Origin of the sequence: Pseudactinotalea terrae, assembly GCF_009733845.1 — a bacterium.
In the GTDB taxonomy this organism is placed as follows: Bacteria; Actinomycetota; Actinomycetes; order Actinomycetales; family Beutenbergiaceae; genus Pseudactinotalea; species Pseudactinotalea terrae.
The window spans coordinates 1,357,406-1,413,763 of sequence record NZ_WNXZ01000001.1; the positions used below are offsets into that span (position 1 = coordinate 1,357,406).

Genomic DNA, 56,358 nt, shown 5'->3' on the forward strand with positions numbered 1-56,358 from the left:
CAAGGCCAGTGTGGTCGAGATCGGCATCGAACGCGGCGATGGCCCGGTGGTCGAGGCGCTGCTGGCCGCCGAGCTCGTGGTGCTGGTCATCAGCCCGAACCAGGTCAAGAACCTGCGCTCGCGCTACGGCTCGGCCGGCAACAAGGACGACCGGTTCGACGCCTACGTGCTGGCCGACGTAGTCCGCACCGACCGACGCCGCCTCACCCCCTTGACCAGGTCCACCCCGACCACCCGGGCGCTGCGCACCACCGTGCGAGCCCGTCGTGATCTCGTCCAACACCGGGTCGCGGCCAAGAACCAGCTCCGCGCCCACCTGCAGATCGTTTTGCCCGGTGTGGTCGGGCTGTTCGCCGCCCTGGACTCGGCCATCAGCCTGGCGTTCCTGGAGCGGTTCACCACCCAGACCCAGGCCGACTGGCTCACCCCTGCCCGGTTCGGTGCCTGGCTGAGCAAACAGGGCTACTCCGACAAGGTCGATCCCCAGGTGCTGCACCAGCGTCTGCTCGCTGCCCCCCGCGGCACCACCGAGGCCGACGCCCCCACCCACGCCGCAGTGACGTTGGCGTTCGTAGCCACACTGCGCGCCCTCAACGCTCAGATCACCGTCCTGGCCGACTCGATCACCGACCAGCTCAACATCCACCCCGACGCCCACATCGTGACCTCGCTGCCCCGCTCGGGAACCCTGCGCGCCGCCCGGCTGCTCGCCGAGATCGGCGACGCCCGCGGCCGCTTCCCCACCGCCGACTCCCTGGCCTGCCTGGCCGGCGTCGCCCCCTCCACCAGACAGTCCGGCAAGGTCAAAGCCGTCACCTTCCGCTGGTCCGCCGACCACCAACTGCGCGACGCGTTGTGTGACTTCGCCGACGGCTCTCGCCACGCCAACCCCTGGGCCGCCGACCTCTACACCCGAGCCCGCACCCGCGGACACGACCACCCCCACGCCGTCCGCATCCTCGGCCGAGCCTGGGCAGACATCATCTGGCGCTGCTGGCAAGACCACACCCCCTACGACACCGACCGCCACAAAGCCCTCCAACGCATCCTCAACGAGCACACCCCACACGCCGCCTAAACCGGCGGAGGTTGACACAGGGCAACTCATGCCTGCTCTCCTTGGTCGTCTGCTGGTCCGCGCCCGCCCTGCGCGAGCTCGAGGAAGCGCCCGGCCGTGGCGGCGCCGCCCTCCGGGTCCGCGGTTACCACCAGCACGGTGTCGTCGCCGGCGATTGTGCCAAGGACCGCGGGCATCACCGACTCGTCGATCGCGGAGGCGAGGAACTGCGCGGCGCCAGGCGGGGTGCGCAGCACGACGATGTTCGCGGAGGCATCGGCACGGACGAGCAGCTCGGCGCAGAGCCGCCCCAGCCGTGCCGCGAGCTGCTCCGCGCCGGCGCTGCTCACCGGCGCCGTGGTGCCCTCGGGCGGCAGCGCGTACTGCAGCGACCCGTCGGCGGTGCGGACCTTGTGTGCGCGCAGCTCCTCGAGGTCGCGCGAGAGCGTGGCCTGCGTGATGCTGACACCCTGCCCGGCGAGCTCGTCGAGCAGCTCCGCCTGCGAGTGCACGGCGCCGCTGGCCACCACGCGCCGGATCAGCGCGTGGCGCGCGGGCTTGGTCGCGGGCGTGCTCATCGTGGCGAGCTCATCGGAGCAACCAGGTGAGGATCGCCTTCTGCGCGTGCAGCCGGTTCTCCGCCTCGTCCCACACCACCGACTGGGGCCCGTCGATGACGTCCGCGGTGATCTCCTTGCCGCGGTAGGCCGGCAGGCAGTGCAGCACGGCCGCACCCGGAGCCGCGCGGCCGAGCAGCGCGGCGTTGAGCTGGTACGGCAGGAACGGCGTCTCGCGCTCGACCGCCTGGGCCTCGTGCCCCATCGAGACCCACGTGTCGGTCACCACGGCCGAGGCCTGCTCGACGGCGTCGCTCGGGTCGGTCGTCAGCGTCACCGTGCCGCCGCTGTCGGCAGCGATGGCCTCAGCCCGCGTCACGATCTCGGCGGCGGGCTGGTAGCCCTCCGGGGCGCCGATCCGCACGTCCATGCCCGCGCGCGCGCCCGCGAGCAGGTACGTGTGCGCCATGTTGTTGGCGCCGTCGCCGACGTAGGCGAGCGAGCGGCCGGCCAGCGCCGGACCCTCCGGGGCAAGGCCGCCGGTGTGCTCGGCGATCGTCAGCAGGTCCGCGAGGCCCTGGCAGGGGTGGTAGTCGTCGGTGAGCGCGTTGACCACCGGGACGCCGGCGTGCTGCGCCATCTCCTCGAGCTTGCTCTGCTCGTAGGTGCGCCACACGATCGCGGCGACCTGGCGGCCGAGCACCCGAGCCACATCGGCGGCCGACTCCCGCACGCCGATCTTGGCGAGCCCGCCGTCGACCAGCATCGGGTAGCCGCCGAGCTCGCTGATCCCCGCGGTGAAGGAGACCTGGGTACGCAGCGTGGGCTTGTCGAAGATGATCGCGACCGAGCGGGGCCCGGCGAGCGGTCGCGCGGCGAACCGGTCGGCCTTGAGCCGGATCGCCAGCTCGAGCACCTCGCGCTGCTCAGCCGAGCTGAGGTCGTCGTCGGCGAGGAAGTGCCGGATCGGTTCGCGCGTCACTGGGTGGCCTCCGAGGTCGAGTCGAGGATGCCGGGCAGGGCGGCGACGAACGCCTCGGCCTGCGCCTGGGTGAGGATGTAGGGCGGTGCGAGCCGGATCGCCGTCGGGCTGACGGCGTTGACGATGTAGCCGGCCGCGAGCAGCGCCCTGCCGACGTCGGGCGAGACCGGTGCGGTGAGCTCGATCGCGATCAGCAGCCCCAGCCCGCGCGTGCTCGCGATCAGCGGGTGACCGAGCGCCGCGATCGCCGTGCGCAGGTACTCGCCGCGCTCCGCCACGGCGGTGAGCAGGTCGTCGCGCTCGATGACGTGGATCGTCGCGAGGCCCGCTGCGGCCGCGACCGGGTTTCCGCCGAAGGTCGTGCCGTGGCTGCCCGGTGTCAGCGTCGTGGCCGGTCCCTCCCCGATCGCGACAAGCGCGCCGATCGGGAACCCACCGCCCATGCCCTTGGCGAGCGCGACCGCATCCGGCACGACTCCCCCGCCGATCTCCTGGTGGTGGTGCGCCATCCAGGTGCCGGTGCGCCCGAAACCGGACTGCACCTCGTCGAGGATCAGCAGCGCGTCGTGCTCGGTGGTGAGCTCGCGGGCGCGCACCAGGTAGCCGGGGGGCAGCGGCCGGACCCCGGCCTCGCCCTGCACAGGTTCGACGACGAACGCGGCGATATCTCCGCCGTCGAACGCTGCCTCGAGAGCCTGGAGATCGCCGAACGGAAGATGGACCACATCCACGGGCAGCTGCCCGAACGGCTCCTTGTAGGCCGCCTTGTGGGTGAGCGAGAGCGCTCCGAGCGACCGGCCGTGGAAGGCGCCCTCGAGCGCGAGGATGCGGCGCCGTTGGGGCCCGCCGTGCTTGAGCGCGAGCTTGACGGCTGCCTCGAGCGCCTCGGTCCCGGAGTTCGTGAAGAACACACGTGAGCCGGTCGGGACCGCGGAGCCCGGCTGCACGACGAGGCCGAGCAGCCGCTCGGCGAGCGCGATCTGGGTGGGCGAGGCGAAGAAGTTCGAGATGTGCCCGAGGGTGTTGAGCTGGGCGCCGATCGCGCCGGTCAGGGTGGGGTGCGCGTGGCCCAGCGTGTTGACGGCGATGCCGCCGAGGAGATCGAGGTAGCGGTTGCCGTCGGCGTCCCACACGTAGCAGCCCTCGCCACGCACGAGCACGCGCTGCGGCGGGCCGAACGTGTTCATGAGCGCACCGGTGTAGCGCTGCTCCCATGCCAGCTCGGAACCCGATCCGGTTGTGCTCAGGATCTCGGTCATGACTCGCTCTTCTCGGACTGCTCGGGGGTGACCATCGTGCCGACGCCGTCGCTGGTAAAGATCTCCAGGAGCAGCGAGTGCGGCTGGCGGCCGTCGACGATGTGGGCGCGCGGGACGCCGCCGCAGACGGCACGCAGGCACGCCTCCATCTTGGGGACCATGCCGGACTCGAGCGTGGGAAGCAGCTGCTCCAGGTCGGCCGCCACGATCCGGCGCACCAGCGAGGACCTGTCGGGCCAGTCGAGATAGAGCCCCTCGACGTCGGTGAGCACCACGAGCTTGCGGGCACGCAGCGCCACCGCGATCGCCGCGGCGGCGGTGTCGGCGTTGACGTTGAGGACGTCCCCGGGGTTGTCGAGGTCGGGGGCGATCGTCGAGACCACGGGGATGCGGCCGGCGTCGAGCACACCCGTGAGCACGTGCGCGTTCACCCGGACCACGTCACCCACGAGGCCGACGTCCACCGACTCGCCGTCCACCACGGCGGTGCGCCTGCGTGCGCCCAGCAGCCCGGCGTCCTCCCCCGACATCCCGACGGCGAGGGCCTCGTTGACGTTGAGCAGGTTGACGAGCTTGCGCTGCACCTGACCGGTCAGCACCATCCGGACGACGTCCATCGTCTCGGGCGTGGTGACGCGCAGCCCGCCGCGGAACTCGCTGGAGATGTCGAGCCGTGACAGCATCTCGCTGATCTGCGGACCACCCCCGTGCACGACGACCGGCTTCAGGCCGGCGTAGCGGAAGAAGCGGATGTCCTCGGCGAACGCCTGCTCGAGCTCGGCGTCGATCATGGCGTTGCCGCCGAACTTGATCACCACGACGGCGCCCGCGAACCTCTCCAGCCACGGCAGCGCCTGGATCATCACCTCGGCCTTCTGGTGGGGGAACAGATCGGTCTCGGTGTTGAAGTGGAAGTCGTCGGGAACGGGGTTCTCGACGGCGTTGCTCGGGGTGGGTTCGGTCGTGTCGCTCATGTGGAGTAGGCGCTGTTCTCGTGGACGTAGTCGTGCGTGAGGTCGTTGGTCCACACCGTCGCGCTGGCAGCGCCGGCATGGAGATCGATCAGGATGTGCACCTCGCGGTCGGACGCGAGGTCGACGGTGTCGCGGGGCTCGTGCGCTCCCCCGGCCTTGCAGACCATGACGCCGTTGACGGAGACGTCGACGGCCTCGGCCTCGAAGGGAGCGACCTCGACCGGGACGGTGCCCACCTGGGCCAGGATGCGGCCCCAGTTGGGGTCGTTGCCGAAGATCGCGGTCTTGACCAGCGCGGAGCGGGTGACGGCGCGGGCGACAGCGACGGCCGCGTCCTCGCTGTCGGCGCCGACCACCGACACGGCGATGTCGTGAGATGCGCCCTCCGCGTCGGCCACCAGGGCGCGCGCGAGGCTGGCACAGGTGGCGGTGACGGCCTCGGCGAGCTCGTCGGGCGTCGGGGTGACGCCGCTGGCCCCGGAGGCCATCAGCACGACCGTGTCGGAGGTCGACATGGCGCCATCGGAGTCGACGCGGTCGAACGTGAGCCGGGTGGCGGAGCGCAGCGCGGCGTCCGCCGTGGCGGGGTCGACGACGGCGTCGGTGGTGAGCACCACGAGCATGGTGGCAAGCGCCGGCGCGAGCATGCCGGCACCCTTGGCGATGCCGCCCACCGACCAGCCGGCGCGCTCCGTGTGGGCCTGCTTGGGCACCGTGTCGGTGGTCATGATCGCCTGTGCCGCCGCCGGCCCGCCGTCCCCGGCGAGCGCGCCGACGAGCGGCCCGATGCCGGCGAGCAGCTTCTCGATCGGCAGCCGCTCACCGATGAGCCCGGTGGAAGCCACCAGCACGTCGGCTGCCGATACCCCCAACGCGTCCGCGACCGCCTCGGCGGTGCGGTGGGTGTCGAGGAAGCCTTCCGGGCCGGTGCAGACGTTCGCGCCGCCGGAGTTCAGGACGATCGCGTTCGCGACGCCGTCGGAGACCGCCTGACGCGACCACGTCACCGGGTGGCCGACGACGCGGTTGGTCGTGAACACCGCGGCGGCCGTGCGATCGGGACCGTCGTTGACGACGAGCGCCAGGTCCGGCTTGCCGGAGGCCTTGAGGCCGGCGGTGGTCCCGGAGGCGCGGAAGCCCCGTGGGGTCGTGACGGTCACGGTGGATCCTCTCAGGGGGCGACGGCGGTCGTCGGGAGGCCGAGCGTCTCGGGCAGCCCGAGCGCGAGGTTCATCGACTGCACCGCGCCCCCCGCGGTGCCCTTGACGAGGTTGTCGATCGCGCAGATCGTGATGACCCGGCCCGCCTTGGCGTCGACGGCGACCTGCACCAGTGCGGTGTTGGCGCCGGTGGTCGCCCCGCTCGTGGGCCAGCTGCCCTCGGGCAGCAGGTGCACGAACGGCTCGTCGGCGTAGTACGCCTCCCAGGCGGCCCGGACCGATACCGGCGAGACGCCGACGGCGAGGGGCGCGGTCGTGGTGGCCAGGATCCCGCGCGACATCGGCACGAGAACGGGTGTGAATGAGAGCCGAATCTGCGGACCGCGCCGACTGGGCCGACAACTGGTGAGGTTCTGGACGATCTCGGGGATGTGCCGGTGGCTGCCGCCGACCGCGTACGGGTTGGCGCTGCCGGCCGCCTCGGAGGCGAGCAGGTGCGTCTTGGCGGCCTTGCCGGCCCCGGAGTAGCCGACCGCGAGGACGGCGACCAGGTCGGTCGGGTCGACGAGACCGGCAGCGACGCCGGGCTGCATCCCAAGCGTGACGGCGGTGACGTTGCACCCGGGGACGGCGATGCGCTGGGCGCTTGTGAGCCGCTCGCGCTGCCGGGTGACCGCGGAGTCCGGCTCGTTGCCGATGATCAGCTCGGGCAGTCCGTAGGTCCATGTGCCGGCGTGCTCGGAGCCGTAGTACTCCCGCCAGGCTGCGGCGTCCGCGAGCCGGTGGTCAGCTGCGCAGTCGAGGACGAGCGGCGTCTCGCCGAGCCCCTCGAGCTCGGCGGCCAGGGCGCCGGACGCGCCGTGCGGGAGCGCGAGCAGCACCACGTCGTGCCCAGCGAGCTCCGCCGCGGACGTCGCGCTGAAGGTTCGCCCGGCGAGTGCCGGGTGGGCGGCGAGGTGCGGGTGCTGGCTCGCGACCGACTCGCCGGCGTTGCTGTGGGCCGTCAGCGCCCCGACCTTCACCTCGGGATGGTCCAGCAGCAGTCGCAGCAGCTCGCCACCGGCGTAGCCGGAGGCACCGGCGATCGCAACATTTACAGGCACCTGCATAACTATACAGGTTCGTCGACCCCGTGCCCCTCCTGGCGATCGAGAACCAAACGCATCTCAGTCTGCCGCACCACGCGGTGGCTCGTGATGTGGTTGAGGACCAGCTCCCGCAGCGCAAGCGCATCGGCGGCGGTACGCGCACGAGGGCCGCCGTCGAGACGCTCGTCGATGCGCACTGACACCTCGGAGACCTGAAACACTGTCCTCATGCGAACGTTCGTCCACGGTGTCGAGGTGTCCGACTACCCCGAGGTGCCGCCGGAGACCGCTCGCGGCAAGGCACTCCGGGTCACCGAGGTCGGTGAGGAGGTGCTGCATCGATGGAACGTGGACGTGACCGAGGAGATGTTCGGCAGCGACGAGCTCCGCACGCTCGTCGACGACATGTTCGCCACGATGATGCTGGCCGAGGGTGTCGGGCTCGCGGCGAACCAGGTGGGTGTGGACCTGCGGCTGTTCGTGTACGACCTGCCCGACGCCGACAACGACAGCAGGCACGTCGGTCACATCTGCAACCCGGTGGTCGCGGTCGACCCCGAGGGCGGCACCAACGAGCACGAAGAGGGCTGCCTGTCCGTTCCCGGTCCCGGCTCGGAGCTGTTCCGACCCAGCGTGGTCGTGGTCACCGGCTTCGACATCGAGGGCAAGCCGCTGCGGCTCGAGGGCACCGGCTACTTCGCACGCTGCCTGCAGCACGAGACCGACCACACCAACGGGCGCCTCTACATCGACCTGCTCGCCAAGCGTGAGCGCAAGCGGGTGCTCGCCGACATGCTCGACCTGCGCGATCAGGTGATCAAGCGGCGCACGAAGCTCACCAAGGAGATGGGTCTCGAACCCGTCGCCTATCCGGCGGAGCCGCCGAGCGCGCGCTGAGCACCAGGCCCTGCCCCTCGCAGAGCAGCTCGCCTCGCTCACGACTAGCGAAGCGGCGCGGCGAGTCTCCGGAGGGCGGCATAGGTGGGGGCGAGCGCGCCCTCGAGCCCGCCGAAGATCGGGCGGAGTGCGGCGTAGACCGCCGCGGCGTCTGGCTCCGGCGCGACCGAGCGCACCACGCGCGTGGCGACTGCGGCGTCCTCGATCGTGTCGATGAGTCCGAGCGCCGCCATGCCGAGGATCGCAGCGCCGTGGCCGGAGCCCTGCTGACCCTCCAGCAGATCGATCGGGAGGCTGAACGAATCGGCGAGCAGCTGCTGCCACAGCTCGCTGCGCATCACTCCCCCGGTCGCCCGCACCGAGTCGACCTGGAGGCCGGCCGCACGCATCGACTCCAGCACGAGGGCCAGCTGCAGGGCGACTCCCTCGAGCGCGGCCCGCACGAGATGCTCTCGACGGTGATCCCGTGTGAGGCCGATGTAGCTGCCACGGGCGAGCGAGGTCCAGCGCGGCGCGCGCTCGCTCATCAGCGACGGCACCATCAGCAGCCCCCCGCTGCCCGGCGGGACCTGGGCGGCTAGCGCCAGCAGCTCCGGCTCGGCACCCGCGCCGAGGTCGGTCGCGATCGACTCCAGCAGCCACTGCATCACGATGCCGCCGTTGTTGATGGCACCGCCCACGACCCACAGCCCAGGCGCCAGCGCATAGCAGAACACCTGTCCCAACGGGTCGACAGCCGGGCGGTCCACGACCACGCGCAGCGCGCCCGAGGTGCCGAGCGAGCAGGCGGCCATACCCGGTCTCACGGCACCGACACCGAGGTTAGCCAGCGGGCCGTCGCCACCTCCCACGACCACCGGGGTCCCGGCAGGGAGGCCGACGGCGGTCGCGGCGCGCGCTGTCAGAGGCACCACGTGCGTGGTGGGCACCAGCTCGGGCAGCTGGGCGGGACTCACGCCGGCGAGCTGCAGCGCCTCGGCGTCCCAGGCGAGCGCCTCGAGGTTCATCAACCCGGTCGCCGAGGCGATCGAGTGATCCATCACCCAGGCTTCGCTCAGCTGCAGCAGCAGGTACTCCTTGACGCCGGCCCACCGGTGGACCCGTGCGCACAGCCCCGGCTCGTTCTCGGCGAACCACATCAGCCGCGGCAGCGGCGACATCGGATGCACCGGGGTACCGGTGCGGCGGTGCAGGGCGAGCCCGGACGGGTCGGCCCGGAGCCGGTCGGACTGCGGTTCCGCCCGGGTGTCGGCCCACGAGGTGAGGGGCGTCAGCGGCCGTCCTTCGCCGTCGAGAGCCATCAGGGTGTGCATGGCCGAGCTGAGCGCCACCCCCGCCACGCGTTCGGCGCCGACCTGCCCGACGACGGCGGCCAGCGCAGTCCGCACGGCGGCGAGGATCTCGTCGGGATCCTGCTCGGCGCGACCGGGCGCGGGAGCGCGCAACGGGTACCCCTGCTCGGTCGCCGCAACCGGGATCCCATCGACGGCGAACGCCGTCACCTTGGTGGCCGTGGTCCCCACGTCGACGGCCACGACGAGATCGGCGGAGGAGCTGGACGGCACCAGGCGAACGTAGCGTAGGTTGCCGATATGCGTGCGATCGAGGTCTCCGAGGCCGGCGGGCCCGAGCAGCTGACGGTGGTCGAGGTCCCGGAGCCCGACGTCGGTGCCGGGCAGGTCCTGGTGGCTCCGGCGGCGATCGGACTCAACTTCATCGAGACGTACCAACGCAGCGGGCTCTACCCCGTGCAGCACCCGTTCCGGCCGGGTGGGGAGGGTGCCGGCGAGATCGTCGCGGTGGGCGACGGCGTGACGGACCTCGCTGTCGGCGACCAGGTCGCGTGGACCTCCTCGGCCACGGGCAGCTACGCCGAGCGTGTGCTGCTCGACGCTGCGGACGCGTTGCCGCTACCGGACGGGTTGGATGTGCGGTCGGCTGCCGCGCTCCCGCTCCAGGGGCTGACCGTGAGCATGCTCGTGGACGGCGCCTTCCATGTGAAGGCCGGCGACGACGTGCTGCTGACGGCGGGCGCCGGCGGTGTGGGGCTGCTGCTGACACAGGTCGCCGCACACCTCGGTGCCCGCGTGATCACCACCGTCTCGACGGCGGAGAAGGAGACTCTCTCGCGCCAGGCGGGCGCGGCGGACGTGATCCGGTACGACCGGTTCGAGGACATGAGCACCGAGCTTCCCGCGGCGGTGCGTGCGCTCACCGCCGACGCGGGTGTGCACGTGGTCTACGACGGCGTCGGCAAGAGCACCTTCGACGGCAGCCTCGCGTCGCTGCGGCCGCGCGGCACCCTGGTGCTGTTCGGTGGTGCGAGCGGCCCCGTGCCACCGTTCGACCCGCAGCGCCTCAACCGCGCCGGGTCGGTCTTCCTCACCCGGCCGACGATGATGCACTACATCGCGGACCCCGCCGAGCGTGCGCGGCGCTGGGCCCAGGTCTCCTCCTGGGTGACCGACGGCGTCGTGGACCTGAACATCGGCGCGACGTTCCCGCTGGCCGAGGCCGAGCAGGCGCACCGGGCGCTCGAGGGGCGTCAGACCACCGGCAAGGTGCTGCTGCTGCCCTGAGCCCGATCCGGCGTCGTCAGCTGCATGGCGACCATGTCGGCCCATGCCTCCACCAGCTCCAGGTCCCGCAGGTCACGGTTCTTGGCACCCAGCGCCCCGATCAGGGCACGCTCGGCCACGCTGAGCGTGTCGTTGTCGATCATCCCGCCGAACACCGGGAACCTGCCGGGGCGGTACCCGTCGCGGCCCGGCCGGGTGGTCGCGGGGCGGACCGGGTCCTTGGTCAGGTTCTTGAGGCCGACGGCGAAGAGCCAGACCGGTCCGTCGAACTCCTCTTCCAGCCGGGTCGCGAACGTGGCCGCCGCGGAGAGCAGCCGCGCACCGTAGGTCGCCGACCCGAGCACGACCGCGTCAGCCTGCAGAAGATCGGCTGACCCGACCTCGCCGACGTCCCGTACGACGGCGTCGTGCCCGCCGTCCCTGATCCGTGCGGCGACGGTCTCGCCGATCGCTCGGGTGCTGCCGTGCTTGGACGCTGTGGCGACGAGTGCTCGCATGCGGCCCAGCATCGCGGCCGATCCGCCCGGGAACCCGGGACTCTGGTCCCGGGTCGAGCTACTGGATGCCCTGGGCGATCAGGCGATCGATGGCGGCGCGCGCCTCGTCGGAGCCCTCGATCGCGACCGCGCCCGGCTGCGGCGCACGGTTCCACGCCCACCGGGCGAGCTGCTCGGCACCGGCGGAGACCGCGCCGGTCACGCTGACGCCCTCGCCGGCCCGGACGGCGCGCGCCATGTCGAACTCGTTGCCCGACTCCGGCCCGGTGCCGAACCAGTGGCCGATCTCCACGAGCCACTGCGCCCCCGAGTCGGTGCCGACCAGCTCGACGACGGCGAGCGGCTCGTAGGTGGCCCAGTCGGGCATCCAGCCCCACATGACGTCGACGCAGTGGTCGACGGCCCCCGCTGCCACCTCTTTGGCGATCGGGCTGACCGGGAGCCCAGCCGCGAGCTCGGCATCCACGCGGTGCATCGTGGCCTCGTAGGTCTGCATCCGGCGCGTGAACCCGACCGTCTGGTCAGCATCCCACCATGACCAGCGCCGGTCCTCGTCAGGGAGTGCTCGAAGCTGCGCGAGCAGATCAGCCGTGGCCGCCTCGCGCAGCGGGAGGATCTCGGCGATCGACCCCGGCGGCTCGACGCCCTCCTGCTCGAGCGCGCCGACCTCCTCGTCGGTCTGCGGGTCCTGCGCCAGCACATCGGCCCAGAACCGGTGCACCCCCGTGAAGTGCCACAGCAGCCCTGCGGCATCCCAGTCCGGGCACGTCGGGACGCGAGCCGCTGGGTCGGTCCGAGCCAGTACCTCGGCCAGGCGTGTCGCTTCACTGTCGATGACCTGGATTCTGTCCATGCCAGGACGGTAGTGGCGAGCCCCGACATCGTCAGGCGGACCGCTGCGTCAAGGCGCAGGTCGCGGTCTGACAGACCGCCCGGCCTCAGGTGCGGGGGTCGTTGAGCCAGGCGATCACGGCGAGCACACGGCGGTGGTCGTCCTGCGAGGGAGGCAGGTCGAGCTTGTCCAGGATCGAGGAGATGTGCTTCTCGACCGACTTGCCGGTGATCACGAGCGTGCGACCGATCGCGGCGTTGGTGCGGCCCTGCGCCATGAGCTCCAGGACCTCGCGCTCGCGCTCGGTGAGTCGCTGCAGCGGATGGGCGCGCCGGCCCGAGAACAGCTGCGAGACCACCACCGGGTCGAGGACCGTGCCGCCGTCGACGAGTCGGTGCAGCGCATCGGCGAGGTCGTCCAGCTTCGCGACCCGGTCCTTGAGCAGGTAGCCGACGCCCGCGCCCGTCGCGAGCAGGTCCGCGGCGTAGGACTGCTCGACGTACTGCGACAGCACCAGCACCGCGGTGCCCGGGTGGTCGGCCCGGATGCGCACGGCAGCGCGCAGCCCCTCGTCGGTGAAGGTGGGCGGCATCCGCACGTCGAGGACCGCGACGTCCGGCTGGTGCTTCGCCACAGCGGCGACTGCGGCCTCGCCGTCCTCGACGGCCGCGACGACCTCCGAACCGGCTTCCGCGAGCAGGCGTACCAGACCCTCCCGCAGCAGCAGGGAGTCCTCGGCGAGCACGACACGCATCGGGTCGGCAGCGTACGTGGTCATGAGCCGGTCGCCGGGATCAGCGCGTGCAGCGTCGTGCCGCCGCCCTCAGGGCTGATCACCTCGAGCGTGCCGTCGACCCCGCGGAGCCGATCGGCCAGCCCGGCGAGCCCGTGACCCTTGCCGGGATGCGCGCCACCGGTGCCGTTGTCGCTCACACGCACCCGCAACGCGCCCGCGTTCGTCTCGTCGATGTCGACCTGCACGAGCGAGGCCCCGCTGTGCTTGCCCGCGTTCGCCAGCGCCTCGGAGACCACGAAGTAGGCGGCCGTATCGCGGGCCAGCCCCAGCCGCCGCTCGGCCGGGATCGCGACGTCGGCCTGGACACGGATCGGGCTCTGCCCGGCGAGGGAGCCGATCGCCGCGGCGAGCCCGCGGTCGGCCAGCACCGGGGGCGCGATCCCGCGGGACAGCGCCCGCAGCTCACCCAGCCCCGACTCCACCTGCTCGAGCGCGGACGCCAGATGCTCCTTGGCAGCATCGGGGTCCCCGGCATCGATACGCCGCAGCGCGGTCTGCACGTCCATCGTGGTGCGAACGAGGCGCTGCTGCGGCCCGTCATGCAGATCGCGCTCGATCCGGCGCAGCTCGGCCGCCTCGGAGTCGTGGACGGCGGCCCGGCTGGCCGTGAGGTCGTCGATCCGCTCCCGGAGCTTGGCGGGGCGGCTGGCGAGCAGGGCGAACCGTTCGAGCCCCACGTGGACGGCGATCAGAGCGCGGATCACCCACGGCGCGACCATCAGCATGGCGAGCCCGAGCAGCAGGTGCAGCACCCACTCGGCGACCGCGCCCTCGATCCCCAGCAACCAGGCCAGCCCATTCGCGTCCCCGTCGTCGGGCAGGTACCGGCTCCAGAACCAGTAGAGGACGCTGCCGGCGCCCACCACCCACCAGACGATCGTCAGCACGAACGTGGCGATCGAGAGCGGGAAGTCCAGCAACGCGCGCAGCAGGTCCATCCAGCTCTGCCCGTGACGGAGCCGGCGGAACGACCGGCGCAACCAGGTGCCCTTCGCGGGCGCCGTCGGGACGCTGCCTTTCTCGAGGCGATAGCCGAGCCTGCGGAGGCGATCGCGCGTGAACCCACCGATGCCGTTCGCCGCCGCCAGGAAGGCTGCGAGTACCGCGACCCCGACCACGAGGATGCTCAGCGGGATGCCCAGAGCCAGGCCGACCACGAGGACGACGAACCCGGCGATCGCGACGAACAGCTGCGCGAGCAGGAACCCGGACTCGCGGGCCGCGCGCGCGTACACGGCCCGGAGGCCGGTGCCGCGTTCGGGCGCCTCGGTGCTCATCCGACCAGCCTGCCCGTTCGAGGCACCCGAGCGCCAACCGGACGCGCTCCCAGCAGCAGTGCGCCGCACACCAGCGCCCACGTACCGACCAGCGGTCCGAGGACGTCGGCGAGCCTCGCCGGGTCGAAGCCCGCCACCGTCAGGACCAGCACCCCGACGCCCACGAGTGCGGCGCCGCCCACCACGCGGGGCAGGCTCACCGCATCGCTCCCCTGCAGCCCCAGCTTCCCGAACAAGGCCACGCACGCGGCCAGCGCCACGGCGGCCGCCACCACCCACGCGGGAACGCTCAGCCACCAGCCGGCACTGCCTACCGGGTGGCCGTCGAAGCCGAGTCCGACGACCGCGGCCGCGATCAGCACCACAGCGGGCGTGTGCCACAGGTACACGGCCATCGTGTGCGGCGCGCAGATGTCCACCATGCGCGCCACCCGTGGTCGGTTCGCGAACCGCGTGAGCGCCGCACGCGCCGCGAGCGTGAGCCCGATCTGCCCGACGGCGAGCGCCAGCAGAGCCGCCGAGGGTGGGTTCATGTTGGAGACGGTGGTGCCGGGCAGCCCGATCATCGCTGGCGGGTAGGGCCCGAACGCCACCACGGCGCCGAGCACCAGGAACCCGACTGCCCCGACGATCGCCGCGCGGCCGCCACGCAGCCAGTCCAGCCTGCCGCGCGCGCCGTGGATCCCGATCGCATACACCGCGGCCCACACGAACACCGCGTTCAGGTAGCCCGCGTGCTCCCAGCCGAGCCCGAACCGCACCGTGTCCACGGCGATCGCGGCCACGGCCAGGATGCCGATCTCGGCCCCCTTGAGCCGATCGGCCACCCGCAGCAGCACCGGCGTGAGCGCCGTGAGGATCACCAGCACCACGAGGAACCAGAGCAGACCGCCGATCAGCCGACCACCGACGCTCACCACCTCGACATCGAGACCGGAGGCCAGCAGCAGCGCCGGCAGCGGCAGCCACACGGCCGCGAGCACGATCACCCCGCCCACGAGCCGGACCAGACGTCTCGAGACCCAGCTGCGGTCCACGGCACGCCCGCCTCGCAGGCTCAGCACGGTCGCCGCACCCGAGGTGAAGAACACCAGCGGCATCACCTGCGTCACCCACGTGGCGGGCCACACGCTCTCGAGAACGTTCGCTCGCTCGAGATCGATCGCTCCGCCGTCGACGGCGAGGATCGGCATCAGCCAGTGCTGGGCAACGACCAGCACCATCGCGGTGATCCGCACCAGATCGAGGAACCGGTCACGTGGAGCCGACGCGGCGGAAGCAGGGGGGACAGTGACACGGCGGGCGCCCAACCGTGGGCGTGCAGGTGCGATCGAGACCATGCGTCCAGCCTTCCGGCCGGGCGCACGCCGTCCCAGGGTGCCCACCGGTCAACCGGGGTGGGGGATCCCCCACCCTGCCCGCCCCACGGGCGCCCACCGACGCCACCGCCGCCGAGAGAGGGTCGAAGCGCGCCGTGGGGCAGCCGGGACCGGCGGGCGTTGGGGCGGCGGTCGCAGCGTGACGCCGATGGTAGGCGTGGTGGGGCGGAGGCAGTCAGGCGCGCAGGGTCGCGCCGAACCTCTCCCCCGCTGCTGCCACGACGGCGTCCCGGACGGCGGCCGTGTCCTCGCCCGTGAGCGTGCGCTCGCCGCGCAGCCGCAGCGCGAACGCCAGCGACCTGGTGCCCTCGGGCAGGTTGGCGCCGGTGTAGACGTCGAAGAGGCGGACCTCCTCGGCGAGCGCACCCGCGGCGGCGGTCACCACGTCGAGGACATCCCCCGCGGGGACGTCGGCGGGCACCACGAGAGCGATGTCCTCCTTGGCCGGCGGGAACGTCGACAGGCTGCCGACCTGACGAGGCTCGGCTGGGGCAGCCACGAAGAGCACGTCGAGGTCGACCTCGAGCGCGACGGTGCGGGCCGGCAGCCCGAGCTCGCTCACCACGCGCGGGGCGAGCTCACCGGCGTGGCCCACGAGAGCGCCGTCGGCGGTCGTGAAGCGCGCGCACCTGCCCGGGTGCCACGGGGCGTGGCCGGGGTCGTTGGCGACATGCACGTCGGCACCGACCGCGCGGGCCATCTCACGCACGAACGCCACGGCGTCGGCGGCCTCGTACGCGCGCGCCTGCGCGCCAGGGCCGGCCTGCTGTGCGAGACCCACCAGCACGGCGGCGATCCGCAGCGGCTGCGCCGGGACCGCGGCCCGGATCGAGTCCAGCGTGCCCCCGTCAGGAAGCACAGCCGGCGGCGGCAGCGGCGAGGACCCGAGCGCGCCGTCGGGTCGCGTCACCGAGCCGATCTCGTAGATGCCGACGTCGGTGATGCCGCGCCCCACGTTCCGCACCGCGGCGTCGAGCAGCGTGTGCAGCAGCGAGGTGCGCATGAACGGTGCGTCCTGCGCGAGCGGGTTCTGCAGCCGGACCGCGCGGCGGCGGGGGTCGTCCTCGCCCAACCCGAGCTGGTCGTGACGGTTCTCGGAGATGAACGGGTAGGTGAGCACCTGCACAAGGCCGGAGTCGGCGAGCAGGTTCGCCACCCGGCGGCGGCGCTGCTGCTTGACCGTCAGCCCTCGGCCGGCGGGTGCTGACGGCAGCTCGGAGGGCACCGCGTCGTAGCCGCGCAGCCGCACGACCTCCTCGACCAGGTCGGCCGGCTCGGTCAGGTCGGGCCGCCATGACGGCGGTGTCACGAGCACCCGTGCTGTGCTCGCGGCGTGCCGGCCGGTGGTCTCGGCGCTCTCGTCGGGGAGCTCCTCGACGGTTGCGCCGAGGCTGCGCAGGGTCTCGATGACGTCCTCGTTGCTGTACCGCACGCCCACGAGCCGGCTCGCGTGCTGCGGGTCGAACCCGATCGCCGAGGGCGCCCGCGTGGCGTCCACGTCGGTCACCGCCGTGTCGTCGGCCGTGCCGCCGCCGAGCTCGACCAGCAGGTCGACCACGCGCTGCGCGGCCACGGCCTGCAGCCGGTTGTCGACACCGCGCTCGAACCGCTTGGACGCCTCGCTCGGCAGCTTGTGCCGCCTCGCGGTGCGGGCGATCGAGATCGGGTCGAAGTGAGCCGCCTCGATCAGGATGTCCGTGGTCCGCTCACCCACCTCGGTGTCCTGACCACCCATGACACCCGCGATCCCGATCGGTCGCGATCCGAGGTTGCCCTCGGGCGAGTCGGTGATCAGCAGGTCCTCGACGTCGAGGGCGCGGTCGACGTCGTCGAGCGTCGTCATCCGCTCCCCCGGCTTCGCGCGCCGCACGACGATCGGCGCGTGCAGGGTGCCGAGGTCGTAGGCGTGCAACGGTTGCCCGAGGTCGAGCATCACGTAGTTCGTGACGTCGACGGCGAGCGAGATCGGCCGCATGCCCGCCTGGCGCAGCCGCTTGCTCAGCCACGCGGGCGAGGCCGCGGTCGCGTCCACGCCGCGCACGATGCGTGCGACGAACCGGTCGGCGCCGGCGTTGCCCCGGATCGGGGCGTCGTCGGAGATCTCGACGGCGAAACCGGACTCGGTCGGTGCCGGCACCCTGGCACCCAGCTCGAGCGCACGGTCGGTGAACGCCGCACCCGTGGAGTGCGAGTACTCGCGCGCGACCCCGCGCATCGAGAAGCAGTAGCCGCGGTCGGGGGTCACGTTGATCTCGAGGACCTCCTCGCCCAGGCCGAGCAGCGCGATCGCGTCGGTGCCCGGGGACGGGGCGTCGTCGAGCACGATGATGCCGGAGTGATCCTCGCCCAGGCCGAGCTCGCTCTGGCTGCAGATCATGCCGTCGCTGACGTGGCCGTAGGTCTTGCGGGCCGCGATCGCGAAGTCACCGGGCAGCACCGCGCCAGGCAGCGCGACCACCACGGAGTCGCCGACGCCGAAGTTGTGCGCGCCGCACACGATGCCCCTGCTGCCGGCGCCGTCGCCCTCGGTCTCGTTGTGCTCCGGGCCGACGTCGAGGAGGCACCAGTTGATCGTCTTGCCGTTCTTCTGCTCCTCGGGCGTCTGCTCGAGGACGCGACCCACCACGAGCGGCCCGGTCACGGCGGCGGAGCGGTCGATGCTCTCCTCCTCCAGGCCCACCCGCACGAGGTCGGAGGCGAGACCCGCCGCCGTCGTGCCCTTGGGCACGTCGACGTGGTCGCGCAACCATTCGATCGGGACGTACGGCATCAGATCTGCCCTCCTGCGAGACCGAGGGAGAAGCGGACGTCGCCCTCGACCATGTCGTGCATGTCGTCGATGCCGTGCTGCAGCATCAGGGTGCGCTCGATACCCATGCCGAACGCGAAGCCGGAGTAGATCTCCGGGTCGATGCCGCAGGCGCGCAGCACGTTGGGGTTGACCATGCCGCAACCACCCCACTCGATCCAGCCGGGGCCACCCTTCTTCTGCGGGAACCACAGGTCCATCTCGGCACTGGGCTCGGTGAAGGGGAAGTAGCTCGGGCGCAGCCGGGTCTTCGCCTCCGGGCCGAACATGGCCCTGGCGAAGTGGTCCAGCGTGCCGGTCAGGTGCGCCATCGTCAGACCCTTGTCGACGGCGAGACCCTCGACCTGGTGGAACACCGGGGTGTGGGTGGCGTCGAGCTCGTCGGTGCGGAACACCTTGCCCGGGCACGCGATGTAGACCGGGACGCCTCGCTCCAGGAGCGTGCGCGCCTGCACCGGGGAGGTGTGGGTGCGCAGCACGAGGTGTGGATCGTCATCAGCCTGGTCCGGGGCGACGTAGAACGTGTCCTGCATCTGCCGGGCCGGGTGGTCGGGCTTGAAGTTGAGGGCGTCGAAGTTGAACCACTCGTGCTCGACCTCGGGCCCCTCGGCGATCTCCCACCCCATCGAGGTGAAGAAGTCGGCGACACTGTCCATGAGGGCGTCGAGCGGGTGCCGGGCACCGGGGCGGGTGCGCTCGATCGGAGCGGTGAGATCGATGGCCTCGGTACGCAGCACCGCGGCGTCGCGCTCGGCCTCGAGCTCGCTCTGACGGGCGGCGATCGCGGCGTTGAGGCGACCACGGGCCTGACCCACGAGCTTGCCGGCGGCGGCCTTGTCGGCGGGCGCCAGCCCACCGATGCCACGATTCGCCTGGGCGAGCGGGCTGCGCTCACCCGTGTGGGCGATCCGGACCTGCTTCAGGTCCTCGAGACCGGCCGCGCCGGCGACGGCTGCGAGAGCGGCCTCGAGAGCCGAGGTGACGGCGTCGGCATCGAGCGGCGACGGCGCGGGGGCGTCTGCGTTGTCATGGCTGTCGGACATGCGAACCTTCCTGGGGACGAGCGGGGGTCAGGGACGAGAGCCCGCTCGGGCCGACACGCGCGTAGCCGGTGTCTGTGATCAGCGCACGCTGCGGCCCGGAGCGGGCCTGCTAAATCGCATCGCGTGCATGGGGTCAGTCTGCCAGATCGTCGCCGAGAGGGCGCAAGCCTGACCGTGGGGCACGGCCTCCACACCGTGCGGTCGTCCCTGCGCCCTCTCGATGGAGCTACCAGCCCCGGGCTTTCCCCCGCCCAGTCGTGCGGCCAGCCTCATGGAGCCGCGGCCTGCCGCCCCGTACCGTATGGCCCCATGCGCATGCCCGTGATCTCGCACGCCCCGATGAGCGCCTCCGGCGGCTCGGCCGAGTACGAAGGGTTCATCGGCTGGGTGCTCTCGCTGATCGACACGATGGGCGAGGTCGGCGTCGGCCTGGCCGTGCTGATCGAGAACTTCTTCCCGCCGATCCCGTCCGAGGCGATCCTGCCGGCGGCGGGGTTCCTCTCCTATGCAGGCCGCATGAACTTCTGGGTCGCGCTGATCGCGGCGACGCTCGGCAGCCTCATCGGCGCCTGGGTCTGGTACGGCCTGGGCGCGGCACTCGGCCGCAACCGCACGCGCTGGATCTTCGAGAAGATGCCGCTCGTCGACGCCGAGGACTTCGACAAGGCCGAGACCTTCTTCGGTCGCTGGGGCGGCACCGCCGTGCTGCTCGGGCGGTGCGTGCCGATCGTGCGCTCCTTCATCTCCGTCCCTGCGGGCGTCGAGCGGATGTCGCTGGTGATGTTCACCCTCTACACCGCGCTGGGCTCGCTCGTGTGGAACGCCATCTGGATCGGCCTGGGCTTCGCCTTCGGGCCGGCGATCGAGCCCGCGCTCGAGCAGTGGAGCGGGGTGCTCTCCAAGCTCGTCGTGGGGCTGATCCTGGCGCTGCTCGCCTGGTTCGTGATCGCCCGGCTCCGCCGCAACGCGCGGCGGCGCCGTGAGGGCGAGCCCCAGGCACCTGCCGGCGCCTGACCGGCTTCCGGGTAGTGGACGCCACACCACGCGCGCTGCCCGGATTCCCTACGCTGGGCACATGGCCGCTGAACCCGCACCGATCTCGTTCGCCCGTGGCGCCCCGTCGCTCGACATCATCGACGTCGATGGTCTGAAGGCCGCCGCCGACCGCGCCTTCACGGACGACCCCGCGGGCTCGTTCGCCTACGGCACGTCGGTCGGCTACCTCCCGTTGCGCGCGTGGATCGCCGAGCGGCACGGCGTGGCCGAGAACCAGGTGCTCGTGACCAACGGCTCGATGCAGGCCGACGCGTTCCTGTTCGAGACCTTGGTCTCCGACGGCGACGCCGTGATCGTCGAGCGCCCCTCCTACGACCGCACCCTGGGTTCGCTGCGTGCGCTCGGCGCCGACCTGCACGCGGTCGACATCGAGCCCGACGGCGTGTCGGTCGACGGCGTCCGCGCGGTGCTGGACTCCGGCGTCACTCCTGCGCTCGCTCACCTCATCCCGAACTTCCACAACCCCGCCGGCTACACGCTCTCAGCCGACAAGCGCGCGGAACTCGTCCGGCTCGCACGGGATCGATCGTTCACGATCTTCGAGGACGACCCGTACGTGGAGCTGCGCTTCACGGGCGAGCGGCTGCCCACGATGTTCGAGCAGTCCGACGGCGAGGTCGTCTACGCGAGCTCGTTCTCCAAGACCGTCTGCCCCGGCATTCGCGTGGGCTACCTGGTGGGCTCGACCGAGCTGATCGGCAAGGTCGCCGCGCTGGCCACCAGCACCTACATCTCGCCGAGCATGGTCAGCCAGTCGATCGTCAACTCGTTCGTGCGCAGCGGCTCCTACGAGGCCTCGATCGAGACGGTCAAGACCGCCCTCGCGGAGCGAGCCCGCGTGCTCGCTGAGGGGCTGCGCGCCGAGCTGCCCGAGGTGCAGTTCGTCGACCCCGAGGGTGGCTACTTCCTGTGGCTGACCTTCCCCGAGGGAACCGACGGCGACGCCCTCTTCGACGCCTGCACGGCCCGAGGCCTCGCCGTCGTCAAGGGCAGCGACTTCCTCCTCGACGACGCCAAGCACCACCTGCGCCTGGCCTACTCCGGCGTCACCCCCTCCCAGATCTCCGAGGGTGTCACCCGCCTCGCCGAGGCCTACCGCTCCCTGTAGGGCTCACGAAGGGCCCGTCCACGGACGCGGCTGTCTGACACGAATTCGTGGCGAGATGGCCGACTTACCCAATGTGAGCGTTCACAGCACCGTCTGGCCACGAGTTTGTTGCACCGTGCCGTCGCGCGCCGCCCACACCACAGCGCTTGCTGGGTAGGAACACCCATCCCGCACGGACCGACGTGGGTAGCGCGCCCGATGTGGACGCTTCTCCCGGACGCCTACCGTCGGCGTGCCCGAAGGAGGAGTCATGTCCGCACAGCACGTCGAGACCCTGATCATCGGGTCCGGTCAGGCCGGCCTCACCACCGCCTACCACCTGGCCCGCCGCGGCCGCGACGTCCTCGTCGTCGACCGCGCCGAGCAGCTGGGTGACTGCTGGCGTCAGCAGTACGACAGCCTCACGCTGTTCACACCTGCCTACGCCGACGCACTTCCTGGGTTGCCGTTCCCGTCAGCGCGGTGGCACTTCCCCACCAAGGACGAGATGGCCACCTATGTGGAACGCTACGCCGTCACCTACGACCTACCGGTCCGCCTGCGCACCGAGGTCGACCGACTGGCCGCGGTGCCTGGCGGCGGCTTCATCGCCACGATCGGCGAGGAGGTGATCACGTGCGACAACGTGGTAGTCGCGACCGGGACCTTCGGGCACGAGCCGTCCGTGCCGCCCGTCGCGGCCCGGATCGCGCCCACCATCCGACAGCTGCACTCGGCGCAGTACCGTCGCCCGAGCGACCTGCCGCCGGGGCCTGTGCTGGTGGTCGGGGCCTCGCACAGCGGGTGCGACATCGCCTACGAGCTCGCGCTCACGCACGACGTGACGCTGTGCGGGCCGGACAACGGCCAGCTGCCGATGCGCTGGGGATCGGCGCGAATGAAGGTGATGTACCCCGTCATCCGAAAGATCTTCGCGCACGTGCTGACACGCAGGACGCCGATCGGTCGCAAGGTCATGATCCACGTGCGGCACCACGGCGCACCGATGCTGCGTGTCCAGCGCAAAGACCTCGCCGAGCGTGGCGTGACCCGCCGCACGCAGAAGGTCGTCGGGATCTCGGACGACGGCATGCCGGTCCTCGAGGACGGGCTCGCCGTCCAGGCCGCCAGCGTCGTCTGGTGCACCGGCTACCGGCAGCGGTTCGACTGGATCGACCTTCCCGTGGTGGGAGAGGACGGCTGGCCGCGCGAGTATCGCGGGATAGTCGAGGAGATCCCGGGCCTCTACTTCTGCGGGCTCGCCTTCCAGTATGCGTTCAGCTCGATGGAGGTCTCGGGCGTCGGCCGCGACGCCGAGCACGTGGCGCGTACGATCGTGGACACCTCGAGCCGATCCCCCGCTGTGACGCACTGATCACTGTGCGCGAGCGCGCGGCCGGTCCTATCGTCGGAGCGGGACGGAGTCGACATGGGCGTGCTCGAGGATCTACGGGCGGCACGTGAGGCCTACGAGCGCCGCGAGTGGGTCGCGGCCTTCGAGGAGCTCAGCCGCCTCGACGACGCCGACCTGGCAGCCGCGGACTTCGGCGCACTCGCCACGACGGCGTATCTGCTCGGCCGGCGCAACGACTGCGTGCAGGCGCTGCAGCGGGCGCACCGCGCCCACGTGGACGCCGATGACGTCCCCGGCGCGGTCCGTGACGCGTTCTGGCTCGCGATCGTGCTGGTGGAGGGTGGGGAACCGGCCGTCGCGCGCGGCTGGATGCTCCGGGCGGCGCGCCAGCTCGAAGCGGTCGAGGACGAGGTCGTCGAGCGTGGCTACCTCCTCGTGCACGAGATGTTCGGGCACATCGGTGCAGGCGCGTTCGAGGACGCCCTCCGTGTCGCGACCGAGGTGACCGCCATCGGCCAGCGTTTCGGGGACACCGACCTGCTCGCGTTCGGGCTCAACGCCCAGGGCCGCGGGTTGACGATTCTGGGCCAGGTTCGGGAGGGCCTCGACCGCCTCGACGAGGCGATGGTCGGTCTGCTCGGTGGCGAGGTGTCGCCGATCTTCGCGGGGATGATCTACTGCTCGATGATCGAGGCGTGCCAGTGGCTGGGAGACGTCGGCCGGGTTGAGCAGTGGACCCGCGCGCTGAGCACGTGGTGCGAGCAGCAACCTGGCTTGGTCGCCTTCACCGGTCAGTGCGCGGTGCATCGCGGTCAGCTCATGCGGTTGCACGGTGCGTGGGCAGAGGCGCTCGACGAGCTCGACCGGGCCTCGCGGCGCTACGCGCTCGCCGGCGCGGGCCCCGCCGTCGGACTGGTGCAGCACGAGCGAGGAGACCTGCTCCGGCTCCGCGGCGAGCACGACGCAGCCGAGCGAGCTTACGCAGCGGCCACCCTGCAGGGCGACGACGCCCAGCCGGGGCGCGCCCTGCTCGCGCTCGCCACCGGAAGGAAGGACGCGGCCGCAAGCGCTGCTCGGCAGGCGCTCGAGCAGCGCCCAGATCCGGTCAGACGCTCCCAGGTGCTGAGCGGCGTGATCGAGGTTCTCGTCGCCGTGGCGGATCTCGAGTCAGCGACGGACGCCGCCGCCGAGCTCACCACGTTGGCGGGTCGCTTCGGTTGCGACTCGCTCGTGGCCGCGGCGGCTCACGCCAACGCGCAGGTCGCGCTCGGGCACGGCGATGCTGCCCTCGCGTTGGCGGCTGCGCGTGAGGCTGCGGCGCGGTGGTCGGCGTTGGCCGCGCCGTACGAGACCGCACGCAGCCAGGTGCTGGAGGGGCGGGCGCTCCTGGCCGGCGGAGACCAGAGCTCTGCGCGCACGTTGTGGCGGGCAGCGGAGAGCACACTGGCCACGCTGGGAGCGGCGGCGGTGACGGAGGTGCGCGAGCTGCTCGGCGAGGAGGTACTGCCGAGGGGGCTGAGCGGCCGCGAGGTCGAGGTGCTGCGCCTGGTCGCGGCAGGTCGAAGCAACGCCGAGATCGCGACGACGCTGGTGATCTCCGAGAAGACGGTCGCGCGGCATCTGTCGAACATCTTCGCCAAGCTCGACGTCGGGTCCCGCACCGCTGCCGCAGCGTTCGCCTACGCCCACCACCTGATCGACCGGTGAGCGCTGCCTCTCGCTCGTGCCCGCCGGCCGCGGTGGGACAAACTCCACGCTCGATGTGCGGGTGAGCGTTCACATCGCACCCGTGGGCCCTTCGAGCGTGGACTTTGGGTCACTGCGGCGCGTCGTCGGCGACCGGAACGGGCGCATCCTCGGTCGAGAGGATGTGGGGGGCGATCGCGAGCCGGGTGCGCTCGGCGTCGACGATCTGGCGGGCGAGCTCGGCCTCGGAGACGTCGACGGCGCTCGCGACCTCCTCGGCGAGGGCGGACCTGCGCGCGTAGGCGTCGAAGAGGTGACGCTTGGTGTCGAGGATGCGGATCAGGTGCTCGTCCACGGAGTCGACCACCAGCAGCCGGTGCACCTGCACGGTGGAGACCTGACCCATCCGGTGGGCGCGGGCGATCGCCTGGGACTCGGTGGTCGGTTTCGTCTGGGGCTCGCACAGGATCACGATCGAGGCGGCCTGCAGGTTGAGGCCCACTCCCCCGACCTCGATCTGGCTCACCAGCGCGAGCGCACGCTCGGACGCGGTGAACTCGTCGACGATGCGAGCGCGCTCCTCGGGTGACACCGAACCGGTCAGCGGCCCGATCGCCATGTCGCCGAGCGCCGCGACGACGGTGTCGATCACGTCGCGGAAGAACGAGAACACGACCACCTTGCGGTGGTTCTCGATCGCCTCGGCGACGATCTCGACCAACCGCTCGACCTTCGCGGACTGGGTCGGTCTCGCCACGGCGTACGCGGCCTGCCGCATCCCCATGAACGACCCGGCCTCGACCGCCCGGCGGTACGCACCGCCGTCGACCTCCCCGAACTCCTCCCACTCCTCGACCTGGACCAGCTCGGGCAGCTCCTCGAGCACGTCCTCGGCGTTGCGCCGCAGATACGCGGGCGCGACGGCCCTGCGGAAGGCGACCGGATCGACCAGCCGTAGCGCCGCTGCCCGGTCGCTGAGCTCGTGCGCGAGCCGTGGCTGCAGGTAGGACACGATCGTCCCGAACTCCTCGACCCGGTTCTCCATCACGGTCCCGGCCAGGAACAGCACCTCGGGGACCTGCTCCGCGAGCTCCTGCACCGCACGGGATCTGTTGGTGCGCGGGTTCTTGACGTAGTGCGCCTCGTCGACCACCAGCACGTCCGGCACACCGAGCTCGCGCCGGTTCCACCACAGCCCCGGGTACGAGCAGATCCCGACGCCGCCGCGCTGCCGCCAGCGCGCGGTCCGCTCGGCGCGGTCGTCGCCGTGCAGCAGGTGGACCTGCAGACTCGAGTGCTTCTCGACCTCGCGCACCCAGCCGGCGAGGACGCTGGCGGGGCAGACGACGAGGGCGTGACGGGCGCCGTTCGCGAACAGGTGCGCGATGACCGCGATCGCCTGCACGGTCTTGCCGAGGCCCATCTCGTCACCGATGACCACGCGGTGCTGTGCGAGCGCGAACCGTGCGCCGAACGCTTGGTAGCCGCGCAACGACGCCGTCAGCAATGTGGTGTCTAGCGGCTGCCGCTCGACACGCTCCACGAGCCCGGCTGGCAGGTGGCCCTCGGAGGCGGAGCGGTCACGGCGGGTGGGTGCCACGGAGTCCAGCAGCGCGTAGTAGTCGATCGAGCGGACCCGGAAGTCCTCCCACACCTCGATCGGGTGCATCGGGACCGCCAGCAGCCCGGTGACCAGCCGCGCGTCCTCGACCAGCCCGACTCGCTTGGCCATCCCGATCAGCGCCTCGAGCGTCTCGACGCCTTCTTCTGCCCGACGGCGGCGCTCACCCCAGAGGATCAGTCGCCTGAGTCTTCGGGTCAGCTCCTGCGCGTCCTCGCGCGCCCGAGCGTGGCTTGCGCTGACCCTGGTGATGGCATCGGCATGGCGCTCGGTCGCCTCGTTCACGCGCTGCAGCGTGTACAGGGTCTGCACGAGCCGGGTGGCCACGGGGTCCGCGGGGTCCATGTCGATCCGGAACCGGATCGAGTCCCGCATCGCGGCGGCGACCTGCTCGGCGGCCGCCAGCAGATGCGTCGCGGTCTGCGGCCCGATTCCCGTGAGGTTCTCGAGGCGACGCTGACCGAGTCGAAGGACCGCGCCGACGCTCTCGACCCCGCCCTCGGTCAGCGCGCCGATGCGCAGGCGTTCCCTGGTGACGTCGCGCAGAGACGCCGCCGGGACGCCGTCGAGCTGGGCGAGCACCTTCTCCTCACGGCTGTCCACGAACGCCGTGCGCACCTGCTCGCGAGCCCGCTCGGGCGCGAGCGCGAGCTCGGTGACCAGCCGCGCGACGTCGTCGGCCTCTGCGACCACGGCACGAACCCGCTCCAGGCTGTCGCTGACCACCTGTCCATCATGCAGCAGCACTGTCGTGCCCGCTCAGTAGGCTCCTCACATGGCGTCGAAAGCGCAGCTGCTCACCGTCGCGGGACCCGAGGGCGATCGTGAGGTCCGGGTCTCGAGCCCGGACAGGGTGATCTACGAGGCCACGGACCGCACGCCCGCGATCACGAAGCTCGAGGTGTGCGAGTACGTCGCCGCCATGGGTGAGGCGTTCATGCGTGCGATCGGCGAGCGGCCCACGGCGATGGAGCGCTGGCCGAACGGATGGCGTGAGGGTATGCGGCTCGCTGTCGGGCCGCAGGACCGCGACGCCGACGGCTTCTACCAGAAGCGCCTGCCCAAGGGCGCTCCCGACTTCATCGAGACGGCGCGGATCACCTTCCCCAGCGGGCGACCGGCGGACGAGCTGTGCCCGACCGAGCCGGCCGCGCTCGTGTGGGCGGCGCAGATGGGCACGCTCACGTTCCACCCGTGGCCCGTGCGGCGGGCCGATGTCGACCACCCCGACGAGCTCCGGCTCGACCTCGACCCGCAACCGGGCACCGACTTCGCGGATGCGCAGCGCGTCGCTGCCGTCGCGCGACGCCTGCTCGAGGAGCTGGGGCTCCGCGGGTACGCGAAGACCAGCGGGAACCGCGGCATCCACATCTACGTGCGGATCGAGCCGCGCTACACCTTCGAAGATGTGCGGCACGCTGCGATCGGGTTCGGCCGCGAGCTCGCCCGCCGCGACGAGGGCGTCACGGTCGCCTGGTGGAAGGAGGAGCGCGGGGAGCGGATCTTCGTGGACTTCAACCAGAACAACCGCGACCGCACGATCGCCAGCGCGTGGAGCCTGCGCGCCAAGCCCGGGGCCCCGGTGAGCACGCCGCTGACCTGGGAGGAGCTAGCCGAGGTGCGCGATCCGCGCGAGCTCAACCTCACCACGGTGCCCGCCCGGATGGCTGACGGCGACCCCTGGGCAGGTATGGACGACGAGGCGTTCTCGTTGGACCCGTTGCTCGACCTCTGGGAGACCCTCCCGGGTGGCGAGCTCAACTTCCCGCCCGACTACCCGAAGATGCCGGGCGAGCCACCGCGGGTGCAGCCGAGCAAGAAGGTCGCCGCCCACTGGGACGAACAGGGAAACCGGGTCGACGACTAGAGGCCGGCGTGACCAGGGCGCCATCCGGGCAACCCCGTCACCCGGAATGCTGCAGCGTCCGGTCCCGTTGCACGGGAGCCGGCGCGACCGAGGATCAAGGAGCCGCCACGCGTGCACGATGACCGCCCCGACTGGCTGACCGCCGTCATCGACCGGCTCCGCACCGAGACCGGCGCCGCGCTGCTGCTGGCCGGGTTCGCCCTGGTGGCGCTGGTCTGGGCGAACTCGCCCTGGGCAGCGAGCTACGAGGCGCTCTGGCACACGCCGCTCGGGATCCACCTCGGTGACGTGGGCATCGAGCTCGACCTGCACCACTGGGTCAACGACGGTCTCATGGTGCTGTTCTTCTTCCTCATCGGTCTCGAGGTACGGCAGGAGATCGCGGTCGGCTCGCTGCGTGACCGCCGGCGTGCCCTGGTGCCGTTGCTCGCGGGCCTCACGGGCGTGGCCCTGCCGGCGGTGCTCTACCTGGCGATCGCCGGCCGCGAGGCTCCCGGCGGCTGGGGCGTGGTGATCGGGACCGACACGGCGTTCCTGCTCGGCATCCTCGCTCTGGTCGGCCCTGCGATGTCCAACCAGCTGCGGGTGTTCCTGCTGACCCTCACGGTGGTCGACGACTTCCTCGCCGTCGCGGTGATCGGGGTCGTCTACACCGAGAACCTGAGTCTCGTGCCCCTGCTCGTGGCGCTCGTCGCGCTCGCCCTGCTCGCCCTGCTCGGCCGCTCCAGCATGTGGCGCAGCGGCCCGTATGTGCTCCTGGTCGCGGTGCTCTGGGGCGCGACCCTCGCCTCCGGCGTGCACCCCTCGCTCGCCGGTATGGCGGCTGGATTGCTGGTCCCTGCGGCGATGACGCAGCGCCGGCACGTCGAGGACGCGAAGGCGCTGTTCAAGGACTACTGGCAGTCACCCGAGGCGCGGGTCGCTCGGACCGTGCGCGCCGGTCTGGCCCGATCGATCTCCGTGAACGAGCGGCTGCACGACGTACTCCGCAGCCCTGTCTCCCTCGTGGTCGTCCCGATCTTCGCGCTCGCCAACGCCGGCGTGGACCTGGGCGGCGGAGCGCTCGCGACGGCGCTCGTCTCACCGATCACGTGGGGTGTGGTGGTCGGACTGGTGGTCGGCAAGCTCGTGGGGGTATCGCTCGGTGCCTGGGTCTCGGTGCGGCTCGGCTGGGGACGCCTGCCGCAGGGCGTGGGGCCCGGAAGCGTGCTCGGGGGCGCCGCGCTGTCGGGTGTGGGCTTCACGATGGCCCTGCTGATCATCAGTCTCTCGCTCGAGGGCGAGCAGGCCGATGACGCCACCATCGGCGTCCTCATCGCCCTCGTGCTCTCGACGGCGATCGGCGCCCTGGTCTTCAGGCTCGCCCGGGTGCGCTGGGGTGAGACGACCGCCGACCTGCCCACGACGCTGACGCCGGAGATCGACCCCGACCGCGATCACGTGCGCGGTGCACCCGACGCCCCGGTCACGGTCGTGGAGTATCTCGACTTCGAGTGCCCGTTCTGCGCCAGGACAACCGGCATGTGGAAGGACCTGTACCTCCACTTCGGCGAGCGCATCCGCTACGTGGCGCGGCACCTGCCGCTCGACGAGAGCCACCCGCACGCACGCGGCGCGGCCGTCGCGGCTGAGGCCGCCGGCCGCCAGGGGCTGTTCTGGGAGATGCACGACATGCTGTTCGCCCACCAGAGCCACCTCGAGCCGGAAGACCTTCGCCGCTACGCCGCCGATCTCGGCCTCGATCTCGAGCTCTTCAACGCCGACCTCCGCGACCCAGAGCTGCTCGCCGTGATCGAGCGGGACGAGCGCAGCGCCCACGCCTCCGGTGCCCACGGCACCCCCACCTTCTTCCTCAACGGTATCCGCCACCGCGGCCCGCACGACGCCCGCACCCTGATCGCGGCGCTCGAGACGCCGGAGGCGGCTGCGGCAGCGCGGCGACGTTCCTGAGCTACCCCTTGCCGAGGTGCGTCGCACGGGTCGACAATCCACGAAACCGGCCGGAGGATCACCATGGACGTCAACACCTTCTACGCCCTTTTCTCCGCGACGTGCTTCACGCTGCTCGGCCTCTGGTGGGGTGTGGTGCAGCGGCACGAGGAGTGGATGCGGGACCTCCAGCTGCGCGGCATCGTCGGCGGTGTCTACGTCTCGTTCCTGCTGCCAGCGCTGATGGGGCTGTTCGCCCAGATCGGCGGGACCGAGACGCCCACCTTCTGGCGCGTGAGCTTCGTGCTCATCGCCATCATCGGGCTGGTCTCGACGCTGCGTCTGCTGCGCTCGCAGCGACACGCCCCCGTGGTGAAGGGCCCGTTGATGCGCAACCGCTGGCTGGTCGCGGTCGTCTACGCGCTGGTCGCCGTCGTCGGCGCGGTTCCCGAGCTCGTCGGCCCGCTCGGGATCAAGCCGATCCAGGCCGAGGCCGTGCTGCTGATCCTGCTGATCCTGATGGCGCACGGCCTGGTCTGGGAGTTCATGATCGGCGCGGCGAAGAAGAGCGAGCGCCAGCCGCAGGACGGCCACGCTTGACGCCACCGCTGCCTGGCCCGGCGCTGCTCGCGCAACGGTGGCTCGATGTGGCGTTCCTGCACTGGAGGGTCGCACCCGAGCGCGTGGCCGCGCTGCTCCCGGCAGGAGTGCGACCAGATCTTCTCGACGGCGAGACGTACGTCGGGCTGGTGTCGTTCCGCCTGCTCGGCGCCGGGTTCGCGCACGGCCCCGCGCTGCTGCCGCCGTTCGTCGAGACCAACGTGCGGGTGTACGCGGTCGATGCCGCCGGCCGCCGCGGTGTCGTGTTCCTCAGCATGGACGTGAGCTCCGCGGTGATGGCCGCGAGCGGCCGCGGCGTGGGTCTTCCGTACCGCTGGGCCCGGGCTGGGCACCGTGTCACGGGCCGTGACCACGAGTACGTGACGCTGCTCCCCCGGCGGGGCTCGCCACGGTGGCGCTCGCGCCTCACGATCCGACCCGAGGGCACCCCGACCGTGGGGCAGGACGGGGATCTCGCCGACTTCCTCACCGCGCGCTGGGCGCTGTTCATGTCCCGGTTCGGGCACACATGGCACCTGCGCAACACCCACGAGCCATGGCCGCTGCAGACCGCGGAGGTGACGCTGCTCCACGACGACCTCGTCCCTGCCGCCGGCTTCCCCGAGGTGGCAGGCCGGGCACCCGACCATGTCGCCTGGAGCCCTGGCGTCAGCGCAAGGTTCGGCTCGCCGACCCCCTGACGTCGGGCTCCGACACCTGCCGCTCGCCGCACCGAACCGGCGATGACGAGGTCACCGCCCGTCCTCGTCGGAGCGCCTGCGTCATCTCCACCAGCGCAGAAAAGGGGATGCACGCCTTCCGCCCCGGGAGCAACACTGCTGAGATGGACAACGCAGCGATGGCCCTGGGCACCATGTACTTCGGCACCCGCGTCGAGGAGTCGACGTGCTTCACCCTCCTCGATCGGTACGTCGAGCTGGGAGGGCGCTGGCTGGACACCTCGAACAACTACAGCTTCTGGGCCGACGACAGCGGTGTCGGCGGCCAGAGCGAGGCACTGCTGGGACGCTGGCTGCGGTCCAACCCCGGTGCACCGGTCCTGCTCAGCACCAAGGTGGGTGCCCGGCCCACGCGGATAGGTGGTTTCCCCGATCACCTCGAGGGCCTCGCACCTGACACCGTTCGAACGGCGTTGCACGACAGCCTCGAACGGCTCGGCGTCGACGCCGTCGATCTGTACTGGGCGCACGTCGAGGACCCGACTGTGCCGGTCGAGGAGCTGGTCGAGACGTTCGGCGGCCTGGTGACCGACCGGCTGGTGGGCCGCTACGGTGTCTCCAACCACCCGAGCTGGCTCGTGGAACGCATCCGTGCCACGGCCGAGCGAACCGGGCTGCCGCCGGTCAGCGGCTATCAGCAGCGCTACTCCTACTTCCAACCCCTCCCGGGTGTGCCGGTCGAGGGGCAACCCATCCCCCTCGGCATGCTCACCGAGGACGGCCTCGATTTCCTCCGCCGGCAGCCGGAGATCGCCGGATGGGTCTACACCGCGACCCTTCTCGGCAGCTACGACCGGGAGGACCGCCCGCTCTCGGACGAGTACCAGCACGCCGGCAACGACCGACGGCGCGCCGCTCTCACCGCAGTGGCCGACGAGCGTGGCATGCGACCCGGCCAGGTCGTGCTCGCCTGGCTCAGGTCGGGGCGACCCGCGCTCACGCCCATCGTGGGCGTGAGCACCGTCGATCAGCTGGAGCAGGCCTGGACCGGGGTCACCACGCAGCTCACGGCCGACGAGATGACCGCCCTCGACGTGGGTTGATCTCCCACCCGTGCCGAGTCGAGGTCGACCATCTGCACCCGGTCGCGGCGCGCGGTTCCGCCCCCAGCCACCGCGTGATGGCACGATGACCGGCATGGACCTTCCTGTGATGCCACCGGTCAAGCCGATGCTGGCGAAGGCAGCCAAGACGATCCCCACGGGCGAGGTCGCGTACGAGCCGAAGTGGGACGGCTTCCGCTCGATCATCTTCCGCGACGGCGACGAGGTGGAGATCGGGTCCCGCAACACCAAGCCGATGACCAGGTACTTCCCGGACGTCGTCGAGGCCGTGAAGCAGCATCTGCCGCCACGGTGCGTGGTCGACGGCGAGATCGTGGTGGCGGTGGGCGACCGGCTCGAGTTCGAGGTGCTGCAGCAGCGCGTGCATCCTGCCGCGAGTCGCGTCAAGAAGTTGTCCGAGGAGACGCCCGCGAGCTTCGTCGCCTTCGACCTGCTCGCGCTCGACGACGAGGACCTCACGGGCCTGCCGTTCTCCGAGCGACGGGCGCGGCTCGAGAAGGCGCTCGCGAACGCCGGCGACCCGGTGCACCTCACCCCGATCACCTACGACCCCGAGGTCGCAGCCGAGTGGTTCGAGCAGTTCGAGGGCGCCGGCCTCGACGGCGTGATCGCCAAGCCGCTCGCGGGCAGCTATCAGCCCGACAAGCGGACCATGGCCAAGGTCAAGCACGTGCGCACGGCCGACTGCGTGGTCGCCGGCTACCGTGTGCACACCTCGGGCCCGAGCTCGATCGGCTCGCTGCTGCTCGGCCTCTACGACGACGCCGGCGACCTCGCCTCGGTCGGAGTGATCGGCTCGTTCCCGGCCGCGCGCCGCAAGGAGCTGTTCATCGAGATGCAGGAGCTGGTCACGACCTTCGACGATCACCCCTGGGCCTGGGCCGCGCAGGAGGCAGGCACCCGCACGCCCCGCAGCGGCGAGGGAAGCCGGTGGAACAGCGGCAAGGATCTCTCGTTCGTGCCGCTGCGCCCGGAACGGGTCGTCGAGGTGCGTTACGAGCACATGCAGGGTGGCCGGTTCCGTCACATGGCGCAGTTCAACCGCTGGCGCCCGGACCGGGAGCCCCGCTCGTGCACCTTCGAGCAGCTCGAGGAGCCGGTCAGCTACGACCTCGGTGACATCTTCGGCACCTGATCACCCCAGCGGGCAGGCCGCTTCGAGCCGGTACCGCGGCGCACCGCCCGGACCGTCGCCGAGGTGCGAGGACAGCAGCACGATCTCCTCCGGCTGCCAGCTCGGCCCCCGGTAGACCGCCAGCGCCCGCACGGCGTCGGCGAGCACCGCTTCGTCGAGCCCCCGTGCGCGTCGACCCGACCGCGCCACCGTGACGTGCGGTCGCGGCGGGCCGTCCTCGGTCCGGTCGACGAGCACGTCCTTAGCGCCCGCCATCAACCGCTGCGTCGCCGCGACGTCACCGCCCACGCCGATCCAGAGCGTCCGCCCCGAGAAGGCGCCCGCGCCGCTGAGTGCGATCTCAGGGGCCGCGTTCCGCTCGCCCAGCAGCTCGAGGCCTCCGACCACATCGGGCACCGCACCCTCGGCGACGTCGCCGTAGAACGCGAGCGTGATGTGCAGGTTCTCGCGCGGCACCCAGCGCAGCATCGCCGCCGGCCCGGAGCGCACGTCGTCGAGCCCACGCTCGACGTGGTCGAGCGCGGGAGCAGGCGGCACCAGCGCCGCGAACAGCCTCACACCCACGGCACCACCAGGTCGGCCCGTTCGCGCGTGCCGAGGACCAGCCGCGCGTTGGTCTCGTCCGAGCCGAACGTGAACGCGCTGGCCAGCTCGGCGGTCTTGCCGTTCGCGACGTGCCGCTCGAACAGCCGCCGACGCCGCAGCTCGGGATCGGTGTCCACGAACCAGGTCTCGTCCAGCACCTGGCGAACGTCGCGCCACGGGTCCTCGGTCGCCAGCAAGTAGTTGCCCTCGGTCAGCACCACCTGCACGTCGCGGCCGACCGGTATCGCGGACCCGATCGATGACTCGATCTGCCCGCGCAGGTACATCGGCGCGTACACCACAGCTTCGTCGGCTGCCCGGAGGCGACGAAGCAGCGAGAGGTAGCCCCCGCCGTCGAACGTGTCGATCGCACCCTTGCGGTCCGCTCGCCCCAGGCGCGCGAGCTCGCTGTTCGCGAGGTGGAACCCGTCCATGGGGACGACGGCGGTGCTCACCCCCGCCTCGATGAGGGCCTCCGCGAGAGCGCTGGTCAGCGTCGACTTGCCGGAGCCGGGTTCGCCCACGACGCCGATGATCACCCGGTCGCGGCTGGTCGCCAGCGCGAGGACGCGATCGCGCAGGCTCGCGATCGTCTCGACGGGGATCACGAGCGCTGAGCGGACGCCGAGGCGTACAGGCACAGGGTGGCGGCCATCGCGAGGTTGAGACTCTCGGCCTTGCCGTGGATCGGGATGCGAACCACCTCGTCGGTCAGTGCGCGCGCGTCCGCGCTGAGTCCATGGGCCTCGTTCCCGAACACCCACAGCGTGGGCTCGGTCAGTGGTGCAGCATCGAGAAGCACGTCACCGGCACCGTCGGCGGCCAGCACGCGCAGCCCGGCTGCACGCGCGGCCTCGGTAACCTCGGCGAGGGTGGGGCCGTCGTGGACCGGGAGGTGGAAGAGCGACCCTGCGGTCGACCGGACGACCTTGGGGTTGTGCCGCTCGACGCTCCCCGCGGTGAGGATCACGGCGTCCGCACCCGCTGCGTCTGCCGCACGGATCACGGTGCCCGCGTTGCCGGGATCGCGGACCTCGGCGAGGCACGCCACCAGCCGCGTGCGGGCGAGCACGTCGGCGAGACCGCTGGGCCCGGGCGTGCGCATCACCGCGAGGACGCCCTGCGCGTCGGGACTCATCTCCGCCAGCACTTCAGGGGCGGCCAGGTGCGTGTACAGGTCCGCGGCGCCGGCGGCGTCGAGGATCTCGGGGTAGCGCTGCGAGGCCTCGACGGTCAGGTACACATCGCGGACGGCGCCGGCGGCGTGCAGCACGGCCTCGCGCACGCCCTGCGGTCCCTCGACGAGGTACTGGCCGCCGCGCTGCCGCGCCGATCGGCGGGCGAGGGCACGGACCGCCCTCACCCGGTCGGCGCGCGGGTTGGTCATGATCTCGGGCACCGCCCCATTGTGGTGCACGCCGCGACTTCTCCGATCTCTCCGCGAGGTCCCGCCGGCACGTCCACGAACCGCTGGAAGGCTCGTGCTCGTGACACGCCGACCGAGCCCCGCGCTGATCGCGATCATCTGCCTCGGGCTGCTCGTCCCGGCCCTCGGGATCGTGCTGGTCCTGGACCGGGTCCCGCGAGCAGGCGACACGACAAGCCCGCCGCACACCAGCACCACAACCGTGCCGACCGGCTCCAACGACCCACCCACCGGCACCGGCCCGGTCCACGAGCGCGACTATCCCGAGAGCTGGGACCAGCCTGACGACAGCCCGGTCACGCCGGACGCCGATCTCCTGCAACCCGACCTCGTTACCCTCGTGCAGAGCGAGCCCGCCGGCACCGGGACGACGTGCACGCCCGAGCAGGTCACACTCTCGTTCCGGGTTGTCGACGCCGCTGCCGGGACGATCTTCGGCTACCTTGTCGCCGAGGCTGCCGAGCCGTGCGCCCTCGCGGGGTGGCCCGGCCTCGGCGCCCGTGGCGAGTGGGGCGACCCGCTCCCGATGCAGATCGACCCCGAGGCGCGCGGCTGGGACGGCACGACGCTCGACGGCGCACCGGTCCCGCTCGCAGCCGGCGAGTGCGCACTGCTGCCGCTGCGCTGGACCGGGGAACGTGCGGGTGCGCTCTCGCAGGCGGCGAGCTCCGCCGTCGTCCTGCTGAGCGAGGGCTCGCCGGCGGTGCTGGTCCCGAACGCACCGAGGGGGACGGTCGACTGGGTGGACTGGACGATCGCCACCCATCTGTACCCGGGCCCCTGGCAGCCCGACCAGGGGCTGTGCCCGCCCTGAGCCCAGGAACGACGAACGCCCCCGTCACCCGAAGGTGATGGGGGCGTTCGTGAACCGAAGCGCGCTCAGGCAGCCGGAGCGGCAGGAGCGTTGATGTCCTCGGGGAGGGCGTTCCTCGCGACCTCGACCAGCGCCGTGAAGGCGGCGGCGTCGCTGACGGCGATCTCCGCCAGCGCGCGGCGGTCCACCTCGACACCAGCGGCCTTGAGGCCCTGGATGAGTCGGTTGTAGGTCATGCCGTTCGCGCGGGCCGCAGCGTTGATGCGCTGGATCCAGAGCCGACGGAAGTCACCCTTGCGGGCGCGGCGGTCGCGGTAGGCGTAGGTGAGCGAGTGCGTCACCTGCTCCTTGGCCTTGCGGTACAGACGCGAGCGCTGGCCGCGGTAACCGCTGGCGCGCTCGAGGGTCGTGCGGCGCTTCTTCTGGGCGTTGACCGCCCGCTTCACGCGTGCCACGTGAGTCTCCTTGCTTCGTGTGTGTCAGAAAGAGGTGCTCTGGGCCTACAGGCCGAGCATCTTCTTCACGTTCTTGACGTCGGACGGCTTCACCAGGGTGTCGTTGACGAGCCGGCGTGCCTGGCTGCTGCTGCGCTCCTGGAACTTGTGCACGTGGCGTGCGCGCTGCTTCATGATCTTTCCGGAACCGGTGACACGGAATCGCTTCTTGGCACCAGAGTTCGTCTTGTTCTTCGGCATCTTTTCGTTCTTTCTCGGGGTGTGTGAGACCGGAAGCGGGCTCAGCCCTCGTCGGCGGACTGCTCCGCCTGCGACTCCTTGGGCTGCTGACGTCGCTGCTCGCGCTGAACGTCCACCTTCTTCTTGTTCGGTCCGATGACCATGGTCATGTTGCGGCCGTCGAGGCGCGGGCTGGACTCCACGTGGCCGAGCTCGGCGACATCCTCAGCCAGGCGCTGCAGCAGTCGCATGCCCATCTCGGGGCGAGACTGCTCGCGGCCACGGAACATGATCATCACCTTGACCTTGTCACCGGCCTTGAGGAACCGCTCGACGTGGCCCTTCTTGGTGCCGTAGTCGTGCGGGTCGATCTTGAGCCGGAACCGGATCTCCTTGAGGATCGTGTTCGTCTGGTTCCGTCGCGCGTCGCGCGCCTTCATGTCGGACTCGTACTTGAACTTGCCGAAGTCCATGAGCTTGGCGACGGGCGGGCGCGCGTCGGGTGCGACCTCGACCAGGTCGAGATCCGCCTCTGCAGCCAACCGGAGCGCGTCCTCGACACGGACGATGCCGACCTGCTCGCCGTTGGGGCCGACCAGGCGCACCTCGGCTACTCGGATGCGCTCGTTGATGCGTGGCTCGCTGATAGGTACTCCTTCAATCGACTGGGTCGTCTGTTGACTCTGCCGCACATGAGGAAAGGCCTCCCGTGCGGGTGCACGCGGAGGCCCTGTGGGTCCGTCGACGGCGTGGCTCGCCTGGGCGTACCACTCGTCTCGGACCGGTCAACCCGGGCCCTGTCGTCTCGCTCTCGCGATCCGGTCGGGCCGAGGTGGGAGGGATCTCCGCTTGTACCCTGATCCCTCTGCTGCACAGCCGAACTTCTCGACAGCACAACGAGATGGACCAGTCGGTCGTACTCCATGGTAGCACCCAGGGAGGCAGCGGGCTACGGCCGCGACCTCGACGCACCCAGATCTACATCAGGAAGCTGAACAGCGGAGAGCCGGGCGGGATCTGCTCGATGTGGAGCGGGCTGTGCTCCATACGCTCCAGCAACCCGGCGAGCTTGGCTGCGTCGTCGAGGTCGATGCCCACGAGCGCCGGGCCGGTCTCGCGGTTGTTCTTCTTGACGTAGTCGAACACCACGATGTCCTCGCCCTCGGCGAGCACGTCCTGAAGGAAGTGGCGCAGCGCGCCCGGCTGCTGCGGGAACGTCACCATGAAGTAGTGCCGCAGTCCCTGGTGGATCAGCGAGCGCTCGAGGATCTCGCCGTACCGGCTGACGTCGTTGTTGCCGCCCGAGACGATGCAGACCACAGCGTCGTCGGAACCGAACTCTCCCGCCATCGTGCGGATCGCAGCACTGGCGAGCGCGCCGGCCGGCTCGGCCACGATGCCCTCGACCTGGTAGAGGTCGAGCATCTCGGTGCTGACCGCGCCCGCCTCCACGGTGATGATCTCGTCGACGAGGTCGCGTACCACCGGGAAGGTGACCTCGCCCACCCGAGCCACGGCTGCGCCGTCGACGAAGGTGTCCACCTCGGGCAGCGAGATCGGGCCGCCCGCCGAGAGCGCCGCCGTCATGCTGGCAGCGCCGAGCGGCTCGACGCCGACGACCCTGACCTCGGGCCGACGATCCTTGAGCCACAGCGCGAGCCCGGCGATGAGGCCGCCGCCGCCGACCGGGACGAGCACGGTGTGCATGGCCGTGCCCGCCTGCGCCACCTGCTCGACGAGCTCGGGCGCGATCGTGCCCTGCCCGACGATCACGCGCGGGTCGTCGAAGGGCGGCACGAGCACCGCTCCGGTGCGGTCGGCATCGGCGAGAGCGGCCGCGCCGGCCTCGTCGTAGCTGGTGCCGGTCACGATCAGCTCGACCCGCCCCTCACCCAGCGCGAGGATGCGCTGCCGCTTCTGACGTGGCGTCGTCGTCGGCACGTAGACGCGAGCCTCGACGCCGAGGCGGGCGCAGCTCCAGGCGACCCCCTGGCCGTGGTTCCCGGCGCTGGCCGTCACCACGGCACGAGCCTGCTCCTCGGCCGACAGCCCGCTGATCAGGTGGAACGCGCCGCGCACCTTGTAGGAGCGGGTGGTCTGCCGGTTCTCACGCTTGAGCAGCACACTGGTGCCGACGATCGCACTCAGCCGCGGGCTGTGCTCGAGCTCGGTGCACCGCACCACGGGCCGCAGGATCTCGGCGGCCGCGTCCACGGCATCGGCGTCCAGCCGGGGCTGATTCATGCTCGCGACGATAGCCCCGCAGCACTCAGCGCGTGATGGCGGCCCGCACCGTGACCGAGTCAACGAGGTCGGCGATCACCTGGGAGGTCGCCAGTGCCTCACGGCACGCCCGCAGGGTCGCCACGGTCTCGGGGTCCGGGCTACCGGTCGGGTGGCGGCGCAGATGGGCCACGACCGTGATCTCGGTGCGGTCCCCCGGCTCGATCCCAGCAGTCCTGACGCCGGGCACCGCAGTGGTCAGCACCTGGCGCACCGCACGCAGGACCTCGTCGTTGCGAAGCGCCGGGATCCACGGCTCGCCCAGCGCGATCGCCTGGACCGCGGGACGCGGCACCTGCACGGCTGCCGACGAGCCCGGGTCGATCACCAGCACGCCGTCGGCCTCGCTGCCGGCAGCGAGCGCGGCCCGGCGCCCCTCGACCGGGACCGGCCGGGCGTCCGGGCGCCAGGCCTGCATGGCGGCGACGCTGGCGAACACCGGCATGACGGCGCGACCATCGGGTGCCTTGACGGTCACCATGGCGGCGTGGGCGCTCTTCTCACCCGCGATCCCGTGGGCCCCGGGCTCGTCCATCTCGTCCAGGTGCGCGACCACCGGCACCAGCAGCCGCTCGGTGCGCACCGCGTCGACGACCGCCTCGAGCCGCTGCTGCGCGTCCACCAGCGCCAGCGCGGCAGCGAGGGCGGGCGGCGCCGAGCCGTCGTCGCCGGCGAACGCCGAGGTCGGCGGCAGTGCTCTGGACGCCTCGCTCACGGCCGCCCGGCGACGTCCAGCGCCTCGGGCAGCGTGAACGCGCCCGCGTAGAGCGCCTTGCCCACGATCGCGCCCTCGACACCGGTCTCGACCAGCGTGGTGAGCGCCTCGATGTCAGCGAGGCTCGAGATGCCACCCGAGGCGACCACGGGCTTGCTGGTGGCCTCGCACAGCTGCCGCAGCAGCTCGAGGTTCGGGCCGCGCATCGTGCCGTCCTTGGTGACATCGGTGACCACGTAGCGGGCGCAGCCGTCGGCGTCGAGGCGGGCCAGCGTCTCCCACAGGTCGCCGCCCTCCTTCGTCCAGCCGCGCGCCGCGAGCGTGGTGCCACGCACGTCGAGCCCGACGGCGATCCGGTCACCGTGGCGCGCGATCGCCGCGGCCGTCCACTCGGGGTCCTCGAGCGCCGCGGTGCCGAGGTTCACGCGGCGGCACCCGGTCGCGAGCGCGCGCTCGAGCGAGGCGTCATCCCTGATGCCTCCGGAGAGCTCGACGTCGACATCCAGCATCCCGACGACCTGCGCGAGCAGCTCGGCGTTGCTGCCGCGCCCGAAGGCGGCATCGAGGTCGACGAGGTGGATCCACTCGGCACCGTCGCGCTGCCATGCGAGCGCCGCGTCGATCGGTGACCCGTACCGGGTCTCCGATCCGGCCTCGCCCTGGACCAGGCGCACAGCCTGGCCATCGGCGACGTCGACGGCAGGCAGCAGCTCGAGTCGGGTCACGGTGGTCCTCTCAGGAACGGTGGTCACAGGGTGCCGAGCCAGTTGCGCAGGAGCTGCGCACCGGCGTCGCCGGACTTCTCGGGGTGGAACTGTGTCGCGGACAGCGGACCGTTCTCGACGGCGGCCACGAACCTGGTGGCGCCGTGGGTGGCCCAGGTGGCGCGCACGTAGTCCGGCGCGGTGCGAACGGCGTAGGAGTGCACGAAGTAGAAGCGCTCGTCGGCGATGCCCTCGAAGAGCACCGAGCCGGCCGGCGGCTCGACCTCGGCCCAGCCCATGTGCGGTACCACCGGCGCATCGAGGCGCTCGACGAGTCCGGGCCACTCCCCCAGGCCCTCGACGCGGGTGCCGTGCTCGAGGCCTGCCTCGAACAGCACCTGCTGCCCGACGCAGATCCCCAGCACCGCGCGCCCCCCGGCGAGCCGGCGCTCGATCAGCCGCGGCGCACCGGCGGCCCGGAGCGCGTCCATGACGTGCGCGAACGCACCGACACCCGGGACCACGAGCCCATCGGCGTCGGCCACCTTCCCGGGGTCGGAGGTGAGCTCGACCTCGGCACCGACCCGCTCCAGGGCACGCACGGCCGAGCGCACGTTGCCGGAGCCGTAGTCGAGGACGACGACGCTGGGCCCGGTCACGGGCGCGGCTTTCGCTGGCTCTTCTTGAACAGCCGGCGGGCCTGCCACGGGGGCAGCTTGCCCGGTGCGATCGCCCCTTCGGCGGCCGCGGGCGTGATCGTGCCGAGCAGCAGCTGCTCGACCACGTCGTCCGACTGCGCGAGCACGAGGCCCGCGGACACGGTGTCCTCGGTGCGGGCGCCCGCGTTCCACTGGCTGGCGGCGATCGTGCCCACCAGGCCCTCGTCGCCCTCACCGAGGCGCGACACCAGCAGCACGGCGCCGTGGCGGCTTGTGCGCGAGAGCGTCGCGGCCATCTTGGTGGCGATCTCAGGTGCCTCCCCCAGCAGCTCGGCCAACGAGTCGTCAGCCTCGCCGTCGCGCTCGATCACACGGGCGGCGAGCGCACCGCGCGAGGTCGGCACCACGTGCGCCTCGATGCCGCTCATCGCGCACAAGCCGGCGAGCGCCGGCGCCGAGGAGACCGGCGTCAGCACCACCGCGACGAGCGCCTTCGGGCGCGTCGGGGCGGCACCGGTCGCGGGGGGCTCGGTGCCGAACGCCTTCGCGAACTCGGCGTCGAAATCGAAGTCGGACAGCTCAGGGAGCTCCGGCAGCTGATCGTCGCCGCCGCGCTCCGGTCGGTCCTCCGGGGGCAGCGTCACAGCGCGCCCTTGGTGGAGGGCACCCCCACGACCCGCGGGTCGCGGGCGACCGCGGCGCGCAGGGCCCGGGCCAGCGCCTTGAACTGCGCTTCCACGATGTGGTGCGGGTCGCGGCCGGCAAGCACGCGCACGTGCAGGCAGATGCCGGCGTGGTGCGCGATCGACTCCATCACGTGCCGCGTCAGCGAACCCGTGAAGTGGCCTCCGATCAGGTGGTACTCCTGGCCCTCGGGCTCGCCGGAGTGGACCAGGTAGGGCCGGCCGGAGATGTCGACGACGGCCTGCGCCAACGCCTCGTCCAGCGGCACCAGGGCATCGCCGAAGCGCGCGATCCCAGCCTTGTCGCCGAGCGCCTGCCGCAGCGCCTCGCCGAGGCTGATCGCGACGTCCTCGACCGTGTGGTGGGCGTCGATGTGCGTGTCACCGGTCGCGCGGACCACCAGATCGATCAGCGCGTGCTTGCCGAGCGCGGTGAGCATGTGGTCGTAGAACGGGACCGAGGTGCTGATCTCGCATCTGCCGGTGCCGTCGAGGTCGATCTCCACCAGCACGGTGGACTCGCTCGTGGTCCTCTCGACGCGGCCGGTGCGGTGCTGCGGCTGCTCGATCGCGCTGAGCTCGGTCATCAAAGCCCGGTCACCTCCGTCAACGCGCTGTAGAACGCGGTCATCTCGTCGGGTGTGCCGATGCTCACCCGCAGGTATCTCTGGGGTCCAGTCTCCCGTATCAGGACGCCTCGATCGAGCAGACCCTGCCAGACGGCGTGACGGTCGTCGAACTCGCCGAAGAGCACGAAGTTCGCATCGGAGTCGATCGCGGTGAATCCGTGCTCGCGCAGCCAGCTCACGCAGGCGTCGCGGTCGGTGCGGATCTGGGCGACCTGCCGCTGCAGCAGGTCGGCGTGCGCGAGCGCCGCCCGCGCGACCGCCTGGGTGACGGCGGACAGGTGGTACGGCAGCCGCACCACCCGCAGCGCGTCGACCAGGGCGGGGGCGGCCGCCAGGTAGCCCAGCCGTGCCCCCGCGTACGCGAACGCCTTCGACATCGTGCGCGAGACCGCGAGGTGAGGGTGCTCCCCCAGCAACGTCACCGCGCTGGGGGTACCCGCCCGGCGGAACTCCGCATAGGCCTCGTCGATCACGAGAACGGAGGCTGCGCCGTCGGGGCCCGTGGCTCTCGTCGCCTCCGCGAGGCGGGCGGTGGTCTCGATCGGGAGCGCGGTCCCGGTGGGGTTGTTGGGGCTCGCGACCAGCACGACGGCGGGACGCACTCGTGCGATCTCGGCGATCGCCTCCTCGGGATCGATCGAGAAGTCCGCCGCTCGCGGGGCCACGTGCCAGGCGGTGAAGGTGTCACGCGCGTACTCGGGGTACATCGAGTAGGTGGGCGCGAAGCTCATGGCGGTCCGGCCCGGGCCGCCGAAGGCCTGCATGATGTGCAGCATCACCTCGTTCGACCCGTTCGCCGCCCAGATCGAGTGGGCGTCGAGGCCCTCGGCAGCCGACTCGGCTGTCAGATAGGCGGCGAGGTCGGCGCGCAGGCCGAGGAAGTCACGGTCCGGGTAGCGGTTGAGCCCGCCGGTCGCCTCACGCACGGCGGCGGTGACGGCGTCGACCACCTCGGGCGGCGGGGCGTAGGGGTTCTCGTTGACGTTGAGCAGGAACGGCTCGTCGAGCTGCGGCGCGCCGTACGGCTCGAGGCCCGCGAGGTCGGGGCGCAGGGGCAACGAAGGCTGCGAGGTCACGGGCGGTCAGTCTAGTGAGATGGTGCGAGGTACCTGTGCCCATCCACCATGTACCCACCCGCCAACGGCGGCGGGTAGACCTTGTCCATGACCAACGCGCATGGACACGTCCCGGCCTTCCAGGTGAAGCAGAAGATCAACATGATGGTCAACCGCTACGAGATCAACGCTGTCGACCCGAGCGGCGCACCGACCGGTCTGCTCGCGTTCGCCGAGCAGAAACGCATGGCGATGAAGGAGCAGGTGACCTTCTTCACCGATGCCGGCCGTACCACCCCGCTGTTCGGCTTCAAGGCGCGCAAGGTGATGGACCTCGGCTCCGGCTACGACATCACGGACGCATCGGGCACGCCGATCGGCTACTTCAAGAAGGACTTCGGCGCCTCGCTGATGCGGTCGACGTTCCACCTGGAATCCGCGGGCGTACAGGCCACCGGCCAGGAGCGCAACCAGCTCGTGGCGGTGCTGCGACGCTTCACGGATCTCAGCTTCCTGCCGGTGCACTTCGACTTCGTCGACAGCGCCGGTGCCACGGTGCTCGCGGTCCAGCGCGAGTTCAGCGTCGGCGACAAGTACCAGGTCAATGTGCCGAACCCCCACCTCGACTTCCGGGTCGCCGCAGCCATGGCTGTCGCGCTCGACGCCTTGATGGCGCGCTGAACCGCCGGGGCCCGGCTGCACGCGCCAGGGGTCATGAGCCGCGAGGCTGGGCGATGTCGCTCGCCTGGCGGCGGCGCCCGCGCAGGTCCCACAGGCCGGCACCGAGCGCGAGCAGCAGGAACACCCCGACGGCGATCATCCCGTGGTCGTAGGCGTCCTGATAGACGGCCACCGGCGAGCGGTCCTCGGGAGCGGTCAGCACCGCGGCGTAGAACAGCGACAGCGCGATCGCGGTACCGATCGCGGTCCCGATGCGTTGGCCCAGCTGCCCCATCGACCCAGCCAGCCCGCCTTCGTGCACGGGCACCTCGGCCAGTGTGAGCGTCTGGTTGGGCGAGATCACCACGCCCCCGCCCAGACCGGCGATCAGCATCACACCGGCCATCACGTACGGCGTCGCACCGGGGCTCACCCAGCGCGCCACCAGCGCAAGCGCCAGCGCCGCGAGCACCATGACCACGAGTCCGCCGACGACCAGGGCGCGGCCGTACCGGTTGACGAGCTTGCCGCCGTACCAGGAGGTCAGTGCGCTCGCCAACGCGAACCCGATCGTGACCATGCCCGCGAAGACCGGCAACAGGCCGAGCCCGTGCTGGAGGAAGAGGGTCGTCAGCAGGAAGATCGATGGCATGGCTGCGAAGAACGCTGTCGCCAGCAGGGTGCCGTTGCGGAACGGCGCGATCCGCAGCAGCCGGAACGGGATCAACGGACTGCGCCCCGTCGAGGCGTAGTGCCGCTCCCAGGCGGCGAACGCGACACCGAAGGTGGCCGCGCCGGCCAGCGACCACCACCGGCGCGGATCGTCGGTAGGGCTCCCCGTGGTGAGCAGGAACGGCACCAGCAGCGCCAGCACCGTGCCACCGAACAGCACCACCCCCACCGGGTCGAGCGCCAACGGTTGCCGGTCGCGCGACTGCGGCCCGCGGGGCAGCAACCGAAGGGCGAGCGCCATCGCCGCGAGCGCGAGCGGGACGTTCAGCCAGAAGATCCAGCGCCAGCCGTCCTGCTCGCCCCCGAGCGCGATCAGCAGCCCACCCAGGGTGGGACCGAACGCCGTCGAGAGCCCGATCACGGCGCCGAACAGACCGAACGCGCGGCCCCGTTCCGCGCCGGTGAACAGCTGCTGCACGAGGCCGAGAACCTGCGGCATCTGCACACCGGCGGCCGCACCCTGAAGGAGGCGCCCGATCAGCAGCATCGTGCTGCTCGTCGCCAGCGCACACACCAGGCTGGTCAGCGTGAACAGGGCCAGGCCGACGAGGAAGAGCGTGCGGCGCGAGCGCTGATCGCCCAGGCGGCCCATCGGCACGAGCATCAGCCCGAAGGTGAGCACATACCCGGACACGACGAGCTGTAGCTCGGTGGACCCGGCGCCGAGCGCGGTCTCGATCGCCGGCAGCGCCACGTTGACCTTCGTGAGGTCGAGGATCGTGATCGACGCGACCGTGACGGCGACGGCGAACGCGCGCCACCGATGCCTCTCCCCAGCTGCGTCGAGGGCGGGGCCGGAGGTCACTCGGGCAGGCTACGCTCGCCGGCCCGCAGGAGTCTCACTGTCCCAGCAGCCGATCGACGCTCATCAGCAGGATCACCCGGTCGGCGGCGTCCGGCGGCGGCACCGTGCTGGGGTTGCCGTACCGGTTCTGCAGCTCGACGTAGAACGCGCCGGTCGGGTCGTCGACCACGTCGACGAGGCGGCCGCGCACCTCGAGGTAGGAGAACGGGTCTTCCGGATCCAGCAACGACAACGCCATCCCGGCGTTCGCCTGCAGGTTGCGGAACTTCGCCCGCGTGCGCAGGTGGGTGAAGCGGATGTGCTCGCCGTCGTAGGAGAACCACATCGGGTTGACCTGTGGCGTGCCGTCAGGGCGGACGGTCCCGAGCGCTGCGTAGATGGGCAGGTCGAGGAAGCGACGGCGCGCTTCGGCGAGATCGATCGTCACGCCGTCCACAACGGCGTGGGCCGAGGGGGCATTCCCACGGGCGCGACGCCTATGGTGGCTGGGTGAGCGAGCCGCACCCGGTGCAGACGTCCGGCAAGCCCAAGACCCCGCTGGCGGCGCTGAAGTCCGTCTGGGGCTATGACGCCTTCAGGGGCGAGCAGGCTGAGATCATCGACACGGTCGTGGCCGGGCGCGACGCGATCGTGCTGATGCCCACCGGCGGCGGCAAGAGCCTGTGCTACCAGGTGCCCGCGCTGGTCAGGCCGGGGACGGGCGTCGTCATCAGCCCGCTGATCGCCCTCATGCACGACCAGGTCGACGCGCTGAGGCAGCTCGGCGTCCGAGCGGCGTACCTGAACTCGACGCAGCCGCCGCAGGAGCGGCAGCAGGTCGAGCAGGCGCTGCTGGCCGGGGAGGTCGACCTGCTCTATCTGGCTCCGGAGCGGCTCAACGCGGCCGCGGGACTGCTCGATCGCTGCGAGATATCGCTGTTCGCCATCGACGAGGCGCACTGCGTGAGCCAGTGGGGCCACGACTTCCGGCCGGACTACCTCGGCCTGTCGCTCATCCACGAGCGCTGGCCGCAGGTGCCGCGGATGGCGCTCACCGCGACCGCGACCGCCGAGACCAGACGCGAGATCGCGCAACGGCTCGCACTGACGGACGCGCGACTGTTCGTCGCGAGCTTCGACCGGCCGAACATCCAGTACCGGATCGTCGGCAAGCAGGATGCCCGCCAAGGGCTGCTGCGGCTGATCCGTGAGGAACACCCTGACGCCGCCGGCATCGTCTACTGCCTGAGCCGTGCCTCGGTGGAGAAGACCGCCGACTGGCTCGCGACGCAAGGGATCACCGCGCTGCCCTACCACGCCGGTCTGGACGCCGGCACCCGGTCCCGCAACCAGGCCCGGTTCCTGCGTGAGGACGGGGTCGTCATGGTTGCCACGATCGCCTTCGGTATGGGCATCGACAAGCCCGACGTGCGGTTCGTGGCGCACCTGGATCTGCCCAAGTCGGTCGAGGGCTACTACCAGGAGACCGGCCGTGCGGGCCGAGATGGACTGCCCTCGACAGCGTGGCTCGCCTACGGCTTGCAGGACGTCGTGCAGCAGCGCCGGATGATCGAGGACGGCGAGGGCGACCGCCAGCGCAAGCGCGCGCAGTCGCTGCACCTCGACGCGATGCTCGCGCTGTGCGAGACCGTCCAGTGCCGCCGCCAGCAGCTGCTCGCCTACTTCGACGAGCCCAGCGAGCCGTGCGGCAACTGCGACACCTGTCTCGCGCCGCCCGAGACCTTCGACGGCACGGTGCCCGCGCAGAAGCTGCTGTCCACGATCGTGCGGCTGCAGCGCGAGCGGTCTCAGGCCTACGGCGCCGGGCACCTCGTCGACATCCTGCTCGGCAAGGACACCGAGCGGATGCGCCGGTTCGGTCACGACACCTTGAGCACGTTCGGTATCGGCGGCGAGCTGACCGAGGTCCAGTGGCGCGGCGTGGTGCGCCAGCTGCTGGCCCAGGGACTGCTGGCCGTCGAGGGCGAGTACGGCGTGCTGGCCATCACCGAGGGGGCGACCGCCGTGCTGGCCGGGCGCCAGGCCGTGCTGCTGCGGCAGGAGCAGCAGCAGGTCCGCGGCCGCAGCGGCCGCCGGGCGAAGGCCGCCCCGGTCGAGCTGGACGACGCGCAGCAGGAGCTCTTCGGTCGGCTGCGCGCCTGGCGCGCCGAGGCCGCCAAGGAGCAAGGCGTGCCCGCCTACGTGGTGTTCTCCGACGCCACCCTCGCCGGCATCGCCACCGCGCGCCCCGCCGGCACCGAGGAGCTGCGCGGCGTCTCGGGCGTCGGCGAGGCGAAGCTCGAGCGATACGGCACCGCCGTCCTCGAGATCGTCGGGGCAGGCTGAGGAGCGCAGCCAGCACTCACTGACGGACGCGCCCTGGACGCGTTGATACTGGGTACGACACCGACGGGAGTGGTGCTCCATGACGAACCGACTTGCGGACAGCCTGTCCCCTTACCTGCGCCAGCACGCGGACAACCCGGTCGACTGGTGGGAGTGGGGTGCGGAGGCCTTCGAGGAGGCCCGCCGCCGGGACGTCCCGATCTTTCTCTCGATCGGGTACGCCGCCTGTCACTGGTGCCACGTGATGGCGCACGAGTCCTTCGAGGACCCGGCGGTGGCCGAGCTGCTCAACGAGAGCGTCGTCGCGATCAAGGTCGACCGCGAGGAGCGGCCCGACGTCGACCAGATCTACATGGACGTCACGGTGGCACTGACCGGCCAGGGCGGATGGCCGATGTCGGTGTGGCTGACGCCGGAGGGCCACGCGTTCCATGCCGGCACCTACTACCCGCCGCAGCCGCACCCCTCGATGATGTCGTTCACGCAGGTGCTCACGGCGATCATCGAGGCCTGGCGCACCGACCGCGAGAAGATTCTCGAGGGCGGCCCGCGCATCACGGCCGAGCTGGCCACCCGCGCCCTCCCGGCGCCTGCCGGCACCCTCACGGGCGCCGATATCGATCAGGCGATCGGCTCGCTGCTGGCCCACGCCGACCAGCTGGGCGGCTTCGGGGACAAGCCCAAGTTCCCGCCGTCGACCATCCTCGATGCGCTCCTCGCGCGGGCCGCCCAGGGCGACGGCCCGGTCGCCGACCAGGCGTGGCACGTGGCCCGGCTGACCCTGGAACGGATGGGTCGTGGCGGCATCTACGACCAGCTCGCGGGCGGGTTCGCGCGGTATGCGACCGACCGGGCCTGGGTGATCCCCCACTTCGAGAAGATGCTCTACGACAACGCGCTGCTGATCGGGTGCTACGCCCGGGGGGCGATCGAGTCGCAGCGGCGCGACGACCCGATCGCAGCCCTGTGCGAGCGGGTCGTCGCCGAGACGATCGAGTGGCTGACCACCGAGATGCTCACCGAGCAGGGTGCGTTCGCCTCGTCGCTCGACGCCGACAGCATCGACCCCGCCGACGGTCGGCTCCGCGAGGGTGCCTCCTACGTGTGGACGTACGAGCAGCTGGTGCAGACGCTCGGCGAGGTCGACGGCCCTCGCGCCGCCCGGCTGCTGTCCGTGGACGAGCACCGGGGCAGCTTCGAGCACGGCACCTCGACGCTCCAGCTGAGCGAGGACCCGGACGACCCGGCCTGGTTCGCCGACGTGCGGCGCCGCCTGCACGAGGCACGCCGGCAACGGCCCGCACCCGCACGCGACGACAAGGTCGTCGCGGCCTGGAACGGGTGGGCGGTCGCCTCGCTGGTCGAGGCGGGGATGCTGCTGGGCCGCCCGGACTGGGTGGCGGTCGCCGAGCGCGCGGCCACCGCCGTGCTGGATGTCCAGCTCGACGACGGCCGGCTGCGCAGGGTGTCGTTGGCGGGTGTCGCGTCGACCGCCCCTGGGGCTGCCGACGACCATGCCGGGATGGCGCTCGGTCTGCTGGCGCTGGCATCGGCCACCGGCGACCCCACCTGGCTCACGAGCGCGCTCGGGCTGCTCGAGGTGCTGGAGCAGCACTTCGTTGCCGACGACGGCGGTGTGCACGACTCGGCCGACGACGCCGAGGCGCTCGTGCGCCGCCCCCGGGACGTCAGTGAGAACGCGACCCCGAGCGGCACCACCGCAGCCCTGCGTGCCTGCCGTGCGGCGTACCGGATCACGGGTGAGGATCACTGGCGCGCCAGATCCGACGCACTCGCCGCGACCGTGGCCGCCTACGTGATCCGGGCGCCGCGGGCCTCCGGCTGGGCGATGGCCGACGCGGTCGCCGAGCACGGTTCGCGTCGCCCCGTCGAGGTCGCGATCGTCGGTGAGGCCGCGGGAGGTGTGATGACCGGCGCGGCCTGGCGCGGCAGCCCACCCGGCTCCGTCGTCGTGACCGGGCAGCCGGACTCAGGTATCCCGCTGCTGGCCTCGCGCCCGCAGATCGACGACGCCGCGACCGCGTACGTGTGCCACGGTCACGTGTGCGACCTACCGGTCACAGCCGTCGAGCGCCTGCAGCGGCTGATCGCCTGAGGCGACCACCTCGAGGTCGAACAGCTCGGCGAGAACCCGCGCGACGCCGTCGTCATCGTTCGCCGGTGCCACGGCATCCGCGACCTCGAGCACCGAGGGGTCCGCGTTAGCCATCGCATAGCCTGTCCCCGCCCAGCTGATCATCGCGAGGTCGTTCGGCATGTCGCCGAACGCGACCACGTCGGCGCGCTCGACGCCGAGCCCGCCGGCCACGCGCGCCAGGGTCGCCGCCTTGGTGATGCCCGCCGCGCTGATCTCGATCAGACCGGGCCCCGTCCAGGTCACGACGGCGGAGTCGCCGACGGCGGTCACCGTCGCCTCCCGGAGGTGCTCGGGATCGACGCCCGGGGCCGTGACGAGCAGCTTGACGACCGGGTCGGTCCACACCGTGCTGAGCGGTCCACGCGGCGCGTCCGGGCGCGGGTCCCACTCGTCGACGAAGCGGGGGTCGTAGCGGATGCCCTCGGCGGTCTCGAGCGCGAAGGTGGCCTCGGGAACGGCGGCGGCGATCGCCTCGCACAGCGGCACCCCCGCCTCGGCCTCGATGCCCCACAGGTGCCGCACGGTGCGGGTGCCGACGTCGAACCAGATCGCCCCGTTGCTCACGATCGCCGTGCCGTGACCACCCACGATGGGCCACAGCTCCTCCATCCAGCGCAGCGGCCGGGCGGTGACGAACAGCACCGGCACGTCGCGCTCGTCGAGGGCGGCCAGCACGCCGCGCGTGTAGGCCGACACGGTGCCATCGCTGCGCACGAGGGTGCCGTCGAGATCGGTGGCGACCAGCCTCGGTCGGGACATCACGGCCGCCTGCGCCGCGAGCCCAGCGCGACGACAACCGCGATCAGCCAGCCCATCGGCACACCCCAGATCGCGCCGCGGTAGACCGCGTTGATCGGCAGGCCGTCACCACCGTAGAAGGCGACGATCGGCACCGTGAGCAGCGTTGTCACGCCGGCAGCGAGGACCACGACCATCCAGATGGCCAGAAAGGAGCGCAACCCGTCGAATCCCGGGCGCATCACGAGCCGCACCCCGAGACCGGTCAGCAGCCCGATCAGGACGAACGAGACGATCAGGCCCACCAGCCACCAGCCGCCGTCGGGCACCACGCTGAGCAGCATCACGAGCGGGAACGACGAGCCGGACGGCAGCCACGCCGGAGGGACCTGCCCGGCGTTCACCAGCCGGCTCGAGATCTCCGCGGTCCCCTGCCACAGCACCGCGGTGAGCACCCCCGCCCAGATCGCCAGGTCGCTGCGCCGTCGGTGCTCCATGAGCTGACCGTATCGAGCCGGCGGACCTCAGGAGCGGAAGCGAGCCTCGATCGCCTCGTACTCGTGGCGGCGCAACGGAAGCACGACCCCGTGCTTGGTGCTGGGCGGCAGGTCGAGGCCCTCGACGGGGGTCCACTCCCCCGCGTCGAGATCGGTGGTGGTGAACGCGAGGTAGCCCTGCGCCTGGGTGGCGTACCTGTCGAGCCACAGGTACCAGCGGTCCTCGTGATGGTGCTTGAAGATCAGCGGCCCCTCGAGCCGCGGCGCGATCTCGTGCCCCACCCGTTCAGCGACCGTGACGAAGTCACTCGCGAGCACCGAGGTGCCGCGCTGCTGGAAGATCCGGACCGAGCCAGGCGCCTCGTCGTCGTGCTTCGCGATCCGGTACACCGCCGAGGGCGTGACCAGCATCGTGAGGTCGATGACGCCGCCGGGCAGCTCGAGATAGGTGCTCGGCTCCTCGATCGTGACGAAGTCTCGGGTCCGGGCGACCATGATCCGGCTGTCCCCCGTCAGGCCAAGCGCCGGGTCGCCGTCGCTCGCCAGGCCCGAGGACCAGAACAGCAGGTAGTCGTCGGCTGCCGGGTCGTAGATCGCCTCCGGCGCCCACGCCATGCCCGCGCCCTCGGGGGCCACCGTGAGGTAGCGCGGCTCCGACCAGCCCAACAGGTCGGGCGACTCCCACACGACGACGTCACGGCTGCCGCGGTGCCGGAAGGCGGACCAGTCCGGACCCTCCGGCCGCCAGACCCGCAGGTCCGTGGCCATGAGGTAGAACCGGTCCGCCCCCCGCACCACGTGCGGGTCCCGCACGCCGGTGGTGCCGGCCGTCGACTCCAGCAGCGGCCCGTCACCGAGCCGCCGCCAGGTCAGCGGGTCGTCGCCGACGCTGAGCGAGTAGAAGATCTTCTCGGCGTGGGAGTGCGGATCCTCGACGAAGTGGACCAGCAGGTAGCCGAAGCCTCCCTCGTTCAGCGTCGACGCGGTCACCTCAGCCGTTCTCCTCGACGAACCGCTGGCGTGCACCGGTGACGAGCTCCACAAAGGCCGCCAGCCCCTGCGCCTCGACCTCGGCGACGTAGTCGTCCCACTCGCTGAGGTCGCGCTGACCGAGGATGAACTGCAGCGTGGCCTGGTCCACCGTGTCCTTGAGCGGTGTCTGCATGATCGCGGCCTGCTCGAGCTCGAGCTCGTTCAGGGGCGCCGGCGGGTTCGGCTCACGCGGGGTGCGGTTGGAGAGCACGTCGTCCATGTACGCGATCGTGTTCTCGGTGCTGTAGGACTCGATGATCGCGCGAGACTCCGTAGCATCCGCCAAGAACGTCGAGAACCCCAGGTCCTTCTGCAGGTCGAGCGGCGCATCCGGGTTGAGGTTCCACAGGTCGGCCGACAGATCCGGGCTGAGCGTGTAGGTCTCGCCCTCCTTGGTGTACGTCTCCCCCTCGATCCCCCAGCGCAGCATCTCGCGGGCCTCGGGGCTGTAGTAGAGCCAGTCGAGGAACTGCAGCGTCGCGAGGAAGTTCGGCGACTCGGCCACATCGGGCGAGAGCATGAAGCCGTGCCAGAAGCCACGTGACCCGATCATCGGACCGGCGGGGCCACCGGGTGGGGTGATCAGCTTGAGAGCGTAGTTGCCGGCGCCGAGCGATTCGTCCATCTTGGACTCGTACTCGGTCACGGTGCCGGCAGCACCGCCGAGGATCGCGACGTCACCGCGGAAGATCTTCGCGGTGATGACCTCGGAACCGGCACCGGCGTTCTTGGAGGTGAACGTCTCCGGGTCCAGCAGACCGTCGGCCACCAGGCCGTGGAAAAACTCGAGCATCGCGCGGTACTCCTCCGAGGTGCCGGCGTACTTGAGGCCGCCCTCGCCATCGTCGATCATCCCGTCGCCGTATCCCCAGCCGGCGCGGGTGCCGAACGCGGGTGCAGCCACGTTGATGATCGACATGCCCTCGAACTGCTCGGCGAGCGGGATCGTGTCCGGGTAGGCCTCCTTGATCGCGATCAGCGCCTCGCGCAGCTCGTCCCAGGTGTTCGGGAGCTCGAGCCCGAGCTCGTCGAAGATGTCGGTGCGGGCGATGAGCGAGAACGTCGGCACCGAGACCTCGCGCAGACCGGGCAACATGTAGTACTTGCCGTCGAACTGCTTGAGGTTGTCGACCAGCGACTGCAGGTCCCAATCCTCGACGTACTTGCGATAGTGGGGCATGTGCTCGATGTAGTCGCTCATCGGGAGCACCGCGCCGCCCGAGACGAACGGCTTCTCCTCGCCCGCGTAGACCAGCGGGATGATCTGCGGCGCGTCGCCGGCGCTGATCAGCAGGTTGCGGCGGTCGACCGCGTCGCTGAACGGCACGTTCGAGGGAGCCAGCGTGACGCCAGTGAGCTCGGTGATGTGGTCGAACAGCTGCCAGGTGGGCTTGATGTCCAGGTCCGGCCAGTCCGACCAGAGGATCGACAGCTCGAACGGCTCGGACGCGGTGAACTGCTTCCCCGCCTCGTAGTCGGCCATCGCACCGACATCCTTGCCCTCGAGGTCGACCGGCTCGCCTCCGCCACCACCACCGGGGTCGGTGCCGTCGCTGTTGCAGGCGGTGATGGCAGCGAGGCCGGCGATGCCGAAGGACCAGCCCAAGAGCTGGCGCCGGCTCGGCTGTGGGTGGAACGTCAACCGCAGGTCAGGCATCGTCTCTCTCCTTTGAGTACGCCAAACGAAACTATCGGGTGAATCTCCGACAGTTGGAGTATGACGTTAAATCTCCTCGTGGTCAACGGGGCTCGCCCGCCCGTACCCTCAAAGGCGTGACGCCGACCTTCTACCCGCACTGGAGCTGGATCTACGAGAGCGTCGCCGAGCTGCCCGGCGCGCGGGCGGCCGACCAGGAGGCGTGGGGCTGCGTGGTGCTGTGGATCGGCGACAAGATGTTCGGGATGGTGTGCGAGGACGGCCGGGGCCGGGAGCTGCTGACGCTGAAGCTGCCACCCGAGGACGGCGAGGCGCTACGACAGCAGCACGACTTCGCCGAGCCCGGGTGGCACCTCAACAAGCGACACTGGACATCGGTGGTGCTGGCTGCGTGCGGTGACGACAGGCAGCTGGTCACCGAGCTGCTCGAGGACTCCTACGACTGCCTGCTGGACACCCTCCCCCGCTGGCGGCAGCGCGAGATCAGACTGACGCCATGACGCACCTCCCCCACCCCGACGAGCGCGCGGCCCTGGACGCACAGGCCGCCTCCTTCGACGCGGCGGCCGAGACCTACGAGCGCGCACGCCCGAGCTACCCCGCCGAAGCGGTGGCGTTCCTGCTCGAGACCTCCCCGCGCGACGTGCTGGACCTCGGCGCCGGCACCGGCAAGCTCACCCGTGCCCTGGTGGGCCGGGTCGCGACCATCCACGCGGTCGACCCCAGCCCCAACATGCTCGCCCAGCTGCGCGCGGTCGTGCCCGAGGCGAGCACCGCCGTCGGGACGGCGGAGGCGATCCCGCTGGCTGACGCGAGCGTCGACGCGGTGCTCGCCGCGCAGGCGTGGCACTGGGTGGATCCGAGCCGTGCGGTCCCGGAGGTGCGGCGGGTGCTGCGGCCCGGCGGTGTCCTCGGGCTGGTGTGGAACGTGCGCGACGAGTCCGTGCCGTGGGTTGCTCGGCTCACCGAGATCATGCAGGGCTCCGCGGCGGAGCGCTACGTGGCTGAGAACCGCGTGCCCGACGACGTCGGCCCCGTGGAGCGACTGAGCCTGCCGTGGTCCAGACCGTTCGACCGCGAGAGCCTGCTCGACCTCGTCTCCTCCCGCAGCTACATCATCACGGCCACCCCACGACGGCGGGCCGAGATCCTCGCGGGGGTGGACGAGCTGCTCGAGGAGCATCCCGACCTCGCCGACCCTGCAGCCTGGCAGATCCCGTACCGGACCGAGGTCTTCCGGATCTCGGTCTCCTGACGGCGGGCGCACTCGCGGGGTGCGGTCAGCGCACGCGCTCGACCCGCCCGGCGTCCCACACGGGCTCGTCGCTCTCGCGCACCGAACCATCGGCCGCGAACACCAGGTAGCGGTCGAAGGACCGCGCGAACCAGCGGTCGTGCGTGACAGCCAGCACGGTGCCCTCGAACATGCCCAGTGCGCTCTCGAGCGCCTCGGCGGACTCCAGGTCGAGGTTGTCGGTGGGTTCGTCGAGCAGCAGCAGGGTGGCACCGGAGAGCTCGAGCAGCAGGATCTGGAACCGTGCCTGCTGGCCTCCCGAGAGCGACTCGAAGCTCTGGAGCGCCGACCGGGCGAGACCGTAGCGGTCGAGGACGCGCGCCGCCTCCTCGCGGGGGCGGCCGCGACGGTGGTCGTCGCCGCGATGCAGGATCTCGAGCAGGGTGCGGCCCGCCAGCTCGGGCTGCGCGTGCGTCTGCGCGAACCAGCCCGGGCGCACGCGGGAGCCGAGGCGGACCGTGCCGGTGTGCGCGACGGGATCCGGGTTGACGTGCCCGACCGGTCGATGCTCGACATCGGGGTCGCTCCCACCCGCCGCCAGCAGCCGGAGCAGGTGCGACTTGCCCGAGCCGTTGCCGCCGAGAACCGCGACCCGCTCGCCGAACCAGACCTCGAGATCGAAGGGGCTCATCAGCCCGGTGAGCTCCAGCCGCTCGGCGACGATCGCGCGCTTGGCGGTACGACCGCCGTCGAGCCTCATCGTCACGTTCTGCGGGACCGGCACCGCCTCCGGCGGGCCAGCCTGCTCGAACCGGTCCAGCCGGGTCCGGGCGGCCTGCAGGCGCGAGGCCATGTCCGAGTTGTACGCGGCCTTCTGCCGGTACATCACCACGAGGGCCTTGAGCTTGGCGTGCTCCTCGTCCCATCGCCGACGGCGGTCCTCCAGGTCGGCGTTGCGCGCTGCCCGG

The 56,358-nt window shown here is 71.4% G+C and carries 55 protein-coding genes (2 of these 55 only partly in view); 19 read left to right on the top strand and 36 right to left on the bottom strand.

The annotated features are described in order from the left end of the window. Positions 1–1,078, top strand: partial view of an IS110 family RNA-guided transposase gene (locus GPA03_RS06670; RefSeq protein WP_156251124.1) — the 3' portion only. Its footprint begins 164 nt before the window's first position; only the last 1,078 of its 1,242 coding nucleotides appear in the window; the start codon falls outside the window, past its left edge; the stop codon is at positions 1,076–1,078. Between the two features lie 26 nt (positions 1,079–1,104). Here GPA03_RS06670 and GPA03_RS06675 read toward each other — a convergent pair whose 3' ends face one another. The 7 genes from GPA03_RS06675 to GPA03_RS06705 are packed head-to-tail and all read right to left on the bottom strand — an operon-like array spanning position 1,105 to position 7,274. After that, complete coding sequence (locus GPA03_RS06675) at positions 1,105–1,635, bottom strand: arginine repressor (RefSeq protein ID WP_156251125.1); 531 nt, start codon at positions 1,633–1,635, stop codon at positions 1,105–1,107. 10 nt (positions 1,636–1,645) lie between these two features. Continuing rightward, complete coding sequence (argF, locus tag GPA03_RS06680) at positions 1,646–2,596, bottom strand: ornithine carbamoyltransferase (RefSeq protein WP_156251126.1); 951 nt, start codon at positions 2,594–2,596, stop codon at positions 1,646–1,648. Then, positions 2,593–3,855 carry an acetylornithine transaminase gene (locus GPA03_RS06685; protein ID WP_156251127.1) on the bottom strand — a complete coding sequence of 421 codons (1,263 nt, stop codon included), beginning with the start codon at positions 3,853–3,855 and terminating at the stop codon, positions 2,593–2,595. The genes argF and GPA03_RS06685 overlap by 4 nt, the downstream gene beginning before the upstream one ends. Next, positions 3,852–4,829: an acetylglutamate kinase gene (gene argB, locus GPA03_RS06690; RefSeq protein ID WP_156251128.1), complete on the bottom strand. Its 978-nt coding sequence runs from the start codon at positions 4,827–4,829 to the stop codon at positions 3,852–3,854. Before argB ends, GPA03_RS06685 begins: the two co-directional genes overlap by 4 nt. Then, entirely contained in the window at positions 4,826–5,989 is a 1,164-nt protein-coding gene (gene argJ / locus GPA03_RS06695) for a bifunctional glutamate N-acetyltransferase/amino-acid acetyltransferase ArgJ (protein WP_156251129.1), read from the bottom strand. The genes argB and argJ overlap by 4 nt, the downstream gene beginning before the upstream one ends. 11 nt (positions 5,990–6,000) lie before the next feature. Next, positions 6,001–7,092, bottom strand: a complete 1,092-nt coding sequence (gene argC, locus GPA03_RS06700; RefSeq protein WP_206673451.1) for an N-acetyl-gamma-glutamyl-phosphate reductase — start codon at positions 7,090–7,092, stop codon at positions 6,001–6,003. Between the two features lie 8 nt (positions 7,093–7,100). Next, positions 7,101–7,274 carry a hypothetical protein gene (locus GPA03_RS06705; protein ID WP_156251131.1) on the bottom strand — a complete coding sequence of 58 codons (174 nt, stop codon included), beginning with the start codon at positions 7,272–7,274 and terminating at the stop codon, positions 7,101–7,103. Between the two features lie 31 nt (positions 7,275–7,305). Between GPA03_RS06705 and def the strand changes: the two genes are divergently transcribed. After that, positions 7,306–7,974 carry a peptide deformylase gene (def, locus tag GPA03_RS06710; protein WP_156251132.1) on the top strand — a complete coding sequence of 223 codons (669 nt, stop codon included), beginning with the start codon at positions 7,306–7,308 and terminating at the stop codon, positions 7,972–7,974. 44 nt (positions 7,975–8,018) lie between these two features. On the opposite strand, the gene GPA03_RS06715 is transcribed toward def, so the two are convergent. Further along, the gene (locus GPA03_RS06715) at positions 8,019–9,539 is read right to left on the bottom strand and encodes a gluconokinase (protein WP_156251133.1); all 1,521 of its coding nucleotides are present in this window, start codon (positions 9,537–9,539) and stop codon (positions 8,019–8,021) included. Between the two features lie 27 nt (positions 9,540–9,566). Here GPA03_RS06715 and GPA03_RS06720 point away from each other — a divergent pair, with 27 nt between their 5' ends. Beyond that, positions 9,567–10,553, top strand: coding sequence for a quinone oxidoreductase family protein (locus GPA03_RS06720; RefSeq protein WP_156251134.1), 987 nt, complete (start codon positions 9,567–9,569; stop codon positions 10,551–10,553). Here GPA03_RS06720 and GPA03_RS06725 read toward each other — a convergent pair. The 7 genes from GPA03_RS06725 to pheS all read right to left on the bottom strand — a co-directional run bounded on the left by GPA03_RS06725 (position 10,520) and on the right by pheS (position 19,186). Next, positions 10,520–11,050 (bottom strand): flavodoxin domain-containing protein, encoded by a 531-nt coding sequence (locus tag GPA03_RS06725; protein WP_162458282.1) that lies wholly within the window; start codon positions 11,048–11,050, stop codon positions 10,520–10,522. The two genes, GPA03_RS06720 and GPA03_RS06725, sit on opposite strands and share 34 nt — an antisense overlap. Positions 11,051–11,108: 58 nt before the next feature. After that, on the bottom strand, positions 11,109–11,903 hold the full coding sequence (locus GPA03_RS06730; RefSeq protein WP_156251136.1) for a maleylpyruvate isomerase family mycothiol-dependent enzyme: 795 nt from the start codon (positions 11,901–11,903) through the stop codon (positions 11,109–11,111). Between the two features lie 85 nt (positions 11,904–11,988). Beyond that, complete coding sequence (locus GPA03_RS06735; RefSeq protein WP_241681103.1) at positions 11,989–12,660, bottom strand: response regulator transcription factor; 672 nt, start codon at positions 12,658–12,660, stop codon at positions 11,989–11,991. After that, entirely contained in the window at positions 12,657–13,955 is a 1,299-nt protein-coding gene (locus tag GPA03_RS06740; protein ID WP_156251137.1) for a sensor histidine kinase, read from the bottom strand. The genes GPA03_RS06735 and GPA03_RS06740 overlap by 4 nt, the downstream gene beginning before the upstream one ends. After that, positions 13,952–15,295 carry an acyltransferase family protein gene (locus tag GPA03_RS06745; RefSeq protein ID WP_156251138.1) on the bottom strand — a complete coding sequence of 448 codons (1,344 nt, stop codon included), beginning with the start codon at positions 15,293–15,295 and terminating at the stop codon, positions 13,952–13,954. The genes GPA03_RS06740 and GPA03_RS06745 overlap by 4 nt, the downstream gene beginning before the upstream one ends. Positions 15,296–15,509: 214 nt before the next feature. Further along, positions 15,510–18,104: a phenylalanine--tRNA ligase subunit beta gene (gene pheT / locus GPA03_RS06750; protein WP_156251139.1), complete on the bottom strand. Its 2,595-nt coding sequence runs from the start codon at positions 18,102–18,104 to the stop codon at positions 15,510–15,512. Beyond that, complete coding sequence (gene pheS, locus GPA03_RS06755; RefSeq protein ID WP_156251140.1) at positions 18,104–19,186, bottom strand: phenylalanine--tRNA ligase subunit alpha; 1,083 nt, start codon at positions 19,184–19,186, stop codon at positions 18,104–18,106. Before pheS ends, pheT begins: the two co-directional genes overlap by 1 nt. 315 nt (positions 19,187–19,501) lie before the next feature. Between pheS and GPA03_RS06760 the strand changes: the two genes are divergently transcribed. The 4 genes from GPA03_RS06760 to GPA03_RS06775 all read left to right on the top strand — a co-directional run bounded on the left by GPA03_RS06760 (position 19,502) and on the right by GPA03_RS06775 (position 24,390). Beyond that, positions 19,502–20,200, top strand: coding sequence for a DedA family protein (locus GPA03_RS06760; protein WP_156251375.1), 699 nt, complete (start codon positions 19,502–19,504; stop codon positions 20,198–20,200). A gap of 61 nt (positions 20,201–20,261) precedes the next feature. Beyond that, on the top strand, positions 20,262–21,350 hold the full coding sequence (locus tag GPA03_RS06765; protein WP_156251141.1) for an aminotransferase-like domain-containing protein: 1,089 nt from the start codon (positions 20,262–20,264) through the stop codon (positions 21,348–21,350). A 250-nt stretch (positions 21,351–21,600) separates the two neighbouring features. Then, positions 21,601–22,704 (top strand): flavin-containing monooxygenase, encoded by a 1,104-nt coding sequence (locus GPA03_RS06770; RefSeq protein WP_156251142.1) that lies wholly within the window; start codon positions 21,601–21,603, stop codon positions 22,702–22,704. 54 nt (positions 22,705–22,758) lie between these two features. Continuing rightward, on the top strand, positions 22,759–24,390 hold the full coding sequence (locus GPA03_RS06775) for a response regulator transcription factor (RefSeq protein WP_156251143.1): 1,632 nt from the start codon (positions 22,759–22,761) through the stop codon (positions 24,388–24,390). Between the two features lie 109 nt (positions 24,391–24,499). On the opposite strand, the gene GPA03_RS06780 is transcribed toward GPA03_RS06775, so the two are convergent. After that, positions 24,500–26,716, bottom strand: a complete 2,217-nt coding sequence (locus GPA03_RS06780; RefSeq protein WP_206673452.1) for a DEAD/DEAH box helicase — start codon at positions 26,714–26,716, stop codon at positions 24,500–24,502. A gap of 49 nt (positions 26,717–26,765) precedes the next feature. Between GPA03_RS06780 and GPA03_RS06785 the strand changes: the two genes are divergently transcribed. From GPA03_RS06785 to GPA03_RS06810, 6 genes are all read left to right on the top strand, one after another. Continuing rightward, complete coding sequence (locus GPA03_RS06785; RefSeq protein WP_156251145.1) at positions 26,766–27,857, top strand: DNA polymerase domain-containing protein; 1,092 nt, start codon at positions 26,766–26,768, stop codon at positions 27,855–27,857. Positions 27,858–27,968: 111 nt separating this feature from the next. After that, on the top strand, positions 27,969–29,807 hold the full coding sequence (gene nhaA, locus GPA03_RS06790; RefSeq protein WP_206673453.1) for a Na+/H+ antiporter NhaA: 1,839 nt from the start codon (positions 27,969–27,971) through the stop codon (positions 29,805–29,807). A 63-nt stretch (positions 29,808–29,870) separates the two neighbouring features. Next, on the top strand, positions 29,871–30,386 hold the full coding sequence (locus tag GPA03_RS06795; RefSeq protein ID WP_156251147.1) for a hypothetical protein: 516 nt from the start codon (positions 29,871–29,873) through the stop codon (positions 30,384–30,386). After that, positions 30,383–31,087 carry a YqjF family protein gene (locus GPA03_RS06800; RefSeq protein WP_241681104.1) on the top strand — a complete coding sequence of 235 codons (705 nt, stop codon included), beginning with the start codon at positions 30,383–30,385 and terminating at the stop codon, positions 31,085–31,087. Before GPA03_RS06795 ends, GPA03_RS06800 begins: the two co-directional genes overlap by 4 nt. A gap of 143 nt (positions 31,088–31,230) precedes the next feature. After that, complete coding sequence (locus GPA03_RS06805; protein WP_156251148.1) at positions 31,231–32,169, top strand: aldo/keto reductase; 939 nt, start codon at positions 31,231–31,233, stop codon at positions 32,167–32,169. 94 nt (positions 32,170–32,263) lie between these two features. Next, positions 32,264–33,325, top strand: coding sequence for an ATP-dependent DNA ligase (locus tag GPA03_RS06810; RefSeq protein WP_156251149.1), 1,062 nt, complete (start codon positions 32,264–32,266; stop codon positions 33,323–33,325). Here the strand turns inward: GPA03_RS06810 and thpR are convergent, their stop codons facing one another. From thpR to GPA03_RS06825, 3 genes are read right to left on the bottom strand one after another with little or no spacing between them, the layout of a single operon-like run. Next, complete coding sequence (gene thpR, locus GPA03_RS06815; protein ID WP_156251150.1) at positions 33,326–33,889, bottom strand: RNA 2',3'-cyclic phosphodiesterase; 564 nt, start codon at positions 33,887–33,889, stop codon at positions 33,326–33,328. Further along, positions 33,880–34,518 carry a nucleoside/nucleotide kinase family protein gene (locus tag GPA03_RS06820; RefSeq protein ID WP_241681105.1) on the bottom strand — a complete coding sequence of 213 codons (639 nt, stop codon included), beginning with the start codon at positions 34,516–34,518 and terminating at the stop codon, positions 33,880–33,882. The genes thpR and GPA03_RS06820 overlap by 10 nt, the downstream gene beginning before the upstream one ends. After that, on the bottom strand, positions 34,515–35,297 hold the full coding sequence (locus tag GPA03_RS06825; protein WP_156251378.1) for a TrmH family RNA methyltransferase: 783 nt from the start codon (positions 35,295–35,297) through the stop codon (positions 34,515–34,517). The genes GPA03_RS06820 and GPA03_RS06825 overlap by 4 nt, the downstream gene beginning before the upstream one ends. Before the next feature lie 100 nt (positions 35,298–35,397). Between GPA03_RS06825 and GPA03_RS06830 the strand changes: the two genes are divergently transcribed. Then, positions 35,398–36,150 carry a DUF4232 domain-containing protein gene (locus GPA03_RS06830; protein ID WP_162458284.1) on the top strand — a complete coding sequence of 251 codons (753 nt, stop codon included), beginning with the start codon at positions 35,398–35,400 and terminating at the stop codon, positions 36,148–36,150. Positions 36,151–36,215: 65 nt separating this feature from the next. On the opposite strand, the gene rplT is transcribed toward GPA03_RS06830, so the two are convergent. The 10 genes from rplT to GPA03_RS06880 form a co-directional block, all read right to left on the bottom strand. Further along, positions 36,216–36,605, bottom strand: a complete 390-nt coding sequence (gene rplT, locus GPA03_RS06835; RefSeq protein WP_156251152.1) for a 50S ribosomal protein L20 — start codon at positions 36,603–36,605, stop codon at positions 36,216–36,218. 45 nt (positions 36,606–36,650) lie between these two features. Further along, the gene (gene rpmI / locus GPA03_RS06840) at positions 36,651–36,845 is read right to left on the bottom strand and encodes a 50S ribosomal protein L35 (RefSeq protein ID WP_156251153.1); all 195 of its coding nucleotides are present in this window, start codon (positions 36,843–36,845) and stop codon (positions 36,651–36,653) included. 41 nt (positions 36,846–36,886) lie between these two features. Further along, a complete protein-coding gene (infC, locus tag GPA03_RS06845; protein ID WP_241681106.1) occupies positions 36,887–37,429 on the bottom strand; it encodes a translation initiation factor IF-3 in 543 nt (180 codons plus the stop codon). Positions 37,430–37,802: 373 nt separating this feature from the next. Further along, positions 37,803–39,068, bottom strand: coding sequence for a threonine ammonia-lyase IlvA (ilvA, locus tag GPA03_RS06850; protein ID WP_156251155.1), 1,266 nt, complete (start codon positions 39,066–39,068; stop codon positions 37,803–37,805). Between the two features lie 25 nt (positions 39,069–39,093). Then, positions 39,094–39,822, bottom strand: a complete 729-nt coding sequence (locus GPA03_RS06855) for an SseB family protein (RefSeq protein WP_156251156.1) — start codon at positions 39,820–39,822, stop codon at positions 39,094–39,096. After that, on the bottom strand, positions 39,819–40,547 hold the full coding sequence (priA, locus tag GPA03_RS06860; protein ID WP_156251157.1) for a bifunctional 1-(5-phosphoribosyl)-5-((5-phosphoribosylamino)methylideneamino)imidazole-4-carboxamide isomerase/phosphoribosylanthranilate isomerase PriA: 729 nt from the start codon (positions 40,545–40,547) through the stop codon (positions 39,819–39,821). Before priA ends, GPA03_RS06855 begins: the two co-directional genes overlap by 4 nt. A gap of 23 nt (positions 40,548–40,570) precedes the next feature. Continuing rightward, positions 40,571–41,185 (bottom strand): imidazole glycerol phosphate synthase subunit HisH, encoded by a 615-nt coding sequence (gene hisH, locus GPA03_RS06865; protein ID WP_156251158.1) that lies wholly within the window; start codon positions 41,183–41,185, stop codon positions 40,571–40,573. Then, complete coding sequence (locus GPA03_RS06870) at positions 41,182–41,829, bottom strand: hypothetical protein (protein WP_156251159.1); 648 nt, start codon at positions 41,827–41,829, stop codon at positions 41,182–41,184. Before GPA03_RS06870 ends, hisH begins: the two co-directional genes overlap by 4 nt. Beyond that, positions 41,826–42,455 (bottom strand): imidazoleglycerol-phosphate dehydratase HisB, encoded by a 630-nt coding sequence (hisB, locus tag GPA03_RS06875; protein ID WP_156251160.1) that lies wholly within the window; start codon positions 42,453–42,455, stop codon positions 41,826–41,828. Before hisB ends, GPA03_RS06870 begins: the two co-directional genes overlap by 4 nt. Further along, the gene (locus tag GPA03_RS06880; protein ID WP_156251161.1) at positions 42,455–43,573 is read right to left on the bottom strand and encodes a histidinol-phosphate transaminase; all 1,119 of its coding nucleotides are present in this window, start codon (positions 43,571–43,573) and stop codon (positions 42,455–42,457) included. The genes hisB and GPA03_RS06880 overlap by 1 nt, the downstream gene beginning before the upstream one ends. Positions 43,574–43,660: 87 nt before the next feature. On the opposite strand from GPA03_RS06880, the gene GPA03_RS06885 reads away from it, so the two are divergent. Then, entirely contained in the window at positions 43,661–44,233 is a 573-nt protein-coding gene (locus tag GPA03_RS06885) for an LURP-one-related family protein (protein ID WP_156251162.1), read from the top strand. Positions 44,234–44,264: 31 nt separating this feature from the next. On the opposite strand, the gene GPA03_RS06890 is transcribed toward GPA03_RS06885, so the two are convergent. Both GPA03_RS06890 and GPA03_RS06895 read right to left on the bottom strand, forming a co-directional pair. Then, positions 44,265–45,749 carry an MFS transporter gene (locus GPA03_RS06890; protein ID WP_156251163.1) on the bottom strand — a complete coding sequence of 495 codons (1,485 nt, stop codon included), beginning with the start codon at positions 45,747–45,749 and terminating at the stop codon, positions 44,265–44,267. Positions 45,750–45,783: 34 nt separating this feature from the next. After that, positions 45,784–46,176 (bottom strand): PPOX class F420-dependent oxidoreductase, encoded by a 393-nt coding sequence (locus tag GPA03_RS06895; RefSeq protein WP_241681107.1) that lies wholly within the window; start codon positions 46,174–46,176, stop codon positions 45,784–45,786. A 62-nt stretch (positions 46,177–46,238) separates the two neighbouring features. On the opposite strand from GPA03_RS06895, the gene recQ reads away from it, so the two are divergent. Together recQ and GPA03_RS06905 are read left to right on the top strand one after the other, a co-directional pair. Next, on the top strand, positions 46,239–48,074 hold the full coding sequence (recQ, locus tag GPA03_RS06900; RefSeq protein WP_170296871.1) for a DNA helicase RecQ: 1,836 nt from the start codon (positions 46,239–46,241) through the stop codon (positions 48,072–48,074). A gap of 79 nt (positions 48,075–48,153) precedes the next feature. After that, positions 48,154–50,190, top strand: coding sequence for a thioredoxin domain-containing protein (locus GPA03_RS06905; protein WP_156251164.1), 2,037 nt, complete (start codon positions 48,154–48,156; stop codon positions 50,188–50,190). Here GPA03_RS06905 and GPA03_RS06910 read toward each other — a convergent pair. The 4 genes from GPA03_RS06910 to GPA03_RS06925 are packed head-to-tail and all read right to left on the bottom strand — an operon-like array spanning position 50,146 to position 54,156. Beyond that, a complete protein-coding gene (locus GPA03_RS06910; RefSeq protein WP_156251165.1) occupies positions 50,146–50,991 on the bottom strand; it encodes an HAD family hydrolase in 846 nt (281 codons plus the stop codon). The two genes, GPA03_RS06905 and GPA03_RS06910, sit on opposite strands and share 45 nt — an antisense overlap. Continuing rightward, positions 50,991–51,467, bottom strand: a complete 477-nt coding sequence (locus GPA03_RS06915) for a hypothetical protein (protein WP_156251166.1) — start codon at positions 51,465–51,467, stop codon at positions 50,991–50,993. Before GPA03_RS06915 ends, GPA03_RS06910 begins: the two co-directional genes overlap by 1 nt. Before the next feature lie 27 nt (positions 51,468–51,494). Next, on the bottom strand, positions 51,495–52,457 hold the full coding sequence (locus GPA03_RS06920) for a glycoside hydrolase family 43 protein (protein WP_156251167.1): 963 nt from the start codon (positions 52,455–52,457) through the stop codon (positions 51,495–51,497). A gap of 1 nt (position 52,458) precedes the next feature. Beyond that, positions 52,459–54,156, bottom strand: coding sequence for an ABC transporter substrate-binding protein (locus GPA03_RS06925; RefSeq protein ID WP_156251168.1), 1,698 nt, complete (start codon positions 54,154–54,156; stop codon positions 52,459–52,461). Between the two features lie 116 nt (positions 54,157–54,272). Between GPA03_RS06925 and GPA03_RS06930 the strand changes: the two genes are divergently transcribed. Both GPA03_RS06930 and GPA03_RS06935 read left to right on the top strand, forming a co-directional pair. Beyond that, complete coding sequence (locus GPA03_RS06930; protein WP_162458285.1) at positions 54,273–54,656, top strand: MmcQ/YjbR family DNA-binding protein; 384 nt, start codon at positions 54,273–54,275, stop codon at positions 54,654–54,656. Continuing rightward, complete coding sequence (locus tag GPA03_RS06935) at positions 54,653–55,411, top strand: class I SAM-dependent methyltransferase (RefSeq protein WP_156251170.1); 759 nt, start codon at positions 54,653–54,655, stop codon at positions 55,409–55,411. Before GPA03_RS06930 ends, GPA03_RS06935 begins: the two co-directional genes overlap by 4 nt. A 25-nt stretch (positions 55,412–55,436) precedes the next feature. Here the strand turns inward: GPA03_RS06935 and GPA03_RS06940 are convergent, their stop codons facing one another. Beyond that, positions 55,437–56,358, bottom strand: the 3' portion of a protein-coding gene (locus GPA03_RS06940) for an ABC-F family ATP-binding cassette domain-containing protein (protein WP_156251171.1). Its footprint extends 761 nt past the window's final position; 922 of the gene's 1,683 nt are visible here — the last part of the coding sequence; its start codon lies off the right edge, out of view; the stop codon is at positions 55,437–55,439.

What these genes read in the sequence shown, in the direction of transcription:
- GPA03_RS06675 (WP_156251125.1), bottom strand. Translation starts at nt 1,635, where the DNA reads ATGAGCACGCCCGCGACCAAGCCCGCGCGCCACGCGCTGATCCGGCGC.
- ilvA (WP_156251155.1), bottom strand. Translation starts at nt 39,068, where the DNA reads ATGAATCAGCCCCGGCTGGACGCCGATGCCGTGGACGCGGCCGCCGAG.
- GPA03_RS06925 (WP_156251168.1), bottom strand. Translation starts at nt 54,156, where the DNA reads ATGCCTGACCTGCGGTTGACGTTCCACCCACAGCCGAGCCGGCGCCAG.
- GPA03_RS06740 (WP_156251137.1), bottom strand. Translation starts at nt 13,955, where the DNA reads ATGAGCACCGAGGCGCCCGAACGCGGCACCGGCCTCCGGGCCGTGTAC.
- GPA03_RS06725 (WP_162458282.1), bottom strand. Translation starts at nt 11,050, where the DNA reads ATGCGAGCACTCGTCGCCACAGCGTCCAAGCACGGCAGCACCCGAGCG.
- GPA03_RS06760 (WP_156251375.1), top strand. Translation starts at nt 19,502, where the DNA reads ATGCCCGTGATCTCGCACGCCCCGATGAGCGCCTCCGGCGGCTCGGCC.
- argB (WP_156251128.1), bottom strand. Translation starts at nt 4,829, where the DNA reads ATGAGCGACACGACCGAACCCACCCCGAGCAACGCCGTCGAGAACCCC.
- rpmI (WP_156251153.1), bottom strand. Translation starts at nt 36,845, where the DNA reads ATGCCGAAGAACAAGACGAACTCTGGTGCCAAGAAGCGATTCCGTGTC.
- GPA03_RS06910 (WP_156251165.1), bottom strand. Translation starts at nt 50,991, where the DNA reads ATGTCCCGACCGAGGCTGGTCGCCACCGATCTCGACGGCACCCTCGTG.
- hisB (WP_156251160.1), bottom strand. Translation starts at nt 42,455, where the DNA reads ATGACCGAGCTCAGCGCGATCGAGCAGCCGCAGCACCGCACCGGCCGC.
- GPA03_RS06735 (WP_241681103.1), bottom strand. Translation starts at nt 12,660, where the DNA reads ATGACCACGTACGCTGCCGACCCGATGCGTGTCGTGCTCGCCGAGGAC.
- pheT (WP_156251139.1), bottom strand. Translation starts at nt 18,104, where the DNA reads ATGCCGTACGTCCCGATCGAATGGTTGCGCGACCACGTCGACGTGCCC.
- GPA03_RS06915 (WP_156251166.1), bottom strand. Translation starts at nt 51,467, where the DNA reads ATGGAGCACCGACGGCGCAGCGACCTGGCGATCTGGGCGGGGGTGCTC.
- GPA03_RS06720 (WP_156251134.1), top strand. Translation starts at nt 9,567, where the DNA reads ATGCGTGCGATCGAGGTCTCCGAGGCCGGCGGGCCCGAGCAGCTGACG.
- GPA03_RS06770 (WP_156251142.1), top strand. Translation starts at nt 21,601, where the DNA reads ATGTCCGCACAGCACGTCGAGACCCTGATCATCGGGTCCGGTCAGGCC.
- GPA03_RS06810 (WP_156251149.1), top strand. Translation starts at nt 32,264, where the DNA reads ATGGACCTTCCTGTGATGCCACCGGTCAAGCCGATGCTGGCGAAGGCA.
- GPA03_RS06935 (WP_156251170.1), top strand. Translation starts at nt 54,653, where the DNA reads ATGACGCACCTCCCCCACCCCGACGAGCGCGCGGCCCTGGACGCACAG.
- GPA03_RS06795 (WP_156251147.1), top strand. Translation starts at nt 29,871, where the DNA reads ATGGACGTCAACACCTTCTACGCCCTTTTCTCCGCGACGTGCTTCACG.
- GPA03_RS06885 (WP_156251162.1), top strand. Translation starts at nt 43,661, where the DNA reads ATGACCAACGCGCATGGACACGTCCCGGCCTTCCAGGTGAAGCAGAAG.
- GPA03_RS06785 (WP_156251145.1), top strand. Translation starts at nt 26,766, where the DNA reads ATGGCGTCGAAAGCGCAGCTGCTCACCGTCGCGGGACCCGAGGGCGAT.
- GPA03_RS06775 (WP_156251143.1), top strand. Translation starts at nt 22,759, where the DNA reads ATGGGCGTGCTCGAGGATCTACGGGCGGCACGTGAGGCCTACGAGCGC.
- GPA03_RS06730 (WP_156251136.1), bottom strand. Translation starts at nt 11,903, where the DNA reads ATGGACAGAATCCAGGTCATCGACAGTGAAGCGACACGCCTGGCCGAG.
- pheS (WP_156251140.1), bottom strand. Translation starts at nt 19,186, where the DNA reads ATGTCCGACAGCCATGACAACGCAGACGCCCCCGCGCCGTCGCCGCTC.
- GPA03_RS06685 (WP_156251127.1), bottom strand. Translation starts at nt 3,855, where the DNA reads ATGACCGAGATCCTGAGCACAACCGGATCGGGTTCCGAGCTGGCATGG.
- GPA03_RS06805 (WP_156251148.1), top strand. Translation starts at nt 31,231, where the DNA reads ATGGACAACGCAGCGATGGCCCTGGGCACCATGTACTTCGGCACCCGC.
- def (WP_156251132.1), top strand. Translation starts at nt 7,306, where the DNA reads ATGCGAACGTTCGTCCACGGTGTCGAGGTGTCCGACTACCCCGAGGTG.
- GPA03_RS06765 (WP_156251141.1), top strand. Translation starts at nt 20,262, where the DNA reads ATGGCCGCTGAACCCGCACCGATCTCGTTCGCCCGTGGCGCCCCGTCG.
- GPA03_RS06825 (WP_156251378.1), bottom strand. Translation starts at nt 35,297, where the DNA reads ATGACCAACCCGCGCGCCGACCGGGTGAGGGCGGTCCGTGCCCTCGCC.
- GPA03_RS06905 (WP_156251164.1), top strand. Translation starts at nt 48,154, where the DNA reads ATGACGAACCGACTTGCGGACAGCCTGTCCCCTTACCTGCGCCAGCAC.
- GPA03_RS06745 (WP_156251138.1), bottom strand. Translation starts at nt 15,295, where the DNA reads ATGGTCTCGATCGCACCTGCACGCCCACGGTTGGGCGCCCGCCGTGTC.